The sequence below is a fragment of the Granulicella sp. L60 genome (assembly GCF_009765825.1).
Classification (GTDB): domain Bacteria; phylum Acidobacteriota; class Terriglobia; order Terriglobales; family Acidobacteriaceae; genus Edaphobacter.
Window position 1 is genome coordinate 166,779 of sequence record NZ_LMUR01000010.1, and the last position, 57,671, is coordinate 224,449.

The following is a 57,671-nucleotide window of genomic DNA, read 5'->3' on the forward strand; positions in this document are numbered from 1 at the left end:
ACCTGAACGGTATAGGTAAAGATCCTCGTCTTTAGTCGCAAGGCTTCTATGGGACTTGTTGCACGAAGGGCTCATCACAACGCTTCATACTGACTGCGGTGTGGCGAGCCCTTTTCACTACATTGCAATGTGTGTGGCGTGTTAGATCTGTGCCGTACCGCCATCTACGAATAGTTCAATGCCATTTACGAAGCTCGAATCGCTTGAGGCGAGGAAGAGTGCCACGGTTGCAATCTCCTCGGGACGGCCGATCTCGCCACGCGGAACCTGAGACTTGAAGTACTCCTTTGCATCTGGTCCCAATGGGTCCAGAATCGGCGTATCAATTGTCCCTGGGCTTAGGATATTTACGCGAATCTTTCGCTCCTTGAGATCCACGAGCCATGTACGGGCAAAGGAGCGTACGGCTGCCTTGCTCGCGCTGTAGACACCAAACGCAGGGAAGCCCTTGATGCTTGCGATCGATCCATTCAGAAAGATCGAACCGCCGTCTACGAACAACGGCAGGGCCTTCTGTACCGTGAATAGTGTGCCACGCACGTTGAGGTCGAAGGTCTTGTCGAAGTGCTCTTCCGTCACTTCGCCGATCTTGGCGAACTCGCCCGCTCCGGCACTTGCGAACAGGACGTCGATCTTCCCCTTCTCCTTCTTTACGATCTCGTAGAGGCGATCGAGATCGGCAAGGTTTGCGGCATCGCCCTGGACGCCGGTGACATTCCGGCCAATCGCTTTCACTGCCTCATCCAGCTTGTCTTTGCGGCGGCCGGTGATGAAGACATACGCGCCCTCTTCTACGAAGAGCTTTGCCGTTGCGAGCGCCATGCCTGATGTCGCTGCTGTAATCACTGCTACTTTTCCTTCGAGCTTTCCCATTTCGATTCGTCCTTTCATGACTTGTGATTGTGTTGCATGGTTTAAGGGATGAACTTACGCCGCACGAAAATACCTATCCATGCACGATGATGTCGTGCATGGACAGGTGTTTGGGTGAGGTCTAACGAAGGCCGCCGCCAACGATGACGCGCTCGCCAGTAATCCACTTTGCGTCTTCGGATGCGAAGAAGGTGACGGCCGAGGCGATATCGTCTACCTGTCCTACACGTCCAAGCGGGGTGATAGCAACGAGGCCCTTCTCGAAGTCGGAGCCGATGAAGCCGGCGGATTGTGTCCCTTCGGTGTCAACGATGCCGGGATTGACGGAGTTGACGCGGATCTTCTTTGGTCCTAACTCCTTTGCAAGCACGCCTGTGATTGCGTCGAGAGCGCCTTTGGTGGCGGTGTAGACTGCGCTGTTGGGAGGCGTGAGGCTGCTGACACCGGAGCCGATGTTGATGATGCTGGCTCCTTCGCCCAGGTGCTTCGCGGCTGCCTGGGTGGTGAGGAGAACGCCGAGTACATTGATGTTGAAGACCTTGTGAAATTGATCTTCCGTGACGCCTTCGAGGGGAGAGAACTCGTAGACTCCGGAGTTGTTGACGAGGATGTCGAGACGACCGTAGTTTTTGATGGCTGCATCGATGATGCCCTGGGCTTCTGCGGCCTTTGAGACGTCGCCGCCGACTGCGACAGCCTTGCCACCGGCTGAAGTGATGGCGGCGACCACCGTTTCCGCGCCGGATTTGCTGGAGGCGTAGTTCACGACGACAGAGGCGCCCTCTGCGGCGAGTGATTTAGCGATAGCTGCGCCGATACCCTTTGACGCGCCTGTAACAACTGCAACCTTACCTTTGAGCTTGCTCATATTGATTTCCTTTTCGAGAGTGCCTGTGTCGTATAAGTGTTGGGACTGCATGTTGCGCATATCCTGACTGCCTGCTCCCTCGATAGGATGGAGTGTGTTGCTTCAAAGATTCTTTAGTTCTAAAAATATGAACTATAGAACAAATAGCCAGATGAAGACTATGATGAAAAGGTTATGAGACCTCTATTTCATCCTTCGGTAGAAGACATTACGGTCGAAGCGATACTGCATGCGTTGTCCGATCCCGTGCGTGTGGCCATCTATGCCGAAATCGTCGGCCAGGACTGTTCGCATAACTGTTCGAACTTTCTGAAGGTGAGCGATAAGGCGATTCCGAAGTCAACTCTGTCGCAGCACTTCAAGGCACTGAGAGAGGCAGGGCTGATTCGAGGGGAACGTGTTGGGGTGGAGATGCACAATACGTCTCGTTGCGCTGAGATCGAAGGACGCTTTCCGGGCTTGATTCTGTCTATCGTAAATGCTCACAACGTCCAGTTGGCGGGGAAAGCTCATTCAACCGCTTCCCGAAAGAAAACGCCTGCCAAGCGGAGTGTCAGAGCCAAGAGTGCGCTCAGAATTCAACGTTAGTTGTGCCCGGCGAGTGTGGACGTATTCCGGTGCCATTGGTAGTTGGGCTGTTCGTGAGCCGAACCTTCCTTACTTCTGAATGAGGTTGATTCTCTTCTCGATCTCCGCACAAGCATGAGTTGGACGGATGCTTCGACTTTCGTCGGATTCGCATTTGGTGGCGGCGGAGTATCTTGGTCGCCGAAGGGCTGGCGGAAAATAAACGTTATGAGATTGAATTCAGTCTTCGGGGGACGGATGGATCGTAGAGAGTTCGGAAGGTTGGTTGCAGGCGCCGCGCTTGCACCTGCGTGGGTAAGTGCTTCCGCGCAGGGCGTTGGTGTGAAAGGAATCCGCTTTTCGTTCATGTTGTGGGCGCTTGAAAAGCAGGCGTCGTTCGATCGTTGTGTGGAGATAGTTGCCGAGGCGGGGTATCAGGGCATTGAGTTGACGGGCGAGTTTCAGAGCTGGTCGCCAGAACAGAGAGCTCGCATCATGACGCGAATGCGTTCTCTTGGGATGGTCTTCGACGCGATGAGCGGGGTGAAGGCTGGGTTCGCGGTGCCGGGGCAGAGGGAGGAGTTCCGGACACAGTTCGTCGATCATCTGCGGGCCGCCAAGGAGCTTGAGTGTCCGACAGTGATTCTGCTCTCGGGGGTGCGGGTGGATGGGATAGGTGCGCAGGTGCAGCGGCAGACGGCGATTGACAATCTTAAGTGGGCTGCGGAGAGAGCCACGAAAGAACAGATTGAAGTTGTGATTGAGCCGATCGATCTACTGGAGAATCCGACGATCTATATGGCGACCGTGACAGACGGCTTTGAGATTGCGCGAGCGGTGAACCGCCCGAATGTGAAGGTTCTATATGACTTCTACCATGAGCAACGGAGCTTCGGGAATCTGATCGAAAAGCTTGAGAAGAATATTGATTTAGTGGGATTGGTCCATGTGGCGGATGTGCCGGGACGACATGAACCGGGAACAGGCGAGATCGACTATGGGGCGATCTACCGCAAGTTATCGGCGCTCGGTTACAACCACTGGGTTGCAATGGAGTACTACCCGACTGGAGAGCCGATAGAGTCCCTTAAGAGAGCAAGAGTGGAGGCTCAACGCGAGTTTGGGCACTAGCTGCGATGAAGTCGCACCGTTATTCGGTGATCGTGTACAGCTTGCGTTCTAGAATTGAACGTTGTTGATCCTATTTGTGACAGGTTGTCCGTGCTCCCAGGGAATATAGTTCGTCGTATCTTCCTGCTGTGGCTGGTGCTGGGTTTTATGCCGGCGCTAGCCTTGCAGAACTCCGGCGATGTGGCGCAGCCGCAATATACGCGGAGGGTGTGGAAGGTGCAGGACGGTCTTCCGGAAGACACGGTACAGGGGCTTGCGCAGACGAGCGATGGTTATCTCTGGATCGGGACGACTGGGGGACTCACACGTTTCGATGGCACACGTTTTGTGTTGTATGGTTTGAATGCGCCGCATTCGCCTGGGGTCAACAGCGTCTTTTGCCTGGAGCCATCACGGGACGGCGGTCTGTGGATCGGGACCGAGGGTGGAGGCTTGCTGCATCTTTTGAAGGGGCAGGTGCGGAGCTATGGCGCGGCCGAGGGGCTGACGGATGGTTTTGTGCGCAGCGTTCTTGAAGATCGGCATGGTGTCGTCTGGGTGGGCACGGATAACGGGCTGTTCCAGGTAAAGGGTGGCAAAGTAGAGCGTGTGGAGATGGCTGAGGGCATAGGGCCGCTCGCGGTGCATGTGATCTCGGAAGATCGGGAGAGTCGCATCTGGGTCGGAGGCTCTCGGCTGTTGTCGATTACGGACGGGCGACAGCTCTTCTACGGTCTGCCGGGTAGTTACAGCAGCAATCGAGTTAAGACTGTTCTTCAGACTAAAGACGGCACAGTCTGGGTGGGAACGGTGAGTGGACTCGAACGGTTGGTGGGACAAAAGTTTGAACGGGTGCCGGAGGTAGCGGGCACCGTGCGAACGATGAAGCAGACGAGTGATGGAACGCTGTGGATCGGCACGATCGGCAACGGGCTGTGGACATATAAGGATGGGGTGTTCTCGCGCTTGCAGAGTCTATTGCCGGGCAATACGGTGTTGAAGATCTTTGAAGACGATAGTCGCCAGGTCTGGCTCGGGTTGCAGGATGGGCTTGTGCGGCTGAGTCGAACGCCTGTACGGGAGGTGCCGCTGCCGGGAGGATCGGATGCGGACTTCGAGACGATCTCGGGCAATGGAGATAGCAGCCTGTGGGTGGTCGCTTCGGCGGTTTACACGATTCGGGACGGCGTGGCGCGGCCTTATAGGTTTAATGAACTGCCGAATGTCATGGTGAGAAATGTATTTCGCGATCGCGGAGGCGATCTGTGGGTGGGGACCGATGGCAGCGGGGTCTATCGGATTACAACTCGCGGGGTCATCCATTACTCCGCTCCGCACGAGCTGACGAATAACTTCATTCGTGCGTTTCTTGAGAGCCGGCGCGGCGAGATGTGGATCGCTACCGATGAGGGTGTAAGCCGTCTTACGGCGCAGGGCGTTCAGCGCTTCAATATGAAAGATGGTCTCGTGTACTTCAGCACACGAAGCCTCTTCGAAGACAACACCGGAGACATCTGGATCGGCACCGATCAAGGGCTTAGCCAATGGCACCAGGGAACGTTTGTGCACGACGCCGTGACTGAGGCGCTACGACATGAAAAGGTGTGGTCGATCTACGAAGACCTTACGCATACACTTTGGTTCGGCACGCGGGATCATGGATTGTTCCGTTATCAGGGTGGCCGTATGGCGCAGTTCACTACGGCACAGGGGCTCGCGAGCAACAGTATCTATCAGATTCTCGAGGACCCACAGCGCAGGTTCTGGCTGAGCGGGCCGAATACGATCTCCTCTTTGGACGAGCGTCAGATGCATGAGGAAGTGATCGCGAACGAGCACTTGAGCGTTTCACTGTACACGATGCCATACGGCGCGGAGGACGCCCAGATGTATGGTGGCCGGCAGCCCTCGGGATATCTTGATCCGAACGGTAGCGTCTGGTTCCCGAGTAATAAAGGCGCGATGCATATTCAGTTGGAGGATCCGGTCACACCGGCAGTGCCGCGGCTTGTGCTGGAGGGGATCACGTTGGACGGCCGCAATCTACCTCTTGACGGAACGATTCGGTTGCCTTCGGAGATGAAGCGGCTGGAGTTTCATTATGCGTCCTTATCGCTGCGACCGCAGGAGGGCATACGCTACCAGTATCGGCTGGAGGGCTTTGATAAGGACTGGGTCTATGCGGGCACGAGCCTTACTGCCTCCTATACCAATCTTCCGGCGGGAAAGTACCGCTTTCATGTCGCAGTCTTCGACGTGGCGAATCCGGCTCTGACGACGGAGACCTCTGTCGGTGTCGAGCGGGAGCAGGTTGTCTGGTTGACGTGGTGGTTTCTCACGTTGTGCCTGGCGGCGCTGATGCTGGCTGCGTTTGGAATCTACCGTCTGCGCATGCATCAGGTGCGCCTCCGCTTTCGTGCTGTTCTGGATGAGCGCGGCCGACTGGCGCGGGAGATGCACGACACCTTGATTCAGGGATGCACGAGCGTCTCGGCGCTGCTGGAGGGAGTAGCGAGCCTGCAGATGAAGAACCATGAGCTCCAGGAGGACTTGCTGCGTCATGCGCGGGCACAGGTCAGGACAACGATCGATGAGGCGCGGCATGCGGTGTGGGACCTGAGGCATGAGGAGGGTACGGCGTTGGAGCTGTCGGCCTCGGTGAAGGCCATTGCAGCACAGACGACGATGGAGTTCGGAGTCGCGGTGAACTGCGTGGTAGAGGGAGAGGCGTACTCAGTGCCCGGAGCGATCTTGCGCGAGCTGCTGATGGTAGTCCGCGAGGCGGTCTATAACGCGGTGCTACATGGTAGGGCAAGGCAGATCGACATTCAGGTTTGTTACGAGCTGGATCGACTGGCGGTAAATGTTACGGACGATGGTGTTGGCTTTGACACGACAAAGACGCCGGCAGAAGGCCACTACGGCATTGTCGGTATGCGCGAGCGCGTGGAGCGCGTGGGTGGTGTTTTTGGCCTGCGCAGCGCGCCACACAGTGGAACGAAGGTGGAGCTTGCTGTCGAGCGTGCGGTCCTTCACTCGAAGGCTGTGCAGGCACGCCGCTGGGCGATGGGCTAGCTTGCTTCGAGGGTGATCTGCGACGAAGCGAGCGAAGGTGATGATGCTGAGAGTGTGATTTGTCCGGGACGCCCATTTGACTGAACGAGAACGAGAGCGAGACCACTGAATGCACGTCTGCCATTGGCCTTATAGGGTTCGTGGCTGTCAGGTTGCCCGTTGTCGACGCCGAGAATGCGGCCAGCACCCATGAGGGTGAAGGTGATCGCGTTGTCAGCGGTAGGGACTACGCGGCCCTGTGCATCCTGCACAGCGACGGTGATGTGAGCCAGATCGTCTGGTGTGGTGCGGATGCGCTGCCTGTCGATAGTCAGGGAGAGTTTCGCGGATACTCCAGTCGTGTGAACCTCTACAGTTTCAATCGTCTTGCCGTCCTTTACGCCTTTCGCGGTGAGGCTGCCGGGAGCGTACGGCACATCCCACGTGAGGTGCAGGTCCGCGGTGGTGCGAAGAGCACTGGCACGTGGCGGGTAGTTGCCATAGCGACCAGTCATGCCGGGGCGCGGGAAGGCGTAGCCTTTGATGCCGAGGCTCTCGCCGTTCAGAAATAGCTCGACAGTGTCACAGTTTGTGAAGCAGGTGACTGGGATAATTTTGCCTTCTTTGCCGGGCCAGTTCCAGTGCGGTTGCAGATGAAGGACAGGCTGCTTCGTCCAGATGCTTTGGTAGAAGTAGTAACTGTCCTTTAGGAAACCGCAGGTGTCGATTGCTCCGCTTACCGCGAGCTTGTTCGGCCAGTGCGCCTCTCCGAGATAGTCGATGCCGACCCAGAGGAAGTCGCCGCTGACGTAGTCGTATGTCTGGACGAACTTCTGCTGCTGCTCGACCTCGATGAGATTGTTAGTCGGTCTTTCGAAGATATCGTCGATGGGCTGATCTACAAAGTAGATGCCGCGCGCTCCGCGCAGTGCCGAACTTTCGGTGCCGATAAAGCGACGTTGCGGATAGTCATGCCGGTCGATGCTGTAGTACTTCTCTCGGCGATCATGCCAGCGGTCGACGTAGTTGTATCCCACGACGTCGAGCTTATCGAGGAAGGCAGAAGGTGCGGCCTTTGGATCGGCGGCGATCTGGTCGCATGCGACAGTAATGGGGCGTGTCGGATCCTGGTTGCGGATGATGTCGACGAGACGCTGCAGCGTAGCGGGACCTTCGGGCGCGGTCTGGTCGGGGACTTCGTTGCCGGCGCTCCAGAGGATGATGGAGGGATGATTGCGATCGCGCTCGAGCATGGCGAGGAGGTCGCGCTCCGACCACTCGTCGAAGTAGTGGTGATAGCCATAGACTGGTGTTCCACCCTTTGGCTCACGCCACTCATCGAAGGCCTCGTCCATTACCAGAAATCCCATGCGATCCAGCATGTCCAGTAGCTCTGGAGCGGGCGGATTGTGGCTGAGTCGGATGGCGTTGCACCCCATCTTCTGCAGCAGTTCGAGGCGCCTCTCCCAGAGCCGTTCGGGTACGGCAGTTCCAACCGCACCGCCGTCGCCGTGGATGCAGACGCCGTTGAGTTTTACATGTTCGCCGTTAAGCAGGAAGCCGCGATCTACGTCGAAGGCGATACTCCGGATGCCGAAGGTGGTTGTCTCCTGGTCGACCTGCTGGTCGCGGGAGTGCAGGGTGCAGCGCGCCTGGTAGAGATGCGGTGTGGCCACGGACCACAGCGCGGGCGAGGCGACGGTGAGTATCTGTGTCACGGTAGCCTCCGCATCCTTTCCCAAGTTGCGTGAGATTGTGGTTTGCTGGACGACTTCGCCGGTGGGTGCGAGGATCTCGGTCGTAAGTTTGAGATCGGCATCGCTTCCGCTCTGATTGCGCAGGCGAACTGTAATCTTTACGGAAGAACTCTCTGGAGTGATTGACGGGGTACGGACGCAGATGCCGTTCTCCGCGATGTGGATGGGGTTGGTGATGCGTAACCAAGTGTGCCGATAGATGCCAGAGCCGGAGTACCAGCGACAGTTGGGCTGAAGAGAGTTGTCGACGCGCACGGCGATCTGGTTGGGCTTACCAGGTGGCGCTAGGTGTGGCGTGAGGTCGTAGGAGAAGCCGACAAAGCCGTAGGGACGCATGCCCAGTGAGGTGCCATTGATCCAGACTTCGCTGCGCTGATAGACGCCATCGAACTGAAGTGCGATGCGTTGGCCATTGGCAGAAGAGGGTAGAGCAAAAGTCTTGCGGTACCAGCCGATGCCGGTCGGGAGATAGGCCCCGTTTCCCTTAGCGGGAGCGTTTTCGTCGAAGGTGCCCTCGATGCTCCAGTCGTGAGGAAGGTCGAGGCTGCGCCAGGCTGAGTCGTGGAAGGTGGGCGAGTGCGCGTCGACGGCATCGCCTAGCAGGAAGCGCCAATCGTGGTCGAAGTTCGCACGGCGCTGAGGAGGTGTTGCGGGAGCTGTGTTGGCGTAGGCATCCAGGCGCAGGGCGGAGATGGCTCCAGCTATGGCTGCATCACTGAGGAAGTCGCGGCGAGTTATGCGAGGAGACATTGCTTGGGAGAGCCCTTTCGGTGATTCAGGTCTGGCAGAGAAGCATATCGTGCAACTCGGCAGTATGAATCCGTCAAAAGTTGGATTCGCGCTACAGGTACAAGCGCGTAGGCTTATCGCGCATTCCAAGTGCAATTGAGGCGAGGTGATGTCATGACGATTCAGCGACTGTTCTGGCTTGGATCGCTGCTGATTGCTGGTTTGACAATAGCGCCTATAGGTATGGCGGACCTTGCTGCACAGAGTTCGCAGAGTCAGGCTGGTATGGTGCCGTTCACGATGGAGCTTCGACGAGGCGCGGTGATGCGCTCGCCGGTCGATGTCTCCTATCTGCTGGATGCTCCAGCGGGTAAGCATGGGTTTGTCCAGGTGAAGGATGGTCATCTGGCAACTGCGGATGGCCATCGCATTCGGTTCTGGGGCGTCAATATCACTGACTGGAGTCAAGGGTCACGGCAGATTCCTGCCAGAGAGGACGCGGCGTTTGTGGCTGGAACGCTGGCTCGCTTTGGAGTGAATAGCGTGCGATTTCAATTTCTCGATCTTGAGGAGCCTCGGGGATTGATCTCTAAGCAGGGTGACAGCACCGCGACGTTCGATGCGGGTGCGCTCGATCGAGAAGACTACTTCATCGCGGAACTCGAGAAGCGCGGTATCTATATCGACTTCAATCTATTGGTGGGCAGGCCCTTTCACGCGGGCGATGGCGTGAAAGATGCAGAGATGTTGAGGGAGGGCGCGAAGGGAACGTCGCTTTATGATGCACGGCTGATCGAACTCCAGAAGGACTATGCGCGGCGGTTGCTGACTCATCGGAATCCATACACAAAGCTCTCGTATACGAGCGATCCGGCTGTCGCGATCGTCGAAATCAATAACGAGAATGCGATCAACGTGGGGTTCCATGCGCCTTCGGCGTTCTACCAAGATGAGCTGAGGGAGCTTTACAACCAGTGGCTGTTGAAGCATCGCGACGCTGCGCAGCTGAATCAGCTTCGTGACGTGGCAGGTGTTGGGAGGGGTGAGGTGGTGCCTCTGCTGCAGAGCAAAGGACAGGCCGCGCAGGCCTCTCCAGAGTGGTTTTATGCAGAGGCAGAGTTCTTCAACGATCTACAGCGGGAATATTTCCTGGACATGGAACACTATTTGAAGCAGATGCTTGGCGTACGGTCGTTGGTGATGGCTACGGCGGATCATAGTCACTCGAGCAGCGGTTATCCGATACTGCTTGCTACCGAAGGCATGGACATCATCGACGGTCATACGTACTGGCAGCATCCGGAGTACTACGTCAAGAAGCTGCCGATGGTGAACGATCCCTTGAATTCGACGGTGGTGGAGTTGTCGCGGTCAGCCATCGCGGGTAAGCCCTATACGGTCAGCGAGGTAAACAATCCATTTCCGAACGACTATGCGGGCGAAGGTATTCCTATTCTCGCGGCGTACGCCGGTCTGCAGGATTGGGATGGCATCTTCTGGTATACTTTTGAGCCAAAGAGCGACCCCGCATGGAAGCCGTATGTTGGCGACGCCTTCGACATCTCCTTAGACCCGGTAAAGATGCCGGAGCTTGCCGCAGGGGCGCTCATGTTTCTGCGCGGAGATGTGGCAGAGGCGCGAAGTGTGAATGAACGAACTTATTCGGAGAAGCAGGTTTTTGACAGCATGCTGATCCCGGCAACAGAGCGGCCGTATTTTACGGAGAGCTTTCCGCTGGCGCTTCCGCTCGAACACGCGGTGCGGATAGATTCGCTGGCTGGACCTCAGACGAAGACTTTTGAGAAGGTGGTGCCGACCGATCCAATCGTCTCCGATACGAAGGAACTTGCGTGGCACACCGGGTTCGATCACACAGAGGGATTGGTGATGGTGGACACGCCACGGAGCCAGGCCCTGATCGGCTTCATCAAGGGTCAGGGCAAGACGTTGCGGAACATGAGGGTCGAGGTAAGCAATAATTTCTGCACGATTTTGCTGAGTTCCATGGACGATCAGCCGATTGCGAACAGTGAGAGGCTACTGTTGGTGGCGGGTGGTCCGGTGGAGAATACTGGACAGCGTTGGAACTCAGCAGGCACCGATGTGACCTCTTTCGGCACAGCACCTACTCTGGTCGAACCGGTGAAGGGAACGATGGAGCTGCATGGTCTCGACGGCGCTCGTGCGGTGCGTGTGCAACCACTCGACGGTGCGGGCCAGCCACTGGGTGAACTTGTCGATGCGAGGATCAGCGGTCGTATGTGGAGATTTCCTCTGGGATCGGTGACGACTACGTGGTACGAGATCAGGGTGGAGCGTTGAGATGAAGCGATTTCCATTTTTATCTGCATTGGTGGCACTGGTAGTTGGATTGACGGGCATGACCGTATCGGCGCAGCATCTTGATGGGCATGAGATCGTGAGGTTGTGGCCAAACGGTGCACCAGAGCCTCAGCTCGATCTCAGGCCGGAGGCGATGCGAATTGCGACTGAGGGTGATCATGTGATCACTCATGTCGCTGAGCCTTCGATCACTCTTTACCTACCATCGCAGGAGACGTCGACTGGCGCGGCAGTGATCATAGCGCCGGGTGGAGGACACTCTGAGATTTGGATCGAGCACGAAGGTTTCCGGGTAGCGGAGGCTCTAAGTCAGCACGGCGTTGCGGCGTTTGTCCTGCGATATAGGCTGGCTCGTGAGAAGGGCTCTACCTATACGGTTGAGGGCACGGAGTTGGGCGACATGCAACGTGCGCTTCGCGTGGTGCGTAGTCGGAGTCGCGAGTGGGGAATCGATCCGGCGCGTGTTGGAGTGATGGGATTTTCGGCAGGTGGCGAACTGGCCGCGCTGGCCAGCACGCGCTATGATGCAGGACGAACGGAGGCAAAGGATCCAGTGGATCGACTGAGTTCGAAGCCTGATTTCCAGGCGCTGATCTATCCGGCGCTCCCACACGATCAGCGTTTGACTGCGACGACTCCGAAGGCATTTCTTGCCTGTGGGGCGATGGACCGTACAGACATCTCGCAAGGGCTGGCCGAGTACTATCTCTCGCTGGCACGACTGAAGGTTTCGGCAGAGCTACACATCTATGCTGGCGTCGGGCACGGCTTCGGAGTGGGCAGCAGCAACCCAGAACCGGTGGCAGATTGGCCGGAGCTCTTTCTGGAGTGGATGCGTGTGCAGGGTTTATTAAAGAATCCGTAAGGACGTATGCAGGCGGTTGTTGGCAATTTGCGCCAAGGCGTACGATATTTGGGAAGGAAGCGACCGAGAACAAGCTGCATGAGGCGGGAAGAGCGGAGATGACTAATACATCCAAGATGAAGGTGCTTATCGTAGACGATCACCCGCTGATGCGGGTCGGTGTCGCTGCGATTATTGATGGCCAGCCCAAGATGGTTACAGTGGCACAGGCAGGTTCGGGCGAAGAGGCCATCCAGCTATATCAACAGCATCTGCCGGACGTCACCCTGATGGATCTACGGCTTCCCCAGCTAAGCGGTGTGGAGACCATACGCAGCATTCGACGACTGCATCCGCAGGCGAAGTTCGTTGTGCTGACGACCTATGAAGGGGATGAAGATATACATCAGGCGCTTGAGGCTGGGGCGCAGGGCTACATCATCAAGGGGATGCCCTTCGAGTCATTGATTCAGGCGCTTGAGCGCGTGCATGCGGGTGGTCGCTTTCTGCCGGTGCCGATAAAGCGCGCACTGGCCTCGAGGACTCCGGATTCAGATCTCAGCCATCGCGAGCGTCAGGTGTTGGGGTTGCTGGCGACGGGCAACAGCAATAAACAAATCGGCGAGTTGCTGGGTATCACGGAGGCCACCGTGAAGAGTCATGTCAGCACGATTCTGATGCGACTGAACGCGGTGGACCGGACGCAGGCTGTCATCTCCGCCCTTCAGCGCGGCCTAGTTCACATCTAACTGGTCTGTTAGATACCTTCGTCCTCATACTGCGTTGAAGGCTGCCCAGTTCTCGTGCAGGTGCCGGATAGATTTGGTTCCAGTCAGGACGACGCCGTCGAAGGGTTGGCGAATGAGAAATTCAAAGGCGGCTTGGTGCGTGAGCGGAGGCTCAGCGTAGAGAAGGCCGCCCATGCCGAAAGGGCGATTGGTGACGACGAGTATGCCGCTCTCTGTGGCGCGCCGAGCGGTCTCGACGAACTGTTGCGAGGCTGGATTGAGCGGAAATTGAAGCACGGAGACACCATGCAGGGAGAGCGCGAGTTCCGCGGAATCGAGGTCGCTAACGCTTGCTCCGAGGTTGGAGATTCCAAGAGACCTTGCGTAGAGGAAGGCACGCTCGACGTCCCGGCTGCGTAGAACTTCCGGAGTGGTCTTATGAAGCTGCAGCAGGTCGATGTGCCCTAGACGCTTGACGCTTCCGTCGAGGCTGCGTGCAAGAATGTCATAACTATGCTCGACAAAGGGCTCCTGACGATCGGGATTCCAGTGTTCGCCGAACTTGGTGGCGAGAGTCAGCGAGGCGCGCTTCGCGGGTGTAAGGGTGCTGAGAAATTCAGATAACCGCTGTTCGCTGACACCGTACGAGGGCGCAGTGTCGAGGTAGCGGATGCCAAGGGTGAAGGCGGTTTCGAGAAGCTCTCGGACCTGCTTTTCGGAGGGGACGGTGTCGTCGCTGTGGCCCCACGGTTTGCCGATGCCTATCAGGCCAAGGCCGAGTGAGAGGCGGCGACCTGCGGGCGTGAAGAGGGGATTGCGAAGAGACCAGCGGGGCAGGGAGCGGACTGGAGCTGATTGAGTAGAAGGTTCGATCATGGAGTGGTCCGTAGAGTGAGTTGATACTGCGGGACAAGGTGAATGGAATGAAGCTGGTCGATCTGACCTGTGGGAGGGAGCGTCTTTCTCACCGCGCCTTCGAGAAATACCGGGCTGTCAGTTCGCAGGGGAAGAATTTCAAGCTGCAAGTCTCCAGCCTCGTTGGAATCGAGGAGGCGCTTCATTCCGATTCTCCATGGGGTGCCGTTGAAGAAGTTATCATCGATCAGATGGTTACCGTATTTGAGTCGGGCGATATCGCCAGTGTAGTCGACTTGTAGAAACAGATTGCTAAGGCCAAGCAGCGGCTCCAGGCCAAGTTTGATTCTCCATTGGGCAGCGTCGTCAACGAAGGTGGCCCCGGCGGGAGCCTCGGGAACGCCCTGGTCACGCCAGGATGGAGGCGGCCCGATTTTCACAGCAGGTACATCGCGGGCTTTGCGAATCTGCGTAATTGTCAGTTGAGGTTGAATCAGCTTAAGGCTGGTTGAGAGCTCGGTGCTATCGTTTGCCTGTTGCTTGACGGTGAGCCTGCTGCTGGCTGAGGGAGCAGTCTTGACAGCAGGGAAGAGCGTCATCCGGAAGCGTAGGTCGCCATCAGAGTTTAGAGTAATCTGATCGTCACTGGTAAAAAATTGTTGCGGCGTGATGAGCAGATGTTCCTTGTCGCTAAGGCGGACCTTCCACGCATTCTCAGCATCGTTTTCACTAAGTACGAGCACACGGACTGGTTTGGTGCCAGAGCCTTGTAGCGAAAGGATGGTCTCGGACGCTGTTTTGAGATTGGTGATCGTGACGCTACCGTTGGCACGCAAGACCTGACCACCAGTGCTGTGTATGGCGAGGCCGGACTCGTCGGCGAAGGACAGCTCGCAGCGGATGCCGGGAATACAGAAGAAGACGAAGGTCTCGGGAGCATGCAAACGAGTGAAGAGCTGAGCAGTGCTGTAACGCAGGTGAACGCCGCCGAGTTCCATGTTGAAGGGCCAGATGAAATATGCGCCCGAAGGAACATCGACGGGACGATTCGGGAGCAACAGATCGCCGCCTGGAAGCTTGATCTTCACTTGGAAGTCGTGTCGGGCGGGCATCGCGGTACCGCGTAGATAGTTGTTGACGAACAGAAATCCGCGATCGTCTTGTGATCGCACGGCGAGGCGTGGGATGGATACGTCGGCCCGATCTTTAGGCAGTACGTCTGGGGCATGTGGCGTCATCGGGGCCAGCTGGTCGCCGAATGCATTGAGAAAATAATTGACTAACTTGAACTTGCGGAAGGAGGCGCGCTCTTCGCCGAACTCACCGAGTGGCGCCTGAAAGTCGTACGACTTGATGGGGAGATCGTTTGGGTAGCCGGTTGCTTGTGACTCCTGCAAGGTGGAGAGCTTGCCCTCGGGGTTCCCTCCGCCCTGGAACATGTATAGGCCGTAGAGGTTGACGCCGGATCCCAGCAAGGTAGGAAAGATCGCGGCGACATCGTCGGAGGAGATGATGGGCCTGCGATGATATGTATCTTCGATTCCACCGCCGACCTCGGCAGTGAGGAATGGTGTGTCTTCCGATGCGGGATTCAAGGCTGTTGCGGTGGCAGCGCCCATTGCGCCCATATTGCCTGCCACGCGGCCATGAAAGCGAAAGCTGTAGACTTCGTTCGGAGGCAGGTCTTTGGGAGATGCATCCCAGGGTGCATCTGGATATCCGCCGAAGACGGGGAGGACAGCGTCTTGAGGTATCGTCGCGCGATCCCAGCCTGTGACGCTGTAGAACGGTACGTCCATGCCTGCGGCGAGGGCGAGGCGCTTCAGTTCAAGGATGTGGGCCGCGCCACCGCCAGGAGCACGGTTGGAGTATTCGTTCTCGAGTTGGATCCCGATCACCGGGCCGCCGTCCTTCCAATACAGCCCGTTAAGTTGCTGGCCGATCGCGTCGTAGAACTTTGTCACATACGAAAGATAGACAGGATCGTTAACTCGGGTCGGTCCTTTGCTGAGTAGCCAGTCGGGAAAGCCGCCGTTACGAACTTCGCCATGAACCCATGGACCGATGCGGACATATAGCTTCAGATGGTGCTTCTCACAGAGCTGTGCGAAACGGCGGAGGTCGCGGTCGCCACTCCAGTCAAACTGTCCCTCAATCTCTTCATGATGCAGCCAGATCACATAGGTGGACACGACATCGACGCCGGCCGACTTCATCTTGAGTAGTTCCTCTTCCCACTCGGAGGCTGGAACACGGGAGAAGTGGAACTCGCCCATGACTGGAAGCCAGGGCTTGTCGTCGCGAGTGATGAACCGCTGGTTGAGGCCAAGGGTATGGCCACCGGGAGTGCGGGCCGCACCGGTTTGAAAAGATGAAAGCGCGGGCTGGAGATAAGGTGCACTAGCATCGACGAGGATCTGGGAGTCTGCATTTGATATAAAACAGAGGCTCGAAGCAAGGAGCAGGATTGCGGCGCGGGCCAGTGTAAAAACAGGGTTCGACAAGAGATCTACCTCGCAGTCATTTAACACGGATGAGTGAAGGAAGGCATCCGTCGATAGGAGGAGCGGCAGTTAGCCTGAAGAACTTTTCGAAACAATTTGGCCACTCCTACTTTCGACTGATTCGCGTTGTCGTTTCGAACGAGTAGTGTTTGTCCGATCAGTAAGAAAGGTGTTCACCATCCCTCATAGCTAAGAAGGGGCGGCCAAGTCACCTGTGTTTCATCACTTCGGAGGTCGTAACTTGAAAGCTCAAGTATCATCATTTCGTGGATTTTGGAGTTTCGTTGTTCTCTGCTTTCTGTTGTGTGGGCGCACCTCCTTCGCTCAAGGCACAGACGCAACGCTCAATGGCACAGTGCTTGACAACGCAGGCGCCGCGGTACCGGGCGCGCACATTACAGTTGTAAACAATGGTACGAACGCGACGCAGAGCACCGACAGCAACGGTCAAGGTGTGTACTCTGTGGGGCAGTTGTTGCCTGGCAGCTACACTGTGACGGTCGAAAAAGCGGGCTTTCGTAAGACGGTACAGACTGGCGTTGTGTTGACAGTGAACCAGTTGGCGACATTGAATGTGCCGCTCGAGGTTGGAGATGTGGAACAGACGATCTCTGTGTCCGCGGACGCGGCACTTATTAACGCAACCACGGCCGAGATTAGTACCGTCGTCGATCAGCATGCAATCTCGCAGCTTCCGTTGAACGGCCGCGATCCGTCGAGTCTTGTCTTTCTCGCTCCGGGTGTGACCAATGTGCTGAACACTGGCGGAGGATATCTGCAGACGGGGTTCTCGTTCCCAACCGAGACAGGCGCCTCGGCCAACGGCGGTCGTCAAGGTAGCACGTATTACCTTCTAGATGGTGTGCAGAACATGGACACCTATTTGTTGCTGGCTGCACCTTTCCCGAACTCAGATGCGGTTCAGGAGTTTCGCGTAATCTCGAACAACTTCGACGCACACTACGGCTTTTCTCCGGGAGCAGTGGTCAGTATCCAGACGAAATCGGGTAGCAACCAGTGGCATGGTGGTGCATTCGAATTCATCCGCAACAGCGACTTAAACGCGGGCAATTATTTCACCCATTCGGTAGACACGCTGCGGCGCAATCAGTTCGGCGGGTATGTGGGCGGTCCTGTGATCAAGGACAAGCTGTTCTTTTTTGCCAACTACCAGGGCACACGCGCGAGCAGCCAGGGCGCAACCAATCCTACCTACACCCCGACGGCAGCAATGCTGAATGGAGACTTCAGTGCGGTGCCGTTTGCATTGAAGGGGCCGTTTGTGAATAACATAGTGAATCCATCCGTGTTTAGTCCTGCAGCGGTGGCGATTGCGAAGACGGCGCTTCCGCTGGGAGGCGACCCGGCAAGCGGCCTGACCAACTACGCGAGCGGCAGTATCAAAAACTCATTTGACGAGGGGACGTTTCGGCTCGATTTTGACCTTACGAGCAAACAGCATATCGTGTTCCGGACCTATGTGAACAACTTCAATCAACCTGCGGGTAGCATCAACGGCAACATCCTCTCTGTGCTGCAGGAGACTCCGTACAACGCGATCCAAAGCAATCCGATTAAGTATTACAACCAGATCCTCAGCCATACCTGGACGATCAATCCTTCGCTGGTTAACGTTGTTTCGGGCTTCTGGACTCAGATGTCGGCGCATAGTTCGGCGCAGGTCTTCGACCAGAGCGGCCAGGCTGTCTGTTTGTCGCGATACATCAAGGTGAACGAGCTGCCGGGTCAGTGCTATCTCGAAGGGCTCTCGGTTAATAATGGATTCAGTACGGCGTACACGGAGCCATCGCAGGAGGTGAGAACGAGCTACGGGGTTTCGGATTCGGTGACGAAGACGATCGGCAACCACTCGCTCTCGTTTGGCGGGGATCTTTGGCATCAATATGCGAAGGAGTCTACGCAATACCCGACGCAGCCGATCATTAACTTCAACGGGTCGTATAGCGGCTTCGGGCTCGCGGACTTTCTGCTAGGTAAGGCTGCGCAGTTCACGCAGGGCGCCGGCGAAATTGCCGATGTCTCGGGCATCGTACTTGGACTCTTCGCCCAGGATCAGTACCGCGTGCGTCCAACGGTAACGCTGACGGCAGGCGTGCGGTGGGATCCCAACCTTCCTCCCACTTCGGCCGGTGGTCGTGGTGCGGCATTCATCCCCGGCCAGCAGAGCCAGAAGTTTCCAGGTGCTCCACTTGGACTGAACTTCCCCGGTGACAAGGGTGTGGACTCAGCGCTGATGCCAACCAGCTACGGCTACGTCGAGCCCCGTATAGGAGTGGCGTGGCAGCCGCGTTCTCTCCCGGCCACCTCGTTCCGCGCTGGCTTTGGTCTTTTTACTGCACCGCTGGCGTACTCGGTATACAACCATGCCGCGGACATCGCGCCGTTTAGTCCGACACTGGGCTTCGATGCGACCGCTACGAACTTCATATCGTTTGACGACCCGTATAGCTTTCTCAACACTACGAGTCCGTTTCCGCCGTTCGCCAGTATAGGATTTGTACCTCCGACGAATACAAACTTCGGAACCAGCCCCATTTCTGTACAAGCGATCTTTTCAAATAACTTCCGTCTCGGAATCACGCAGAGTTGGAACGCTTCCGTCGAACAGCAGTTCGGGAGAGACTTCGCACTGCACCTAGCGTATGTAGGGAGCGAAAGCTACCATCAAGAGACCGTGGTCGATCAAAACCCTGGCATCTTCGCGACCGGCGGCACGCGCTCACTCTATCCAAACTTCAGCAATATTCTAACGTTGGCCAGCATCGGTACGGCCTCGTATAACTCGTTACAGGCAGGATTGGAGAAGCGGTTCTCACATGGACTGCAGTTCCAGTCGAACTTTACCTGGGCGAAGACGATCGATCTTGCCGGATCGGGCAACGTTTCGTTCGGCACGCCGCAGATTCCCAATCCATTCAATGTACGGTTCAACCGCGGTACGTCGTTGTTGAACTTTCCCTATGTCTCGGTGAGCCACTTGGTTTATACAACACCAGATTTGCGTGGGCACGAGATCTTTATGCGTGAGCTACTCGGATCCTGGGAGTTGAGCGGCATCGTAACCCTGCAGTCTGGCCAACCGTTCGGAATCGTAGGCGGCAATGGTAATAACAACTCGGGGTCGCTGCAGTTCGGCGATCGCGCGGATGAGGTACCAGGTGTGGCTTTGAACATACGTCAAGGCAGTAAGGCTCAGTGGCTGGCTCACTATCTTAATCCCGCTGCCTTTGTGGCCAATGCGCCAGGAACTTTTGGCAACTCAGGCAAAAATATGCTGCGTGGTCCAGGGATCGACAGCTCGGATCTTGCCTTCGTGAAGAACTGGAAGGTGCAGGAGCGTTACGGAGTTCAGTTCCGGTGGGAGTTGTTCAACGCTTTCAACCACGCCAGCTTTGCGACGCCGAACAACGACCCCACCAGCACGAACTTCGGACAGATCACAAGCATCGGTCCAATTGCTCCGCGTGTTATGCAAGGAGCGCTAAAGCTCAGCTTCTAAAGTGGGCATGTCATCCGCAAGCAAAACGAACTACTCAAGCAGATCATTAGGATGACTGACCTTATGGACAGACGTGATTTTCTTCGAAGGACGGGAACCCTGCTGGCAGCAGCGACGCTGCCAGCGGTTCCAGCCTTCTCCGAGGAGCCTCCAGCTTACGGTCGGGAGGTTCTGCCCATCAACCGTAGCTGGAGATACCATCCGGCGATGGTCGTCGGAGCCGAAACGCCGGAGTTCGATGACTCTTCCTTCGAACGAGTAATTGTTCCGCACACAAACATCACACTTCCATGGCACAGCTTTGATGACAAGGACTACGAGTTCATCTCAATCTATCGACGCCGCTTCAAAACGCCTTCCGGTATTCAGGGTAAACGCGTTTTTGTAGACTTCGAAGGGGTCATGACGGCCTCGACTGTGTGGATCAACGGCGTCCCGCTTGGCGAGTACAGAGGTGGCTTCACCCCTTTCTCTTTTGAGTTGACCCCGCACCTGCACAAAGATGGAGAGAACGTTCTTGCCGTGCAGGTAGATTCAACAGAGCGATCTGACATTCCTCCATTCGGAAATGAGATCGATTACATGACCTTTGGCGGCATCTACCGCGAAGTATCCCTGCGCGTGGTGCCGAATTTCTATCTCGACAATATCTTTGCGCATCCTAAGAACGTACTAAGTAGTAAGCCATCACTCGATGTAGACTGCTTCCTCGCCGGCACACCTCCTCACGGAGATCTGGTGCTCGATATGGAGTTGCTCGATGGCGATCGTACAGTTGCAAAGGCACGCAGATCGCTTAGAGTATCGACGACGGGCGACCCAAACGCTGCAGAGGATTCGGCCACGAGCGCTCCTGTCTACCTGAGCACGGAGACCGTGGACGACCCTGGGAAGCAGACGGTATCGCTTAAAGAGATTGATGGAGTGAAGCTCTGGGATCTGGCGACTCCGAACTTGTATACCGTGCGAGTGCGTCTACTGCACGCCGGAAAGGTTATGGATGAGGACAGTCGACGAATCGGCTTCCGCGAAGCTTCCTTCACGGATCATGGTTTTTCGTTGAATGGGAGAATCGTCAAGTTGCGCGGTCTCGACCGTCACCAAACCTTCCCATTCGTTGGACAGGCGATGCCGGCTCGCGTACAGCGCCAAGATGCGAAGATCCTTCGCTACACTCTGCATTGCAATATCGTTCGAACCTCTCATTACCCTCAGTCTCGGCACTTTTTGGACTGTTGTGACGAGATCGGTCTACTCGTGCTCGAAGAGATTCCGGGCTGGCAACATATCGGCCCTGAGCCGTGGAAGCTCGTCGCTATCGATAATGTCGGACGGATGGTGCGGCGGGACTGGAATCATCCATCGATCATCCTTTGGGGCGTTCGAATCAATGAATCTCCAGACGATCACGGCTTTTACACTCGCACGAATGCACTTGCTCGCGCACTCGATGCGACGCGCCAGACGGGAGGTATCCGCAACTTCGCGGCGTCGGAGCTTCTGGAAGATGTCTTCACCATCAACGACTTTGGCTTTCCACTGAGAAAGCCCAATCATCCTCTGTACCTCAACACCGAGTTCGTAGGGCATACCTTTCCTACTAAGAGCACCGATGACGATGAACGTCAGCGCGAACACACGCTGCGACATGCGCGCATCCACAATCAGCTCGCGTCCGACCCGCAGTATGCAGGTGGCATAGGATGGTGTGCCTTTGACTACAACACCCATGCGAACTTTGGTGCAGGCGATCGCATCTGCTATCACGGTGTCACAGACATCTTCCGCGAGCTTAAGCCCGCCGGAGGTTTCTATAAATCGCAGTGCGATCCGTCAGAGGAGATCGTCCTGGAACCCGCCTTTCACTGGGCCAACAGCGACGAGTCGACCAACTTCACCAAGGCTGTCGTCTGCTCCAACTGTGATCATCTAAAGTTCTATGAGCGTATTGATAGCGTGGCAGCGAACCCATGGGAGCTGATCGCTGAACTCGATCCGAACCGGGCCGAGTTCGAACACTTGAAGTACCCACCGTTCATTCTTGATCGGAGCCAGATAAAACATACCAATCGTCATGGTTGGGGGGATCTCAGGATCGATGGCTACCTTCAGGGTAAGCAGGTGGTGTCCAAATCGCTATCCGGGCTCGGTGTCGACCAGAAATTTGCCCTGATCGCCGACGACACTGGGCTCCATGCTGACGGTGCAGACACTACGCGTGTGGTGATGCGGGTAACAGATGAGTTTGGAGCTACGCGTACCTATGCGAACGATCCTGTCGTCTTCAAGCTGGAAGGGCCCGCTATCCTGATCGGCGACAATCCCTTCGCGCTGATCGGGGGAACTGGAGCGGTTTGGCTGCGCGCAAAGGAACAGGCAGGGACAGTTCGACTGACTGCGACCCATCCGCGCCTTGGCTCCCAGGTTGTGGAACTGAATCTCACTGTGGTTGCAGCAGAGTCGCTCTAGGAAGTTTTAATCATGAATTTTGTAATGGTGTCTGGCATCACAAGGATGTGCCGGTGGAGAGGGATTTTGGGGCTTGCGGGCTTCGGCTTTCTATCGTTGGGATGTGCGCTGGCGCAGCAGCCACCGGCGATCACCGGTCTCTCGCATGTGACCCTCTACGCGGACGACATTGCGAAGTCTCGTCAGTTCTACGTAGAGACGCTGGGCTGGTACCCTGTACCCACGACGGGGACACAGCCGGGGCTTCGGTTCTATGCCAACCATGCGCAATACGTTGAGTTTTTGCCTCCACCTGTGCCCGGACAGGCGCATCGGTTGGACCTTGTGGGTTTCGCTACCGTCGATGCAGACGGTCTGCGCCGGTACCTCGCCAGCAAAGGAGTAAGCGTGCCAGCTTCGGTGACCGTAGAGAAGGATGGCAGTCGAAGCTTTCTCGTGCATGACCCCGAGGGTAACCCGGTCGAGTTCACTCAGCAGGGTCGCAGGCTGCCTTCGCCATCGACGACTGAACTTGCGCGGTCTCTGAGCACGCACATCATGCACGCGGGCTATGAGGTCCATAATCGCGCTCTGCTTGATCACTTTTACAAGGACGTACTCGGCTTTCATTTGTACTGGCAGGGAGGCGCTAAGCAGGGCGACATAGACTGGGTCATGATGCAGGTCCCCGATGGGACCGACTGGATCGAGTACATGCTCTATCTCCCTTCTAACCCCTCACGCGCGCAGCTCGGCAGCGCGGATCATATTGCCCCTGGCGTGGTGAGCGTCGCAGATCTGCAGAGACGGCTCGAACAGCAAGGATGGACTGCGCCCTCAGGCCAGAACCCCCAAGTTCTGGGTGTGGATGGCAAACTGCAGCTCGATCTCACTGATCCGGATGGAACCCGCATCGAATTTATGGAGTTCAAGCCGGTTAAGACTGCCTGCTGCTCGCCTTACACCGGCAAGCAGCCAACTCCATCAGGGGCATGGTAAAACAAGCTCAGTTCTCGGCTTGGATCCGGATTTGGAGAAATGATGAATCGCTATGTAGCCGCTCTACTCCTGGCCACGCTGCTGCTGCCTGCATTGAGTGCCGCTCAGCCTCAGAAGAAAAAAGATGCAGATACGACAGCTAACTTCAACGTCACTACCGATGCGGCCCTCGCGGCGATGCGGACGAAGGCGCAGGCGATGGGTATCTCCGGTGTCGCCTTGGTAGCGTACTTCGAGGGCGAGACTATCCAGGCGTGGAGCTCAAGGATGATCGTCGTAGGCAACTACAAGGTCGACCCAACAGGGGGCGACAAGGGATCGAACCTGCTCGGCATCGCCTATGCTAAGGCCGCCGAGATGGCCGATACGCACAAGGACAGCGGAAGCGGGATCCGGCCGCCCATGACAGGTGAATTCGGATGGAGTGGAGGCGTCATCGCACAGACCAAGGGCGGCTATGTCATCGCGGCTTTCAGTGGAGGAAAATCTGAGGACGATGTGGCGATCTCGCGCGAAGGCCTGGCGAAGCTCAAATCAGGACTGTAGCGGATGACAGGTAAGATGCTCATCGGTGTTCTGCAAGGGGCATCGCGTCTTACATTCATGAGGGCCACGCCGCTGACCAAAGCGACACCCAAATCATTCGGACGTGATCTTTGACTTCAGCCTCTAGCCCTGCCGTTCGATTCAACTCATTCCCCCGTCGCCGCTGGCGGATTGCGTGGCTGCTCGGAGCGGGTGTCCTCGTTAACTACTTTGACCGGGTGAACCTCTCTGTCTCACAGGGCGCGCTCTATACCAGCTTCGGTATCTCGACTATTACCTTCGGATATCTTGCGGCCTCTTATAACTGGACCTACGCCTTGTGCCAGTTGCCTGTCGGCGTGCTTCTGGATAAGGTTGGCGTTCGACGTGTTGGCCGCGTCAGTACTGCCATCTGGAGCATCGCATCCTTTGCAGCCGCAGCAAGTACGGGCACAGGAGCCTTATTTGGTGCCAGGTTGCTCCTCGGCGTTGGGGAAGCGCCGACCTTCCCGGCCAATGCAAAGGCTATCGGCTACTGGTTTCCGTCAAAGGAGCGCAGCTTCGCCACCTCCATCTTTGATGCTTCCGCCAAGCTGGCCTCGGCTATCGGCGTGCCAGTCATCGGCGTTCTCCTGCTCAAGGTCGGTTGGAGATGGAGCTTCGCTGCCACTGGTCTGATTAGCCTGCTATATTTTCTGCTCTTCTCTCTCATCTATCGTGATCCTCAGGACGATCCACTCCTTACTGAAGCTGAGCGCGCATACATCGCTGAGGCAGGTCTCGACCCCGCACATGTGGCGGAACCTCACGCCGCTTCTCTCGGATATCTTATCCAGCAGCGTAAGGTCCTTGGTTTGGCCCTAGGCTTCGGTTCCTATAACTACACGTTTTATCTCCTGTTGACCTGGCTTCCCAGCTATCTCTCATTCGCACTGCACATCGATCTCATGCACTCGTTCCTCTACACTGGCGTTCCGTGGCTCTTCGCCACTATCACGGAGCTTGCGGTAGCCTGGGGAGCGGATCTCCTGATTCAACGCGGCTGGAACGCCAGTAGAGTACGCAAGACAGTGCTCGTCTGTGGGACGGCGTTCGGCCTCGGCATTCTTGGCGCAGCGCACGCCCACACTGCGACCCGAGCGCTGATCTGGATCAGCATCTCACTCGGAGGACTCTCGGCGGCTGCTCCCGTCGGATGGTCGATTCCTTCGATGATCGCCCCACGCGGAAGCACCGGAACGGTTGGGGGGATCATCAATTTTTCGAATCAACTCTCCGGTATCGCCGCGCCAATTATCACCGGCTACATCATCGCAGCGACGCGATCGTATGCCTGGGCCTTTGGAGTCTCAGCTATTTATTTGTTGATCGGCATTAGCAGCTATATCTTCCTGCTTGGCGAGATTAAACAGATAGAGGCGCCCGCTGATTGAATCGGTGCAGTGAACCCGGCAAAAGGGAATGGTTAAACGCGTGGCTGCGAAATCGTCGCACGTGTCGAACCTGTTGAGATACCGCCGTCTACCAACAAGGTCTGGCCAGTGATGTAACGGCTTCCTTCGGAAGCAAGAAAGACGATAGCTCCATCCAGATCGTTTGCCGCGCCCGGGCGTTTCAGTGGGATGCGATCGATCAGATAATCGACCCATTCCTTGTTTTCGTACATCACTTTATTTTGGGCGGTCTCAAACCATCCCGGAGCCAGACAGTTGACTGTGATGCCGTGCTTTCCCCAGTCATCTGCAAGGCTCATCGTGAGCTGACGGATGCCACCGCGGCTCGCTCCGTAGGGCGCAAGGCCGGCATATCCGAAGACGCTTGTCACCGAACCTATATTGATGATCCGACCGTATCCACGTTTCGCCATTTGTTTGGCCATCTGTTGTGCGACGAAGAAACTGCCGCGTAGGTTCGTGTCCAGGATCAGATTCCAGTCTTCCCAAGTGACATCGAAGGCGGGTTTCCGAACGTTACATCCCGCGTTATTCACCAGAATATCGATGTGGCCGAAGCTGGCTTCCGCGGCTTCTGCCATCGCGTGAATGCTCTGCTGATCGCGTACGTCCAGTTCAACCGGTATAGCGCGTCGCCCGAGGGCCTTGATCTCGGCGATGAACGGAAGGAGATCATCTGTGCGACGGCTTGTCACGATCAGATCTGCACCTGCTCTGGCCAGAGCGCGCCCGAAGTACTGCCCCAGGCCTCGACTCGTGCCGGTCACCAGTGCGACCTGCCCGGTCAAATCGAAGAGAGGATTCGCCGTCATCGTGTTGCTCCGGCTGCGGCAGTGGACCGCGGATCAAGGACGATCTTCATCAGGTTGGGCTCGCGTGCGTGCAAACGTTCGAACCATGACGGCCCTTCGCTGAGCGGCGCTATTGCGGTAATCAGCGAGTCGACCTTGATCTTTCCATTGGCAATAAGCTCAATCGCCTGCGGATACTCTCCCGCCGAGGCGCAAGACCCCTGCAGGCGTATCTGGCGCGAAACTACCTTCTGCAAAGGCAGCATGATCTGCGGAGAGATATTGCCAACCAGCGTAACCGTCCCTCCCTTGCGCGTACAGTCGATTCCCGCAGCGATCGTCTCTTCCCGGCCTACAGCCTCGAGCACGACGTCCACGCCTACATTGCCAGTCATGCGAAGAACCTCTTCGGTCAAAGAAGCTCCCGAGGCCAGCATTGTTACATCCGCCCCCAACTCCTTCGCTAAAGCCAGCCGCGTGGCGTCTACATCTGAAACGAATATCCGCGAGCAGCCTGCGACTCGAGCGGCTTGCAAGAGCAGCAGGCCGATCATGCCGGCTCCAATCACCAACACCGTCTCTCCGCCCTTCATCTCTGTAACCGCGACGCCGTGAAGCGCTACCGACACTGCCTCGAGCATCGCTGCCTCTGCGAAGGAAAAGCTCGCGGGCAACTGATAGGCGATTCGCGCTGGAACGGTCAGAAATTCGGCGAACGCTCCCGCTCGGCGGTACTCCCCGCATGAGACGCCAATAACCTGGCGCTGATTGCAAAGATTCACTTCACCTTTGAGGCAGTACTCGCATTTGCCGCAATACACTGTTGAGTCGAAGGTCACGCGATCGCCGGGAGCGAAGTCTTTGACCTCGGGGCCAACGGCGGTTACAACTCCGGCGGCCTCGTGGCCCATGACGATTGGAGGAATACGCCGCCCCGTAGAGCCGTCATATCCATGCACGTCACTGCCGCAGATTCCGCACGCCGACACTTGGATAAGAAGTTCATCTGGGCCTGGAGCTGGACTCGGGAGATCCGTCAGCTCCAGATGGTTGTACTTCGACAGGAGGAGAGCCTTCATGCAATACCTCATTTCACACATTTAGATCCGAGCCGAAGACGGAGGTAAATTCTACCGTCCATGTCTATGCTAATCGCTATGCATGTTATCGCGCAGCGTTTGTCAAACAGAGTATATAAATTGCCTTGTGTCTCGTCCGCCGAGCGTTCAGTTCAAGCGTCTGCTTCCTAAACTTACGACCGCGCTGAGCATGCTTCCAGGTACGCACACGCGAAGAAGATGAGTTCTTTCTTCAAACTGTCTAATTGCTTCTCGGGCGCTCCAGACTCGAGTAGTCTTCGGCTTATCCCGGCCATGGCACCCTGCAGCATAGAAGCTATGAGTTGCGGGTCTCTCGTGAGCGGTTCGCTGGCGGCTGCCAGCATGCCAACAATCGCTTTGTTGGAGCGCGCTCCCGTCTGCTGGAGGATCTTCGTCCCATCCACATCGGAGCTTACGGAATAGAGAGCGACACTCTCTTTCACATCGCTCATCTTCGCTTCTAGGAAGGCGGTGATGAGAGCTGTCGCCATGCGCTGGAGCGCGTTTCCCCTTTGCTCCAGGCAGACTCTCTCCACTTCCTCTGTAACAGAGTCGAGATGGCGCTTCAAGGCAGCCTGCAGGAGTGCGCTCTTATTTGGAAAGTACTGATATAAGGTTCCGACAGACACCCCGGCTCGCAACGCTACTCTTGTCGTAGTCAGGCGCTCCTTGCCTACATTGAGCAGAACCTGAATGGTTGCTTCGAGAATGGCATCAACACTGGCAGCCGATCGCGCTTGAACGGGCGATTTACGGGGCTCTAGGACCACATTGGAATGCTGAGGCAAATGCGAACTCCTAACCTGAGGCTTTCTTCATCTAACCATAGATAAACACGATTATTGCAGGTCACGAACAGACAGAGGAGAAACAGAATGACGAAACAGATGGACCTTGGCGGTAGCTTCACACTTCCGAAGACTTCTTTGACCTTGAACCGTATGGGCTATGGCGCGATGCAACTTGCCGGTCCACAGGTATGGGGACCGCCGCGTGATGTTCACAGCGCGGCTAAAATCCTGCGTGACGCGGTTGCGGCTGGCGTGAACCACATAGACACCAGTGACTTTTATGGGCCGCATGTGACGAATCAGATCATCAAGCAGGCACTCCACCCATATTCGGATGATTTGATCATCGTAACGAAGGTGGGTGCTCGCCGCGGTGAGGACAAGTCGTGGATACATGCTCTTTCACGGCAGGAACTAATTGATGCCGTTCATGACAATCTCCGAAACCTGGGGCTTGACAGGCTCGACGTCGTCAATTTGCGGGTCGGAGGAGTGATGGGGCCATCTGAGGGTTCCATCGAAGAGCCAATGAGTGTCCTCGCGGAACTCAAGCGTCAGGGACTCATTTGTCATATCGGACTGAGCAACGTCAGTCCTAAACAATTAGCTGAGGGACAAAAGATCTCTGAGATCGTCTGCGTGCAGAATCTTTACAACGTGGCGCACCGCAGTGATGATGGCGTTATTGATGACCTTGCGAAGCAAGGCATAGCGTATGTGCCGTTTTTCCCGCTGGGAGGGTTCAATCCATTACAGTCGTCTTTGCTCGACGCAGTAGCTGCTTCAGTACAAGCCACACCCATGCAGGTGGCACTTGCGTGGCTTCTTCAGCGCTCTACTAACATCTTACTGATTCCGGGGACGTCTTCCACTTCACATCTTCGTGAGAATCTCAGTGCCGCAACGCTACAGCTTCCTCCCGAAACGATCGCCGATCTTAACTCAATCGGCAATAGCCCTAAGCAGTAGCGAAATGCCAAGACTAGGCCGGCCCAGTAATGAGAGGCCGGCCTGCGAAGAGATAGGCGTACATGTTATTTACAAAACACGAAAGAACGATTGATCCCAGTACCCGCCCGGGGCCAAACCTCGATCCTTTGTGGACGATCCTTGACCTCACACCCGCGAGTCGCGGAGATACTGGTATTCAAAGCTCGAATACATCAGACTGATAACGATTAAGTAGCCTCGAAGCATTTGTTAGCGGCGTACTTTACCGGAGGATTTCAAGATTGCGAGCCTCCGCGTAATTGACAATCGCGAGCAAGAATTGTTCTCAATCTCTATATCATTTCGGCATCGGAATCGACACTGCCTTGCCGGCGCCTCGTTCGGCGATCCAGATTACATCTCCCGCAGGCTCGACTGCGGTGGGTGTCTTGAGCCCTTCCTTGATTACAGTGACGCTCGCCTTATCGCCACTGACAGTAATCAATGAAATCTTGCCACTACCATTCTCAGCAAGGAGCAGCTTTCCATTGACTGCGCGCATGCCATCCGGCCCTTTCACGGGCTGATCCATCCAGATATCGACAGGTTGTCCGGCCTTGCCGGCAGCGTCCACAGGGATGCGGTAGAGCTTGTTAAAGATCACGTTGTTCACGTAGAGCGTGCCGTCCAAGAAGGTAATTCCGTCAACGCCGTTGAGCATGCGGTCTTCCAGAAACAGTTCGGCAGAGGCAGCACCGGCCGGCAGCTTATAGATCCTCCCGTTGGCGGTATCGCTGATGTAAAGTGCCTTGTCCGGTCCGATCGAGAAATCGTTGCAGGTACTGTTGTCACCAGGCAGGTTCCAACGCAGTTTTTGTGCGCCAGTGGAGAGATCAAAACCCCTCAGGGCGGTATGGCGCTTAACAGGCGTTGTGCCCGGCACCGGGGTTAGTTGACACGTCCATAACGTGTTGGTAGCGGTATCGGCAAGCATGCCGAAGAAAAAGGTGCCCGCACCTTCAGCGCTGGCATCAACGAACTTCTCGGCAGTAGCCGAACCCGGGTGCACCTTATAGACGAACGGTGTGCTCGCGCTGCCGACGATCAGGATTCCACCCGGTGCGACAGTCAAACTCTCTGGCTGAGACTTTGCGTCAACGATAAGAATTTCAGCGGCATATACAGCCTGTGCAAGGCCCGCGAAGAATGTGATACAAACGGCAAGCCGTCTTGCAGTTAATTTGGGCATAGTCAAATCTCCTTGCTTTTGATCTCCGTGCTATGTGGATCACGAATTGATGCATTCTTGTCAAGTCGGTGGTCATGCAGATGCATACCGAAATGAGTCTCGTACATCTTCGGTTCAGATTAGCAGCCTTTAGCCTCTTGCGGTTTCGACTTATGGCATCCGGCTGACCGGGTATTAGCTGCCTGGTTGCTCCGATGTCTTGTCGGCCAGGTAAAGCGACTCCGAGGGAATGGTCGAGGCCGCGGCAAATCGCACTACGCATCATAGCAACGCTTCATGTCGTCTAGGTTACGAGTCCACAGAGATGCGCTCTGTACCGTGATAGACGTTGAAGCGGTCACCTCTCAGAAATCCGATCAGTGTGATATCGAACTCCTTTGCCACCTGAACCGCGAGACTCGAAGGTGCTCCAACTGAGACGACCATCGAAATGCCGCCCATAAGCGCTTTCTGAAGTAGCTCGAAGCTGGCCCTGCCGGACAATAAAAGTATGCGGTCGCGCAGCGGAGTGCGGTCGGCAAGAAACTCCGCTCCGATGAGTTTGTCCACCGCATTATGACGCCCAACATCCTCTCGGATGGAGTGAAGGTGCCCTTCGGCATCGAAAAGTCCCGAAGCGTGTAAGCCTCCTGTCCTTTCAAATACGTCCTGGCTCGCTCTAAGCCTGTCAGGAAGTAAATAAAGGAGATTAGCTGCGACCTTTAAGGTATTTGCTGCACGCGGTGGGCAGACGGCACGCAGCGCCAGAAGGGACGCCTTTCCGCAAATACCGCAACTGGAGGTGGTGTAGAAGTTGCGCTCAAGGTTCGCCATGCTGACCGCTACATCCGGGGCAAGATCGACCCGAACGACATTCCGCTCGGGTTGATAAGGAAGAACTGTCGCATTCGGAGCCACCGGTGTAACCCGGACTTCATTGGAAGGGCCTGTAACATAGCTGATTTCGCTTATGTCTGCAGAATCACTGACGATACCTTCGGTCAGGAGAAAGCCCGCAACCAGCTCGAAGTCGTGGCCCGGAGTACGCATGGTCACTGAGATCGACTTCATCTGACGAGACCCGAGCGGACCGTAAGCAAGTTGCAGTTCAAGCGGCTCTTCAACCGCGAGCGTATCTGTCGTCGTTTGGACTTGGTTCCCGATGAACCGATTCACGGTGGTTTCAGAGGTGGACCTTTTACTTCGGTCGGTCGATTGGCGCGTCCACGTTGGCAGGCCATCCTTGGTTGGCATAATTCACCCTGAGTATTGCACTGATGTGATGCTTATTGGTCGGCTTGCAGCTTGGTCTTGTTAGATACTAAGACTATGTCGAAGACACCACTTTCTACGGTTCGATCTATGTTGTTGGAGCGGTTTAGCCGCCTTGCCCTGTCCGCCGTCTCCTTCCATGCTTTGCAGCAAGGCGTCGTCGAAGGAATGGCACAGGACCTTCCTCATTACAGTTGGACCGGGTTCTATATGCTCGACCCAGACGACCCTGAAACACTCGTCGTCGGCCCCTTCGTCGGCGATCCTACGCCACATACTCGTATTCCGGTATCAGAAGGCATCTGCGGAGCTGCCGTTGCAACGGGTGAGACGGTCATTGTCGACGATGTCAACTCCGATCCCCGTTACCTATCGTGCTCAATCAAAACCAAATCCGAGATCGTCGTTCCCATCTATGCCCGAGGCAAGGTCATCGGCGAGATAGACATCGACAGTCACGATCCCGCCGCATTTACAGACGAAGATCGGGTCTTTCTTGAGGAGACGGTTCGCATCGTTGGCAGATACATCGAGCAGCATCCCGGCTGAATGGTCGTCCGGCAAACCAAAGCAACCCTCCATCCGTAACCTATGTGGGAGTTTCGCAGTCTGATATTTAGCAAGGCCCGGTTGTTTCGTTTCTCCGGCGATAGTTGGACAAGGAGTTGGTGAGAATCATGCTTTTGCTTTTCCTGGCATACTTTGGTGGAATTCTCACCATCCTCAGCCCGTGCATCCTTCCAGTGCTGCCATTTGTCTTTGCACGATCCGACCAACCCTTTCGCAAGAGCGGCTTGCCTCTATTGGCGGGTATGGCTTTAACGTTCGCGCTAGTCGCCAGTCTTGCCACTGTAGGCGGTGGATGGGCCGTGCGTGCAAACCAGTTTGGTCGAATCGCCGCGCTCATTCTCTTTGGAATCTTCGGCCTCAGCCTTCTCTTCTCCTCTCTCGCCGAACATATCTCCCGCCCGTTCGTCCAGCTCGGCAACAGGCTTTCTCGAGATACCAGCTCCGGCCCAAGCACGGCCAACTCCTTCCTGCTCGGCATCGGAACCGGGCTGCTCTGGGCACCTTGCGCGGGACCGATTCTCGGGCTAATTCTCACTGGCGCAGCTCTTGGAGGAGCAAGCGTTCATACTGTTTTCCTTCTCCTCGCCTATGCTGCGGGTGCTGCGACCTCGCTTACCGTCGCGCTGCTCGCAGGTGGTAAAGTCTTCGCGGCGATGAAGAGTTCGCTTGGCGCAGAAGAGTGGATTCGTCGCATCCTTGGTGTCGCTGTCCTCGCAGGAGTTATCGCGGTGGCGTTCGGTCTTGACCGGGGAATCCTCACTCGTCTCTCCCTCTCCAGCACCGCGAATCTGGAACAGCGACTCGTCGACCGCTTCCATCCTCAGACTGCAGAGATCGCCTCCAAAGATCAGGCAATGGCTCCAAGCAATGCGATGATGGCAGGGAACAATGCAATGATGGCTGGCAACCAGCCTGCGATGTCGGCAAACAATGCCATGATGGCGGCGGGAGGCGCTTCTGCTGCCGAAACTTTGCCAACTGCTGATCTCTCCGGCGCAACAGCGTGGATCAACTCTCAACCTCTCACGCTGGCATCTCTGCGCGGCAAAGTTGTGCTGGTCGACTTCTGGACGTACTCCTGTATCAACTGCTTGCGAACGCTGCCTTACATCAAGGCGTGGAACGAAAAGTACAAAGACAGCGGACTTGTCATCATCGGTGTGCATACGCCAGAATTTCCTTTCGAGAAAGATGAATCGAACGTCCGCAAGGCCGTCCGTGATCTCGGCGTCACCTATCCTGTCGCGATGGATAATGACTACCGCATCTGGCGCAGTTTCAACAACGAATACTGGCCCGCGCACTACTTCATCGACGCCACCGGGAAGGTTCGCTACCATCACTTCGGCGAAGGTTCCTATGAGCAATCGGAGGGCTGGATTCGCACTCTCCTCGAAGAGGCAAATCACAAGCCGTTACCCGGCAGTACTACTCAGATCGCCGCATCCGGCGCTGAAGCCGCAGCAGACTCCGGTGATGTTCAATCTCCAGAGACCTACATCGGGTATCACCGGGCTGAAAACTTCGCCTCTCCGGGCGGCTTTAGCCAGAATGAGCCGCAGGTCTACGAAGCGCCTGCCAATCTCAAATTGAACGAGTGGGCGTTTGCCGGCAAGTGGCAGGACGAGCGCCAGATTGCTACATCGCTTGCTCCCTCCAGTGCCATCGTCTACCGCTTTCACGCTCGCGATCTCCACTTGGTTCTCGGGCCATCAAAAGCCGGAAAGCCAATCCGCTTCCGCGTTACCATCGACGGCAAAGCTCCCGGCGCGGATCATGGAATGGATACGGATGCGGATGGCTACGGCACGGTAACCGAAGATCGCCTCTACCAGTTGATCCGGCAGCATGGCGCAATCCAGGATCAAACCTTCAAGATAGAGTTTCTTGCCCCTGGCGTCCAGGCTTACTCATTCACCTTCGGATAACACATCCGCCCAAGTATCGTGATCGTATTTATAAGGGAGTTCGTATGACCAACAATTTGCCTAAACTATCGCAGCTTTTGAATAGAGAAACTCGTTGCATGCAGCGACCCGATCGCCGCATGTTTCTGATCGCAGCAGCCAGCGCAGTCGGTTTTGCCAGCTTCGCGTCATGGCGCCCATCTCTCGCGTTTGCGGCGGGTGCAGGTGCTGGAACTCAAGGAACTGTCACCGTTGTTCAGTTTTCTGATGCAGGGAAACCTATCGGAAAGGTCACTATTCCGCGTGTTGTTAGATCCGACGCCGAATGGAAACAGAAGCTTGCCCCAATCTCCTTCGATGTGGCCCGGCGTGCGGGCACGGAGCGTCCCTATAGCGGCAGCACCTGGAATAACCACGATCACGGTTTTTATCGCTGCATCTGCTGCGACAACGCCGTCTTCAGCTCAGAGACCAAGTTTGAATCCGGCACAGGCTGGCCAAGTTTCTGGCAACCCATTGCCAAAGAAAATATCGTCGAGATTCGTGATACGACCCTTGGGATGGAGCGCACTGCTGTCTCTTGCCGCGAGTGCGATGCTCATCTTGGTCACGTGTTCGACGACGGCCCCCGTCCAACCGGTCTGCGCTATTGCATGAACTCAGCTGCAATGCGGTTCATAAAGACCGCTTAATCCTGCCTCCGATTGATTTGGAGGTAGTCCTGCGCCCATAATGATTCATGGCGACATCAAGATCCTTCGTTCCGGCCTCTGAACTTCTGGCCTCCGATCTGCCGAGAGCCGCCGCTCTGCCACGAGAGTGCACCTTCACCGAGACCGACTGGCGAGCACTAGCTCCCTTTTGGTATCCCGTAGCCCACTCGCACGAAGTGACGGATAAGCCTCTTGCCACGCGGCTGCTGGACGAGCGCGTCGTTATTTACCGCCTTTCAGATGGCTCTGTGTCTGCTGCTCGCGATATCTGCTATCACCGCGGAGTTCCGCTAAGTCTTGGCCACGTTGAGGGCGACGAGATCATCTGCAAATATCATGGACTGCGTTACGACCGTGAGGGCCGCTGTACCTGCATCCCCGCCCATCCTGGGGGACCTATCTCGCCTCGACTGCGGCTGGACATGTATCAGGCTCAAGAGCGTTATGGCCTAGTGTGGGTTCGCCTGGTTGATGATGGTGCGCGGACTCTCCCGAAGATGGACGAGTGGTACGATCCGGATTATCTGCAGGTTCGCCTCGACAGCGTCGACATCAAAGCCGCAGCAGGGCGACAGATCGAAGGATTTCTTGACGTCAGCCACTTCGCCTTCATACATAAAGAGAGCTTCGGCGAGCCCAACAATCCGGTTGTGCCGGACTACAAAGTGACGATCACGGAGCATGGATTTGTGGCTGACTACATCAGCACTGTCAGCAACTATGCCCATGGATATAAGCACCTGTCCCCGTCCGACTTTCAGTGGCACAGACGATTCGAGACCTTCCTGCCGTTTACTGCGAAACTCACCGTGACCTTTCCTGGCGGCGGCCAGCTTCACATCCTGAATGCAGCGTCCCCGGTCTCTGCGCGAAAGACGCGTCTCTTCGTCCCACTCTGCCGCAACTTCGATAAGGACTCGCCGATAGAACAGACCCTCGACTTCAACTACCAGGTCTTTGCGGAAGATATGGAGATCGTCGAACGGCAGTTCCCGGAAGACCTGCCGTTGAATTTGCAAGATGAGGCGCACTTCGCAGCCGATCGCAGCTCCATTACCTACCGCAGGGGGCTGGCCGCACTGGGACTCGGCCGAAGTTATACCTCATGAGAATCGGTAGTCCGACGCCTTCATTAATATTCAAAATAGAAGCGGTAATGGCTTCGGCATCCTGGATTGAACATCGCGCCACACGCAGGGCACTGGTCGGAGCACTCCAGGTACTGTCTGATGGTCAGTTCCGTTCCACAAGCCCCGCACAGGATCGCACGCTGGTCCCACTCCGCCTGTGGCCAGACTTCAATTGCATGACCCGCTAGTGCGTCGTGGCAGTCCTTACACGCGTAGTAGGTGCCACAGCACTTCATCTTGATCGCAATGACATCGACTGGCTTGTTGTAATGAGTGCAACGGGTCTGAGCATCAAGATCAATTCCGTTCACATGGGGTCGAAGATCTAGCATATCTTTAGAGTAAAACCTGATCCTGTTTCGTCTGCGGGAGTGGGGCAATCTCTTTTTATGGAGTCGAGGATGACGGTATCGGAAGAGCAGCGCGCGAGGAAACTTCTGGAAGCTCAAACAAAAGCAGAAGCGCTATTTCACGAAGTGGAAACTAGCGGACTGATTCGCCCGGGCATAACCGAGAATAGTCTCAACGCTAAAATCTATGCCCTCGCTAATGATCTGTATGGAATCAAGACATACTGGCACAAGCGAATCGTCCGCTCTGGTAAAAACACCCTACTTCCGTATGATGATAATCCGCCTGACCTCACTATAGGTGAAGATGACATTCTCTTCCTAGACCTTGGCCCTGTCTTCGAACAGTGGGAAGCGGATTTTGGCCGGACGTTCGTTCTCGGCTCTGACCCCTTGAAACTCAAGATGCGTCAGGACATCAAATCGGCGTTCGAGGATGGGAAGCAATACTTCAAAGACCATCCGGACATCACCAGCCGAGAACTATTCCATTATGTCGAATCGCTCGCGGCGAGATACGGCTGGGAGTTTGGGGGGCCTATCGCTGGACATCTCATCGGACAATTTCCTCACGAAAGAATCGCTGACGATAAGGTAACGCTCTACGTGCATCCAAAGAGCAACCTGCCAATGCGCTCGCCCGACGAAGATGGTCGGCGACGCCATTGGATTTTGGAGATACATTTTGTGGATCGAGAACAAGAAATTGGAGGATTTTACGAGGAGCTGCTCACCATTTAATAAGTAATTACCCGACGGTGATTCGCTCTAAGGGTTTCGCCTGCTCCCACTAAGACTGCTTCGTTGTAGCAACGCCTCGCCATGCCAAATTCACACGATGTACTCTTCGGTTGCCTGATCGTGGAAGAGACGGCCGAGGTGCTTCAGTATCCCCTCAGACCGTCAGGCGCGGCTGGGAGATGGCACGAGCGTGGTTGATGGGCGAACACGCGCGCTGAAGTACTTCGGGATCAATCACGTCAGTAACTCTCTAAGGAGCCGCCTTGGGCGACCCAAGGCTATAGTTAGCTTGCTTCGAGCCCTTTACGTCGAACAAATTCCTTACCGATCGCCAACTGACCGCTCTGAAAATCCTTCACCTTTGCTGCAGCCATCATCTGTGCATGGTGCCCTTTTCCTGCATTCGGCCACGACTAAGCAGGCTTCGGACGATTGAGCTAATAATACGGACCCTCAGCATAAATCGTAGGCGCGGCACGCTCCATCTAGATACCGACAGGCCCAAATGCGACCTCTCATCAGCAACGAGAAACTCTCAAGTACTCAACTGAAGAAGAAGTAAAAGGAGAATCCATCATGCGTATCTTTCTCACCGGCGCCACCGGCTTTATCGGTTCAGCCATTGTTCCGGAACTCATCAACGCGGGCCACCAGGTACTGGGACTGACACGGTCGGAGGTAGGTGCTCAGACTCTACTTGCCGCCGGAGCCGAGGTGCATCGAGGGAATCTTGAAGACCTCGAAAGCATGCGCAGCGGAGCGGCTGTATCGGACGGCGTCATCCACTGTGCCTTCAATCACGACTTTTCCAACTTCCTTGCGATCTGCGAGCAAGACCGAAAGGTCATCGAGGCCATGGGCGATGTGCTTGTCGGCTCCGACCGCCCTCTGATCATCACCTCGGGGACTGGTATGGGGAACGCCTTTCCAGGTCAACCTGCAACCGAAGACCATTTCGATCCCAATCATCCCAATCCTCGTAAAGCCTCCGAAGTCGCAGGCGCTTTGGTACCCGTCGGCAGCTCAAACATGGTAAAGGTGCCGATCTGCGGGATGTACTTGGACTCTTTGATGATGGCGATCTTCGCGCCAAGTTCCAGGTCAATCACACCGAACGCACTCGGCCCTGTCCCTCCGGGCGAATAAATTGGGTTATTCGCAGGAGCAATTACGCCCAGAGGCAAGATGGTGTGCAACTGCAATCTAGGAATGGCGCCCCAATTGAACTCGATAGCCGGGCCCGTGGCGTCTGTCTCCACCGGCGTGCCGTCCGTCTCCACCGGCGTGCCGTCAGTACTGCCGAAGATGTAGAACTCGTAGTGGTGCAGGTCCACCGGCACCGGATCGTCGGTTTGATACGGAGGGCCCTGTGCACACAGGTGTGAACTGCTCAGCACGACAAGCAAGAACAGTATCAGCTTTGAGTAATGACGACGATTCATCGACGCTTCTGTCTCCCCCAGCGACCGGTGTTGTGCTGCGATATCGAAGTATGCAAGGCTTGCATGTGCTTACCTGTTGACTAGTGTCAGAGAGTGAGGAGCTTCAATCTTCTCTCCGGTCTCACGAGGCCAGGAAATCGACAGCAATGCCCCTCCTTCTGGACGGTTCGACGCCGTCACACTTCCTCCGTGAGCGCGCACCACGGCTTCAACAAATGCAAGCCCAAGGCCATGCCCCTTGGAGTCTCTTCCTTTCACCCTCTGTTCGAACATGTGGACGCCAATCTCCGAAGCAAATCCCGGACCATCATCCTCCACAATCAGCGTCGCAGCGTCCTCACTTGCGCCAAGTTTTATGGAAACGGTACATGACGCGGGCAAGTGGTTAAGTTCGTTATCGAGAAGGTTTGCGATCACCCGATGAAGGAGGGCTGCGTCTGCCAGTACCGTCACAGAGCCGGCGCTGCGCAGATGGACCCGAAGTCCTTTCTCCGACATACAAGGCTCATAAAGGTCAATCATGACTCGAAGCAGTTCGTCGAGATCGACTTCCATGCGCGACAGTCTCAGCGCATCAGCTTTCGCTTCAGCAACGTCGAGCGAAGTATTCAGGAATTCTGTCAGTCGATCCAGTTCATCGATGGCCGAGACGATTGGCTCACTCTGCTCGACTTTTAGATCGCCCGACAGAACGATCTCCAGTTTCCCCCGAATCGCCGTCAACGGGCTACGAAGATCGTGGGCAAGGGACTCCGTAATAGTGTGCAGCTGATGCATTGAGCTTTCTATCCGGTCCAGCATGTGGTTGAGCGTCAACGCCAGATGCCCTACTTCGTCGTTGCGCTTGTTGGTTGGAACTCTACTGCTCAAATCAGATTGTCCAATTCTGGATGCGGCCTCAGTGATCTCCCGGACATAATTGAGCATACGTCGGGTCGCGTAGAAGACGATCGCAAAGCCAAACAAGACGATGAGCAGCCAAATGCAGAGGAAGCGGAATCGGAGGTTCCTGAGTACACGCAATTCGTCTCGTTCCGAAAGGCCGAGATAGATGTGGCTTCCATCCTCCATGCGCACTGACGCCACCCGAAAGGGGTGCTTGAATCCCTTGACATTCAAGTCGTAAGGCACATCGGAAACGATCTTAAGTGCGCGAATGGCGGCTAAGTGCGGTGTCCCGTCACCGACACCTACCCAAAGTTTCAGATTACCGTCGTCTCCGGCCTGAAGAAAGAAGACCGAGTCGTTCTCATTGCCATTTGAGCGCAATTTGTTTGGCACCTCTCTACTTGCAAGTTCCGCGACTTCTCTCACTACCCGACCGTAGAGGCGGTCCTTTGGCGTTCGCCCGGCTACATCACCGAGTACTGCCACCTCTCCAGTGAGCCACGCGTCGCTCCGACGCTGAATATCGCTCGCTACGAAGCGATGGAGCATCGCAAAAACCAGCATTGTTCCAATGGCAAAGGCTAGGGTTGCCCAGAGGGAGATACGCCATGCTGCACTGTGCATGATGGGATTAGCGGTCTTTGAGGACATAACCAATACCTCGCAAAGTCTTGATCAGCGGCTCGCGGCCTTCAATATCCACCTTGCCGCGCAAACGGTAGATATGCACATCGACAACGTTAGTGTCGGGTTGAATTCGCATTCCCCATACTTCAGAAAGAAGCATGGATCGAGTGACAACTCTGCCAGCATGGCGACAAAGGTACTCCAGGAGCACAAACTCCTGTGGGCTTAGATTCAGAACTTCGCCGCCACGGGAGGCTCTACGCCTGACAAAGTCCAGTTCCAGGTCCAGTACACGCAAACGTGAGGCTTCTTCGCTCGCAGCCAGGTTTCGTCTCAAGAGGTTGCGCAGCCGAGCCAGCAGTTCGGCGAGAGCAAAGGGTTTGGTCAGGTAGTCGTCGCCACCTTGTTCCAATCCCTTGACTCTGTCGTCGACTGATCTTCTGGCTGAAAGTATCAATACAGGGCTGCTTACGCCAGATTGTCGAAGCTGAAGAATCAGGTCAATGCCATCTTGATCCGGAAGGCCAAGATCAACGATCAGAACGTCATACTTCTTTCCAGACGCAAGTTGCGCGGCAGTGCGCCCATCCTTGGAGGCATCCACTTCGTAACCCGCGTCAGTAAGCGATTGCTTCAGGAAGCCCTGGATCTCGAGGTCATCCTCCACAAGCAGGAGTTGCATGGAGTGATGGTAAGCCATTTCGAGGTTCACGAGCTCTATCCGGGCTAACTACTTACATCACTGACGAGAAGATGAACAACTTGTCATCTGCTGAATCGCGACGACATTTCTTTTCTCTCGAATACTAGGAACAGCGATTGTGTGACGGAACCTGATTAAATGGCCTCACCCTGATCATTCGCTGAGCTTTCATGAACAAATCGTCATCCTATTACTCTCCTGCAAGGTGCTATCAAAAGAACCAAGGTCTCGTCTTAACAAGTAGGCGTGTATTGAGAATACTGAGCCTGTTCTCTCAAGTAGTCGACTGTTGCTGGATTGTCGTCTCTTCGTGGTCCAGCTTCCCCAACACACAAACGCGACATTTAATCCCGATGATCCGGGCTGAGGATATATTCCGCTTGACTACGGCTTACCTGAACCGCATCGCCACTGCCGTACCAGAGCACGATGTGCACGACACCTTCGTCGTCTTCGCTGAGAAGATGCTTGCCGACCCGCGGCTACGCACGGTCTTCCGTCGCATGGTGAGCCGCGCCGATATCGCGCATCGCTATTCGTTCCTCGATCCGCAGAAAGGTTCCAGCCAATTCTCGTCGCATAACGCAAATGAGTTTTATCGGCTAGATAACTTTCCCAACACGGCGCGGCGTATGGAACTGTTTGAGCAGAGCGCTCCGGTGCTGATGAAGAGGGCCGTGGGCCGGCTTGAGCTGAATGAGGAAGAATGCGCTGGTATTACGCATGTGCTGGTGACCTGCTGCACGGGGCTCTATGCGCCGGGGCTGGACTTTGAGATCGTCGACCACCTCGGGCTTTCGGCGAGCGTGGAGCGCACGATGGTTGGATTCATGGGATGCTATGCCGCGATCAATGCGCTGAAGCTGGCGCGACACATTGTGCGCTCAGATCCGAAGGCGGGTGTTCTGATGGTCAACCTTGAGCTGTGTACGCTGCACTTCCAGGAGACGCAGAAGCTGGAGCAGGTTCTCTCCTTCCTGGTCTTTGCCGATGGCGCGGCGGCGAGCCTGATTACTGCTCGCGAGCAGGGTCTCGCGCTGGACAGCTTCAAAGCGGTGATGGTGCCGGAGACACGTGGGCTGATTACCTGGAAGATTCGCGAGCTAGGTTTCGACATGCTGCTCTCCGGGCAGGTACCGGGAGTGCTGGGTCGCGCGCTGCACGAAGGCGAACTGATGGCCGAGCGTGATGGCATCGACCTGTGGGCGGTGCATCCAGGCGGTCGGTCGATACTGGATGCAGTCGAGGAGGGACTGGAGCTGCCAGCCGATGCGCTGGCGGCGTCGCGCGAAGTGTTGTCGCGCTTCGGCAACATGTCGTCGGCGACGGTGATGTTTGTGTTGCAGCGAATCATGCAGCAAGCGCGCCCGGGGCAGCGTGGGTGTGCGATGGCGTTTGGGCCGGGGTTGATGGCGGAGACGATGCGCTTCCATGGGGTCTAGTGCACAGATCGACTTCAGTCGGCGGGCCTCTCCACATGAGTTGCCGGAGCTGATGGATGGTGACTGTAGTTATGAGGATTTCCGTGACTGCCTGCGCAGTCTGGAAACGGTCAATCGCTGGCTGCTGGGTTATCGGCCGACGCTGGCTTGGCTGGAGCGGTTGCCGCTTGGATTGCGCGATCCAGTACACATCGTCGATGTGGGCAGTGGTGGCGGTGATCTACTGCGGCAGATTGCAGGCTGGGCAAGGAGACGGGGCATTGCTGTGCAGTTAACCGGGATCGACTTGAATCCTTATGCGGCGCGTGCAGCAGCGGAGTCCACGCCAAAGGCGCTCGGAATCCAATGGGTGACCGGCGATGCTCTGGAGTATCGACCGAAGAATCCGGTCGATATCGTCGTGAGCTCGCTGCTGGCACATCATCTGGAGGACGAGGAGATCGTGGCTCTGCTGAGGTGGATGGAAGCGACCGTGCGGGTAGGTTGGTTTATCAATGATTTGGAGCGAGCGGAGTGGAGTAGTCGGATGTTTGGTTGGGTTCGTTGGCACTGGCTTGTGCGGCATGATGGGCCGGTGTCGTTCCGGCGGGCGTTCCAGAAGGAGGATTGGGTGAGCCTACTGGCTGCGGCTGAGCTTCTGCGAGAGACGGTGACCGTAGAGAAGTGGCGGCCTGGACGGTTGTGCGTGGGGCGGTGGATATGAGGTCGATGATTCTGAAGCGTCTCGTTAGAGTAAGAGAGATAAAGCCTCTCGCCTCCGTCGACCTCATGGCGCACCTCATCACGTCTAACCATCTGAGCAACGAATAATGCCAATTTCCACTCTGCCAGCGACCAGTTCCAGATTCAAGACTATTCTCTGGGTCTCGCTTGGTCTCACCGTACTCTTCGTCTTCATTACCTCAGAATTGCTTCTCATCACCGACTATCCGATGTACCACGCCTACCGTCTGCAGGTCATTGCCGACCGCCATCTACTCATCCCGCATACACTCGCCGGAATCTTCGCTCTTCTGATCGGTCCCATCAATTTCTCCTCGCGAATCCGACAGCGTCACCTCCAACTCCATCGCATCCTCGGCCGGATCTACGTCATCTCCGTGTTTGTTGGTTCCTTCACAGGCATCGCTCTCGCCTGGGGTCGTCCGGGTCTCCCCGGAACCTCCATGCAGGCCGCGGCGTGGATAGTCTGCACCACCGCTGCCTTCCTCAGCGCGCGCAACCGCCAAATCGTCCAGCATCGCCAATGGATGGCTCGCTCCTACGCCGTCACCTTTACCTTCGTCTCCAGCCGCGTTCTGAACCTCGTGCCCGCATATTGGAGCCATCTCGGCGACGTCCTGTCCGCAGTCGGGGTCATTGCTTTCACTCTCGCATCCCTGCTGATCGTCGATCTCGGCCTCAACTGGCACGAACTCACCACTCGTCGCGACTGATCGCCGGCAACGGATTATGAGATTTGAGAAATGGGTTTTGAATATGTCCTATTTCTCGAAGCTGATTCCTTCCAGATCCGAGCTGACCAGAGGGCCGTAACCACCTAGCTGTCCGACTATCCTCATTACGGCAGGCTCCTGACCTTCCAAAACCCATACCATCACATCTTTGGGCTGCAGGCCGATCAGCCGCGCGATCACTCCCACGATGCCGCCCAACTCCGGATGGATACGAAACACCGTCGCCTTGAGTGTCTGTCCTGTCGTGTGAAACGGCTGCTCACCTTCCGAAGAGATGAGGAGCTGAATCAACCGTCCTCCGGCAACAGGCGCCAGCATCCCCACGCGAAACGGAGCCGCACCTTGCGGCAGATTCAACAGCAAGGTTCCAACGAATCCATTCGCCAGATCATCGGGCAGGTCAATGTGGTGGCTCTCGACGTGTATCTTCCCATCCTTCTCCTCCGTGCGGCTGGTCGCTATGCCGGTGACGGCTTCCACCGTAAAGTCGACTGGCTTCACAAAGAATGGCCCATTCTGTATGTGATGGTTGCGTATTAACCGAAACGTGCCCTGCTGCCTGTACGTTGTCGTCTCATCGTCAATCGACCCATCCACAAAGTGATAGGTCAGGCGCATCGTCACTTCATCGCCCTGCGCGACCTGCGAAAACTCGCCATTGGCAATGATCTTTCCAGCCTCGGAGCGCGCCACCATAAACCGATGCATCGGGCGTTGGATATGTCTTACTGGAATTGGTTCAGCCAGCGCTGCGGTGCCCAACATTACCACCAAGAAAGCGTCTACAAAGAAATTGCTTCGCTCCATCAAATCCCTCGTTCTAATGCCTTAGACGACTTTCCCCTCCGCTCTATGGGCTCCAAAATGACGATTTGTACAGAATGACGTGCCGAACTGGTTTCTGGACGTCTACTGGAAAGAGGGAGTTCACTACAAATTGATTGAACATCCAGTGAATTGGGAGGAAATGCTTTGCAAGACGAAATACTAGTCCTCGGTGGTGGAGTGGCAGGCTGTGCGGCTTCGATCGCGCTCGCTCGAAAGGGACGAAGCGTCACGCTGATCGAACGTGAGCCCACACCGCGCCATAAGGTCTGCGGAGAATTCCTAAGCGGTGAGGCCCTGGAAGACTTGCACGCACTTGGTATTGAGGTGGCCTCCCTTGGCGCGGTGCCCATCAACTATGTTCGCCTTGCCGCAGCCAGACGCGCCGCGGAAGCTCCGCTGCCATTTCCCGCAGCCTCGCTTACGCGCAAGGCGCTCGATACAGCGCTCATCGCCGCAGCCATCGCCGCGGGAGTCCGCGTTAAGCGTGGTCACGGTGTGCAGTCGCTCAGCCGCGCGACCGCCAACCTCTGGCAGGCCACTCTCGACGACGGCACCGTATACGAAGCTCCAACCGCCTTTCTTGCCACGGGCAAACACGATCTGCGCGGCCACGGTCGCCCGAAGGACCCTCTCCAATGGGTCGCCTTCAAGATGTATTACCGACTGTCTGCCGCCCAGACCGCTGACCTGGCGGACGCCTCCGAGTTGACGCTCTATGCTGGAGGCTACGGTGGCATCCAACCGGTGGAAGACGGCATTACGAATTTCTGCTGCGTGGTGCAACGGCGGTATTTTGCACATGCTGGTCTTCGCTGGGAGGGCCTCCTTGCCAAGGTGCAGCAGGACTGTCCCCACCTCGCGATGCGGCTTGACGGTGCCGAGCCGCTGCTCGACAAACCCATCACCGTCACTCATATCCCGTACGGTTACATCCGCCGCACGACGGAGGATGGGCTCTACTGTATCGGCGATCAGGCAGCCGTCATCCCCTCGTTCACCGGCGATGGCATATCCATCGCCCTGCATACTGCCCGCCGTGCTGCCGCTGCCTATCTTGCCGCGGAGCCGGCACCCGTCTTTCAGCCAAAACTGCGCTCCGCAATGCTGCCCCAGATGCGTCTTGCCGAAGTCGCCGCCGACGGCTTAAACAACGCACTCGCGCGCGCTGTACTGCCGTTCTGCCTCAGGGTCTGGCCTGGCGCGATGCGCGTAACGGCTAGACTCACGCGTGTTACTCAGCCCGCCGCTGTTGCTCCACAAGCGTTCGCCAACTGAAATCGAGCCACTCCAAAACAAGGCTCGGCAGCTAAACCCAGGGGAGATGATGTAATGAAATCCTTCGCAGTTGTAGCCCTCGCGCTCATACTCGGTCCAGCCGCACTCGCACAGCATCAGACCTTCGTCGTCAATCCCGATGCAAGCGAGGTCAAGATGACGCTCAAAACAACCCACCAACTTGTCAACGGCACCTTTCACATCCAATCGGGATCGATTGAGTTTGATCGGAGTAATCCTAAGATGTCGGGTTCGGTGACCGTTCTGGCCGGAAGCGGCAAGACCGGTAACGACAGCCGCGACAAGAAGATGAATAAGGACATTCTCAAGGTGGAGCAGTATACGACTGTCTCCTTTGCGCCCAAAACCTACACCGGGACAATCGCTCCCTCTGGCGACTCAACCATTCAGGTGAGCGGAGTGTTCACTCTACTCGGTAGCCCTCACGACCTGACGATTCAGATGCAGCTTCATAGGGATGGATCGAAGGCAACGGCGAGGGCGCAATTCGTCATTCCCTATGTTCAGTGGGGTCTCAAGAACCCAAGCTTCCTGATCTGGAAAGCTGACAATGACGTTGTGATGGATCTCAATCTTTTTGGCCAGGTTTCTAACTAACTTCACTCGCTTTTCATTGAACTGTATCGGAGCTACAAAGAACTATGAGCAATTCCGTGCCTCCCCCTGCACTGACACGCAGACGCTTCACTCAACTTTCTGGGATGGCGGTCGGATCACTCGCGCTGGCCGGCGCGGCCCGTGCGGCGGCGGCGGCGGACGTGACGCTTGAGATTGCGCCTTATACCCTGGAAGCATCGCCGAAACATCACATCCGGACAGCAGCTTACAACGGCCAGATTCCCGGTCCGTTGTTCCGGATGCGGGAGGGTGAGCCTCAGTCTGTCGAGATTCGGAACCTGACGAAAGATGCGGAGGTGGTTCACTGGCACGGCCTTTACTTGCCACCGGATATCGACGGAGCAATGGAGGAAGGCACACCAATGATTGCGCCGAGGGCCTCTACGCGTTACACGATGACGCCCAAGCCAGCAGGTTTCCGCTGGTATCACACGCATACGTTCGCGGGGAAGGATCTCACCAAGGCGCAGTACGGTGGACTGCACGGCTTCCTGCTGATCGAACCGCGTGACAACCCTGCTGCATACGATCGGGAGGTCTTCCTTGGACTCCATGACTGGAACGGCCAATTCCTAAGCAGCGACGACGGCTATATGAACCCGGTATACGACGTGGCAACGATCAACGGCAAGATGCTCGGCTCTGGAGATCCCGTCAAGGTCAAACAAGGCGAGCGCGTCATGATGCACATCCTCAACAGCAGCCCGACCGAGGTTCACTGGATTTCGTTCTCGGGGCATAGCTTCAAGGTGGTGGCGCTGGATGGAAATCCGGTAGCCCAGGCTCAGACCGTTTCCATGCTTCGGCTCGCCCCCGCGGAGCGCGTCTCTGCCATCGTAGAGATGAACAATCCCGGCGTATGGGTCCTGGGTGAAGTCCGCAAACACGTTCAAGCCAGCGGAATGGGTGTAGTCATCGAATACGCCAACTCTTCCGGCAAGCCGGTATGGACGCAGCCGGAGGATCTTGTATGGAACTATCGTCAGTTCGCAGGGGCAGGCGATGCCGCACAACATCAAGACGCAAAGACGATCGAGCTGATCTTTAACTCCAAATTCCAGGGGCACGGCAACGAAGAGCTCTGGCTGATCAACGGTCTGAGCTATCCCCAAAACTCCACACCCGCCAACTCCCCCAATCTGCAGACCGGACAGCGATACCGCCTGGTCATGAAGAACAAGAGCATGGATGACCATCCCATGCATCTACACCGGCATACGTTTGAGGTGCGCCGGATCGAGGACAGCCCTGAGATCGCCGGCATACGCAAGGATGTGGTGCTGGTGCAGGCCGGTGGAATCGTAGAGGTAGAGTTTGTGGCCGACAATCCCGGCAAGACACTCTTTCACTGTCACCAGCAAGATCACATGGACCGAGGATTCATGATGGTGTTCGGCTATGCGTAACTCAACGATCAGGCTGGCTATCAACACAGTCCTCGCAATCGCAGCCCTCTTGTGCGTGCGACCCGCTGTGGCACAAGGAAACTATGAGATCCAGGTTTACGGTGCGGACACCGTTGCACCGAAGACTCTGATGACGGAGTTGCACTCCAACTTCACCCCGGAAGGTCAGAAGAACTACATCGATGGCGTCATTCCGACCAATCATCAGGAGCATGAGACGCTCGAACTTACCGAAGGTATTACGAGCTGGTCGGAGATCGGCTTCTATGTTTTTACCAGCGAACAGGATGGCCACGGTGTGCAGTGGGTTGGCGATCACATACGTCCGCGCGTCCGCGCACCCGATAGCTGGCATCTTCCGGTAGGTCTCAGTCTATCTACCGAGATCGGCTATCAGCGCGCCGTCTATTCGCTGGACACATGGACGTGGGAGATCCGGCCGATCATTGATAAGACCGTGGGTCGGTGGTATTTCGCATTCAATCCGGCATTGGAACGCACCTTGCATGGACCCGATGTAAAACAAGGGCTGGGTTTTTCGCCGGGTGTGAAGGTGGGCTACGACTTCTCACGCGTCGTGAGCGGCGGCGTCGAATACTACGCCGATTATGGACGTCTCGGAGCGTTTGACTCATTGCACAACCAACAACAGCAAATATTTGTTGTCACCGACCTAAATACTTCGCCCAAATGGGAGATCAATATCGGAGTGGGAGTTGGACCTACCGCAGGGACAGACCACCTCATTGTAAAGGGCATCCTCGGTAGGCGCTTCGATTGGGGGCATCACTCCTCGATTGAGTAGCTCAGCGGCGCGTAAAAGGAGAAGGGCATGGCAGTTTCAGACGATAAGAGACTCCGGTCCGCATTGGAATCGAAATGGCAAGCGGAGATGAAGGTTTCCATACCTACGCGGCTCCCACAGAGGGCGAAGCTGTGGCTCGCCAAAATTGAATCTGGGCTGAAGTTAGGCAGCAATTTCTCTGATACAAACCATGTATGCTCCGTATGCTGAGATTGTTCATGGGCCTGATGGCCTGCAGTTTGTGTTCTCGCCGGGATTTACTGCTGGAGATTTGGCTTTGCGACACAGCTCACTGTCCTCCAGGCACGGCATCCCCGACCGAGGCTCGCTATAGAACCGAGTCTTTTGGGTGACGCTGCGGCGGTTCTAGTCGAGGTGGAAGCGCACGCTTGTCGTCGTCCAACCGGAGACAGTCGTTCGTTGGCATCGAGCCGGTTTCAAATTGTATTGGACGTGGCGCTCGCGGCATAAGGCTCGCCCAGGCCGGAAGTGCGTGAGCAGGGAGTTGCGCGAACTGATCCTCCGCATGGTTGTCGAAAACCCGACGTGGGGAGCGCCGCGTATTCATGGCGAGTTGAAGATGCTCGGCTTCGACATCTCAGAGCGAACAGTCTCGAGATGGATGCGAAAGGCTCCGAGGAACCCAGAACCGGCGAAACAGTGGAAAGCCTTCCTGAGCAATCACCGCGAAGCCATCGCCGCAATGGACTTCTTCACTGTCCCCACGCTCACCTTTGGTGTGCTATATGGCTTCTTTGTCATCACGCACAACCGGCGCCGCATCCTGCACTTCAATGTAACCAGGCACCCAACGAGTGAGTGGGTAGCGCAACAGTTGCGAGAGGCATTTCCATACGAGTCGGCCCCCAGACGTGCTCATGCCAGTAGCCCGCTGGTGTTACGAACCCAGCACCTTTCACCCAGTCCACTCGGATAGCATCTTTGATGGAACCATCCGCATTCAGTTCCGGTCCGATCAGGGTATATACGCCTGGCTTCGCTTCTACCGCAAAATCGAGTGCAACAGACTGATGACGGTGCGGAAGCTGCCGCGTCCCGGGAGGCACAATGCCGAACATAGACCAAAGAGTGTGCGTGATGGTTAACGTCTGGTCGAAGTTCTTGTTTGCCAACAGTACGCTCACACGACTGCGCTTGGCTGCGTTTGGGTCGTTTTTAGCCCTTTCCAACTCGGTCATAATTGTGGCACGAGTGTACAGCGTCGGCCGGAAGCGGCTTTTCGACTTCTCCACACCAAGATAGGCGAGCAGCGGCGAATCGTTAACCATGTAGAAGGCCGTATCAGCGTCAGCATGGTGCACCGCAGCCAAACCAGGCAACACGAAGATGTCACCTTCACTCCACTCGATGGTGCCCTTTTCAGTTTCGGTATGACCGTTGCCTTTGATTACGTAGAAGAACTCGCTGGTGGCATTGGGTGAAGTGGTGATCGACTCGTCAGCCTTGATGCGAACAAAACCCGCCAGAACGCTCGGGCCTGTGACAGGATATGGGGTCTTCAATTCTTTGCTTAGGTCGAGTGGAACGACGCGGGTCGCGCCGGAAGCATACAGTTCACTCGAGAATGTTCGGACCGGAATTCGTGGAGTCGCGCCGGAAGAGATCGGGTCGGCGGCTTTGCTGTACTCAAAGATCTCGGCATCCTGCGTGAGAGCAGTAGCCGGAATCACTTTTGCAGAAATTGTGGTATCCATGAGATTTCTCCTTTTACATGAGGCACAGCCGTTGGGTGTTTCTGCCAACCTCAGATATAGTCTGGCTTCAGCCGAGTGATTTTGTATCTTTGGTTCTTCCGGAACTTGTGGATTCTTTAGACTGGGATCATCCCTTGAGTAAGGAGAGGATCGAACGCGTGACACAGCCATCGCAGAAAAGAATGATCCTTGTAGGAGCGAATGAGCCGCTGCCTAAGGATCACTTTTGGTTTGATGGAAAAGGATTCAGCGTTTATGCGGCCAAACAGCCGCGCAGTACCTGGCAGGAGCACGTGCATGACTGCGTACAGGTGACCGTGGGGCTTGAGCCAGCGCATATGCATGCGGAGTGGCGTGCAACGGGAAAGCTCCGCCAAAGCAAGGAATTCATCGGGAACGCCGTTAGCGTGATCCCTGCGCGGGTCCCGCACAAGACACTCTGGCAACGGCGAGCAGCGTTGATTCACATCTATATCGGTGAAGAGTTTCTTCTGCGTCTCGCCTCCGATGTATTGCAGCAGGATTCCCTACAACTTCAGACCACCTATCTGGTACGAGATTTGCTGATTGAGGAACTCGCTCGTTCACTTTATATGGAATCAGAGGGAGGAAAGCTGAATGCTTCGGTGGCGAAGGCAGCGGTCACGACCCTCTGCGTGCGCCTCCTCCGCGCTTACAGCGTACGAAAAGGCGAGGCCGCTTATGCGACTGGAGGCTTAGGACCCACCCGTGAACGTCGCGTGCGAGAGTACATAGAAGCGGATATGGAGCGCGATCTTTCCATTCAGTCTCTTGCGGATGTAGTTGGATTGAGCCCACAACACTTTGCGGTCCTCTTCCGCGAATCAACCGGATTCACACCGCATCAATACGTCAATCACCGCCGCATCGCCTGCGCTCAGGAGCTTCTGAAGAAAGCTGATGTGCCGCTCATCGAGATATCGATGCAATGTGGCTTCTCCAGCCAAAGCCAGTTCATTACGACGTTTCGCAAGCTGGTAGGGATGACGCCGGGACGCTTCCGCTCATCACTCACCGCTTCTCAATCATAGGTCGCACTGCGCGGTCACGCTCTGTGCGTGTATTACAAGTACACCTGAAGAATCCAGAATTACCCGCTATTCGAGAAAGCTAAACGATTTCTGCGCGCCCAAACTGTTAATGGAAGACAGAGGAGGCGGTTAAGGAATCGAATGGAAAGCAAGAGCCAGCGAAGGCGATCGTATCGCGCAGGTTTTTTCTTGCAGCTGGATCAGCGCTGAGCGCCATTTCACTAATAGGAAACATGGAGGGACAGATGACACAGGCGCAGACAGATCCTTGGAGACACATTCTCAATGGCAGGGTAGCTGTAGTAACTGGAGCGGCACGCGGAATTGGGCGCGCAGCAGCCGTGGCCTTGGCCCATAGCGGAGCTCACGTTGTTGGAATCGACATTTGCGCCGTCGTCGATCCGCGTTCGGGAGTGGAGCCTGCCAATCGCGCCGAACTCGACCAGACCGGCGAACTGGTCAAGAGCGAAGGCGTCCAGTGGAAGAGCTTTGTGCTAGACCAGCGCGACCTTCCCGCACTGCGCGTAGCCGTAGAGAAGATCAACGCTGAGTTTGGCCACATTGACATCCTGTTTGCCAACGCTGGTATCCAGGCGTTCCGTCCCCTACTTCAGATGGAAGACCATGACTGGCACATCCAGATCGACGTCAATCTGACGGGCACAGCCAATGCGCTCCGTGCCTTTGCGCCGTATATGGTTCAACAGGAACACGGCCGGATCATCATGACGACATCAACCCAGGGAAGACACGGCACATTGAACGGTTCGGCTTATTCGGCTTCGAAGTGGGGCATCATCGGTTTGATGAAGTCTGCGGCGATGGAACTAGGGCCGCATGGCGTCACAGCGAATTGCCTTGTGCCTGGACTCATCGATACCCCTCTCACGCGTCATGAGGAACGATACGCACAAGCTCTGCAGGTGGCGGGACGCACGCCAACCGGCGACAAAGCCGTCGACGAAGAAGCGGCTCGTAAGGTGCTGCAGAGCAAATCAATTCTCGGTGTGCCGTGGATCGACCCAGCTGAGATGGCGCCGGTAGTCGTGTTCCTTGCCTCCGACGCAGCGCGAATGGTTTCAGGCGCAACCTACGACGTGACGGGAGGTGACAGTGCCAACAATGTCTAGCGGCAAGCACTAGCCGGAAATATAGTGTCTCTATAGCCATAGCCACCAGCGACTGTCACAAAAGAGATCTACTGCGCTTCCGAAGTAGGGTTAGGCCACCCCTGGCGATAGACGTGGCATTTCGCAATTGGGCTGTCCTAAGCAGCCTCGGCGCACCATCATTCAAGGTTTTTAGGGACTGGCAATCTCAAGTGGAGCAGGTCTGCGCCGATGGCGTGTGGTGCAGGGAAGCATGAATCGCGACCGCAGCAAAGTCCGTTGTTGAGGTATCTCATCAGGGGGCATTCCAGTTTAGGTCTCGAAGCTGCGCTCATCCAGGCTGAGAAGCTGGCGATTGCGAGCCGTCTGGCGGCGACTATTGCTCATGAAATCAACAACCCACTGGAGGCTATCACCAATCTTCTCTATCTCGCCTCGACCGGCGATGATGCAGCTGCCGCAAAATCATATGCGATCCAGGCGCTCGCGGAGGTAGGCCGCGTGTCCCACATCACGCAGCAGACGCTCAAGTTTTACCGCCAATCTACGCTCCATCTTCTGTGCAGGTCTCTGAGATCCTGGATTCTCTTCTGGTGCTCTACAACGGAAAGCTCCTTGCCAATAACATCTCAGTCCATCGCCAATATAGAGAAGGGCCGCCGATCCTGTGCCTGGCAGGAGACCCTCGTCAGATCTTTGCGAACATTATCTAGAACGCGATCGACGCGATGAAGTCGGGAGGTTCGCTAACCATGAGGGTAAGCGCATCGTTAGACTGGCGTAATCAAGAACGGCAGGGCGTACGTACCACAATTGCCGATTCCGGCACGGGAATGGATTCTGAAACGCTCCGCAAGATTTATGAGCCGTTCTTTACGACCAAGAACGAGACCGGCACTGGGCTTAGGATGTTGGTCTCTGCTCAACTTGTCGAACGACTGCAAGGTGATCTGCGGATATCAAGCACGACACGCCTTGGCAGGAGTGGCACAGCTTTCTCCCTGTTCTTACCCCTTGAACTATCGAAGTAGAGAATCGTCAACCGGTAAATGCCAGAGCTCTTGCAGAATGAACAATCGACGCCGATGAGCGAGCTTCTTCTGCTGATGCAGCTTTGCAAAGTAGTATTGCTCATAGGCAAAGCTCCTGACCTAAACGACGTCACTGCATTTGTCGCCGCAGCCAAGGTTGGAACTCTCAGTGGGGCGGCAAGAGATATGGGTCTCCCGACCTCGACGGTGAGCAGGGCTCTCACACGTCTTGAAGAACACGTTGGCGTACTCCTGATTCGACGGAATCAGCGAGGGCTGGTGCTTACGGATGCGAACAAGGAATACCTGACTTCATGCAGGCGTGCTTTGCGGCCTTGCCCGGAGGGTGTGCCGTCGCGACCACTCCCTCGGCGACTGGACAGAATCTGCGGAAGGGGACCCAGACTTGCTATGGGGACAGGAGTCCGCACCTCTGGCGCGAAGCGGATTCTGGGAAGGAGAGCGTGTGTCCGAAGGGCGGGGGTGTTTTGAGCGCGGCACGCTGAACGCAGATAGAAAGGCAAACCGGAAGGGAGCTGCCCTGTTCAACGGCTTTCCCTCATGGCGCAAGTAGCAAAGCCAGCTCAGAAAACTAGAAGTGTCACTCACAAAGCTGGAGGAAGAATGCAAAGGTGAATCGAAGCAGCGATGCTATCGCTCGGCCCATCTCCTCGCCTTGGCCATGGTTCTCTGGATGTAGGCAGCTCGCCTGGAAGGGCTGGGATCGCGAGAGAGGTAATCGTCTTCAAGGGTACGTTCGATCCGGTCTTCGGTCATGCCATTGTCATAAGCGGCGACGCAGAAGGCTATGTCTGCGGAGGCGGGCCGGTCCTGGTATTTGCTGGAGGTCCTGAAGCGTTCGAGAGATAGATTCGATAACCTCGGTCCCCATTGGGGAGAAAGAGAGGCATGAAGGCGTTGTGCTTCTCGCTCTTGTTCTCGCTCTTCATAGAGCCTCGTGATTTCCTGCGTGAAGGCCTCGGCTATGGGATACTGCTCGCCGCTGTGACTCTTGAGCCGAACGAATGGAAAGAGACCATCGGGTTTACGGTATTTGGGTTCGCAGTTGGTGAAACCCGGGAGCCGCCCGAACCGCCTCCAGTCTGCCGCGCTTGGATCGGCATCGTAGCGACCGGCAAGCGTCTGTGTGGCGCCTTGAAAATTGCAGTTCCATCAGAGGGTGCTAACGGAAACGCAGCCATACAGCAGGAGTTACGCCCGTGACTCGACGGAAGGACTTAGTAAAATGGCTTTGATCGGCGAACCCGGTCAAGGTGGAAACCACCGAGATCGGTCTTCGCTGTTGACTCATGAGTTCCTGCGCACGCTTGATGCGTGACTCAAGTATCCATCGGTGAGGAGGGGAACCGGTCGATATCTTGAATGACCTCGCAAATTGCGACGATGATAAGCCAACTAATGAGGCTAGGTCGCTCAATCGGATATCTTGAAACTGGTATTCCTGCATGTATTCAATGGTCCGGCGAAGCTGCCAACGCGTGAGTCCCGTTAGGATCGACTTCGATGTTCCTGATGATCTAAACACAGCCGCCAGGAGTGCAGTAGTGAGACTCTCACCATAGATTTGGTTGCCCTCAGGTAGGTCGTCACATTCTTCAGCAAGCAGCTGCGCGCATTTTGTTATTCGTTGGTTGTAGACAAGGATTACAGGTTCTCTCTTTTTCTTGAGATCCAGGTCCTCACCCAGCAAGGACTCGAGATGCATAAGATCAAATCGTATCCGAACGTCTCGGACCATTTCAATGCCGTCGGAATAACCCCATAGATCTTCGTTGGGAGGAACATACACGACATGCCCGGCGTCGTAACGATCTCTTGGAGTCGGGCGGTTTAGTTTTGATCGTGGCTCACAATATCCTCCCGCCTGCTCCAGCACAATCGCTACGGTAGCTTCGGCGTGTGCCAGGTTTTGCCATGCCGGCGCTGGATGCAGACGTTGCGTTATATGACGAACCGTAACACCATTCCAGACCGTCCCTTGTGATTCGACTCCGATCACGCCGTGGGGCGAACGTATCACCAACGGCGATAGCTCGCCTGCTTTTTCGTTCGAAAGTGCCGTATGTTGCAGATTCATAATTCGCAACACCCTTTTAGGAGGTGAAAACTGGCCTTTTAACGATCTCGCCAATCGTGATACTAATCACGCACTTGGCTGGTGCCAGCACGAAGTTCTTCTGAAACGAGTCGGGCTTATGTGGGACAAGGAAATTGCAATTTCTCAATGAGATTCCGACAGAGCCGGTGGGTGATGGTACGGTGGGCGAATTCCGATACTAGTTAAGATGCGGTGGCAAATTTATTGGTGTGCGATTGGCTAAATATATTTCCGGTCAACAATCACTCGACTCCAATCATCCGTCGATCCGACTCATGCCTCAAGAGTACGATCAGGGTTTATCGGCGCTGAACTGTGATTACCCTGAAGCTCAGAGCCCCTTTTTCTTAATCGCTCCAGGCTGACGATCAGCCCCAGAACACTCGCAACGGCAACATAGTGCGGAGCAGCCAGAGAGGTGAAGGTAGATAATGACGCGACTATCAGCGGTGCAACTCCGCCAAAGACCGCATAAGCAACGTTGTAACCAAGAGCAAAGCCGGTGAATCGAACGGGGGTTGGGAAGAGCTGAAGAATGACGATAGGCGTCAGCACAGTGCATCCAGCACCTAAGCCCGCGACAAAATACCAAACAGCGAGATGTTGCGTTCCATTACGCGCAGCAAAATATAGCGCGTAATTCGACAAAACGAAAAAGGGCACCGAAATAGCCGCGACCAGCCGCAGTCCGAAACGGTCGCTAGCCCAGCCAATGAAGACCGTGGCGAGGCACAGGGCAGCTGTGCCAAAGAGGCCGGCAATCTGTGCTGCTTTTGTCGGAACATGAAAAAGCTGATGGAGCAAAGAGGGAGTCATCAAGATTGTGACAACGATTCCCGCTGTAAGGCTCAATGTGGAGACAATCGACTTGGCCACTGCCCCGCGATGCGAAGTCAAGACCATCCTTAGCGGTTGAGTCTTTGCAGTTTCAATCTGTGCCCGCATCGCTAGAAAGACCGGAGTCTCTGGTAACCACCTCCTAAGCAATGCGGCTATAAATCCAAACACCCCACCAACAGCGAAAGGAGCCCTCCAAATGCCTTGCGACAGCTGCTCTGGCGTAAAAAATACACTCAAGCTAGTCGCGATCACAGAACCAAGCAATATCCCCAAGCTCAAACCGCCCGTTAGTACGCCTACAGCAAGGCCATACATGCCTTTCCTCGCGTGTTCTGAAACAAACACCCATGCCGCAGGAGCCTCACCCCCGATCGCCGCTCCCTGGAGCAAACGCAACAGTAGCAAAAGGAGCGGAGACACAAGACCCGCCTCGGCATAGGTTGGCAATAATGCAATGAGGAATGTGGGCGCCGCCATCATCAGGATGCTCAGCGTGAAGATCTTCTTACGCCCCTTGGTGTCACCGAAATGAGCCATCACGATACCGCCGAGTGGCCGCGCAAAGTAACCGGCTGCCAATAGAGCGTACGTTTGCAACTGGCGAGACCATGTAGGAATTCCTGGGGGAAAGAAGAGATTAGCTATGACTCCTGTGAAGAAAACGAAGATGACAAAGTCATAAAATTCGAGCGCGCCTCCTAATGACGCAAGCGTAAGCGTTCTCCAGAGTCTTAGAGTGCTCAATTCATTGTTCAAAGGGCACGTCTTTTCTTGGTGCTTCTGGTCACGCGGAAAGGAATTTTATGAGGAGCTCCGTTGTCTCAGCTGGGTTCTCTTCCGGGAAGAAATGTCCACCTTTGATAGATTGTCCCTGGACGTTGTCCGCCCACTTTCTCCAGATGCCAAGTGGGCCGCCTTGTTGCTCATAAAACGAATCGAGTGGGCCACCGATGGCCCAGAGATGAAGCATCGGGCTCTTGATCCTCCGTGAATCCTGCAAGTCTTTTTTATCGTGCTCAATATCAAGTGTGGCAGCCGCTCTGTACTCCTCGCAGATCGCATGCACGCGAGCCGGATCTCGGTAGGTTTCCGTGTATTCTGCTCGAACTTCTGGGCCGAAAGAGCCTTGGCCAAACGGATTGCCGAAGACCGCTCCCGGTGCACCTAAAAGGTAGGATTCGGGAAGAGGGGCCTTTTGCGACAACAGAACCCAAGGCCAATAAGTCATGGCAAACTTCGCGTCCGCGTGGCCCCACCCATCGGAAATCGGTATGACATCGAATACCGCGAGTCGATCAACTTTTTCAGGGTGGTCGAGCGCGAGACGGTAGGAAACTCGGCCACCACGATCATGTCCGATGACGGAAAACCGTGAGAACCCAAGGTGTGCCATAACGTCGACCAATTCATTTGCCATAGCACGCTTCGTATAGGGGTAGTGGTCCTCCGTGGAAGCGGGGACTCCGCTGCGGCCGTATCCACGAGGATCGACGCAGATGACGGTATAGTTCCTGGCAAGCAAGGGAGCCACATATCGCCACATAAGACTTGTTCTTGGAAAGCCATGCACCAGCAAAAGTGGAGGCCCCTGC

At 55.9% G+C, this 57,671-nt stretch carries 48 protein-coding genes and 3 pseudogenes (2 of these 51 cut by a window edge); 31 read left to right on the forward strand and 20 right to left on the reverse strand.

What is annotated here, in order from left to right; all coding sequences use genetic code 11:
* Positions 1 to 35, forward strand: partial view of a helix-turn-helix transcriptional regulator gene (locus GSQ82_RS03990; RefSeq protein WP_158790722.1) — the 3' portion only. It extends 259 nt beyond the left edge of the window; only the last 35 of its 294 coding nucleotides appear in the window; the start codon falls outside the window, past its left edge; it ends in the stop codon at positions 33 to 35.
* A 106-nt stretch (positions 36 to 141) separates the two neighbouring features.
* Here GSQ82_RS03990 and GSQ82_RS03995 read toward each other — a convergent pair whose 3' ends face one another.
* Positions 142 to 873, reverse strand: a complete 732-nt coding sequence (locus GSQ82_RS03995; RefSeq protein ID WP_158790723.1) for an SDR family NAD(P)-dependent oxidoreductase — start codon at positions 871 to 873, stop codon at positions 142 to 144.
* Between the two features lie 121 nt (positions 874 to 994).
* On the reverse strand, positions 995 to 1,741 hold the full coding sequence (locus tag GSQ82_RS04000) for an SDR family NAD(P)-dependent oxidoreductase (protein ID WP_158790724.1): 747 nt from the start codon (positions 1,739 to 1,741) through the stop codon (positions 995 to 997).
* A gap of 174 nt (positions 1,742 to 1,915) precedes the next feature.
* Here GSQ82_RS04000 and GSQ82_RS04005 point away from each other — a divergent pair, with 174 nt between their 5' ends.
* The 3 genes from GSQ82_RS04005 (at position 1,916) to GSQ82_RS04015 (ending at position 6,493) form a co-directional block, all read left to right on the forward strand.
* On the forward strand, positions 1,916 to 2,329 hold the full coding sequence (locus tag GSQ82_RS04005) for a helix-turn-helix transcriptional regulator (protein WP_158790725.1): 414 nt from the start codon (positions 1,916 to 1,918) through the stop codon (positions 2,327 to 2,329).
* A 207-nt stretch (positions 2,330 to 2,536) separates the two neighbouring features.
* A complete protein-coding gene (locus GSQ82_RS04010; RefSeq protein WP_254061412.1) occupies positions 2,537 to 3,439 on the forward strand; it encodes a hydroxypyruvate isomerase family protein in 903 nt (300 codons plus the stop codon).
* 90 nt (positions 3,440 to 3,529) lie between these two features.
* Entirely contained in the window at positions 3,530 to 6,493 is a 2,964-nt protein-coding gene (locus GSQ82_RS04015; RefSeq protein ID WP_158790726.1) for a sensor histidine kinase, read from the forward strand.
* Here the strand turns inward: GSQ82_RS04015 and GSQ82_RS04020 are convergent.
* On the reverse strand, positions 6,490 to 8,979 hold the full coding sequence (locus tag GSQ82_RS04020; RefSeq protein WP_158790727.1) for a glycoside hydrolase family 2 TIM barrel-domain containing protein: 2,490 nt from the start codon (positions 8,977 to 8,979) through the stop codon (positions 6,490 to 6,492). The genes GSQ82_RS04015 and GSQ82_RS04020 overlap by 4 nt on opposite strands.
* Before the next feature lie 153 nt (positions 8,980 to 9,132).
* On the opposite strand from GSQ82_RS04020, the gene GSQ82_RS04025 reads away from it, so the two are divergent.
* From GSQ82_RS04025 to GSQ82_RS04035, 3 genes are all read left to right on the forward strand, one after another.
* A complete protein-coding gene (locus tag GSQ82_RS04025; protein WP_158790728.1) occupies positions 9,133 to 11,280 on the forward strand; it encodes a hypothetical protein in 2,148 nt (715 codons plus the stop codon).
* Position 11,281: 1 nt separating this feature from the next.
* Entirely contained in the window at positions 11,282 to 12,166 is an 885-nt protein-coding gene (locus GSQ82_RS04030; protein WP_158790729.1) for an alpha/beta hydrolase, read from the forward strand.
* Between the two features lie 98 nt (positions 12,167 to 12,264).
* Positions 12,265 to 12,894, forward strand: coding sequence for a response regulator transcription factor (locus tag GSQ82_RS04035; protein WP_158790730.1), 630 nt, complete (start codon positions 12,265 to 12,267; stop codon positions 12,892 to 12,894).
* Positions 12,895 to 12,918: 24 nt separating this feature from the next.
* Here GSQ82_RS04035 and GSQ82_RS04040 read toward each other — a convergent pair whose 3' ends face one another.
* Positions 12,919 to 13,749, reverse strand: coding sequence for an aldo/keto reductase (locus GSQ82_RS04040; RefSeq protein ID WP_158790731.1), 831 nt, complete (start codon positions 13,747 to 13,749; stop codon positions 12,919 to 12,921).
* Entirely contained in the window at positions 13,746 to 16,232 is a 2,487-nt protein-coding gene (locus GSQ82_RS04045) for a beta-galactosidase (protein WP_158790732.1), read from the reverse strand. The genes GSQ82_RS04040 and GSQ82_RS04045 overlap by 4 nt, the downstream gene beginning before the upstream one ends.
* A gap of 241 nt (positions 16,233 to 16,473) precedes the next feature.
* On the opposite strand from GSQ82_RS04045, the gene GSQ82_RS04050 reads away from it, so the two are divergent.
* From GSQ82_RS04050 to GSQ82_RS04070, 5 genes are all read left to right on the forward strand, one after another.
* Positions 16,474 to 19,752: a TonB-dependent receptor gene (locus GSQ82_RS04050; RefSeq protein WP_158790733.1), complete on the forward strand. Its 3,279-nt coding sequence runs from the start codon at positions 16,474 to 16,476 to the stop codon at positions 19,750 to 19,752.
* Positions 19,753 to 19,815: 63 nt separating this feature from the next.
* A complete protein-coding gene (locus GSQ82_RS04055) occupies positions 19,816 to 22,221 on the forward strand; it encodes a glycoside hydrolase family 2 TIM barrel-domain containing protein (RefSeq protein WP_158791283.1) in 2,406 nt (801 codons plus the stop codon).
* Positions 22,222 to 22,233: 12 nt separating this feature from the next.
* Positions 22,234 to 23,199 (forward strand): VOC family protein, encoded by a 966-nt coding sequence (locus GSQ82_RS04060; RefSeq protein ID WP_158790734.1) that lies wholly within the window; start codon positions 22,234 to 22,236, stop codon positions 23,197 to 23,199.
* Between the two features lie 39 nt (positions 23,200 to 23,238).
* Positions 23,239 to 23,745, forward strand: coding sequence for a hypothetical protein (locus GSQ82_RS04065; protein ID WP_158790735.1), 507 nt, complete (start codon positions 23,239 to 23,241; stop codon positions 23,743 to 23,745).
* A gap of 110 nt (positions 23,746 to 23,855) precedes the next feature.
* On the forward strand, positions 23,856 to 25,157 hold the full coding sequence (locus tag GSQ82_RS04070) for an MFS transporter (protein ID WP_158790736.1): 1,302 nt from the start codon (positions 23,856 to 23,858) through the stop codon (positions 25,155 to 25,157).
* A gap of 32 nt (positions 25,158 to 25,189) precedes the next feature.
* Here the strand turns inward: GSQ82_RS04070 and GSQ82_RS04075 are convergent, their stop codons facing one another.
* From GSQ82_RS04075 to GSQ82_RS25545, 4 genes and pseudogenes are all read right to left on the reverse strand, one after another.
* Positions 25,190 to 25,990, reverse strand: coding sequence for an SDR family NAD(P)-dependent oxidoreductase (locus tag GSQ82_RS04075; RefSeq protein ID WP_158790737.1), 801 nt, complete (start codon positions 25,988 to 25,990; stop codon positions 25,190 to 25,192).
* Entirely contained in the window at positions 25,987 to 27,048 is a 1,062-nt protein-coding gene (locus GSQ82_RS04080) for a galactitol-1-phosphate 5-dehydrogenase (protein WP_158790738.1), read from the reverse strand. The genes GSQ82_RS04075 and GSQ82_RS04080 overlap by 4 nt, the downstream gene beginning before the upstream one ends.
* A 173-nt stretch (positions 27,049 to 27,221) precedes the next feature.
* Positions 27,222 to 27,560 (reverse strand): hypothetical protein, encoded by a 339-nt coding sequence (locus tag GSQ82_RS25540; RefSeq protein WP_371417162.1) that lies wholly within the window; start codon positions 27,558 to 27,560, stop codon positions 27,222 to 27,224.
* A gap of 90 nt (positions 27,561 to 27,650) precedes the next feature.
* Positions 27,651 to 27,839 (reverse strand): annotated as a pseudogene (locus GSQ82_RS25545) (TetR/AcrR family transcriptional regulator); the annotation flags it as partial.
* Positions 27,840 to 27,944: 105 nt separating this feature from the next.
* Here GSQ82_RS25545 and GSQ82_RS04090 point away from each other — a divergent pair.
* Positions 27,945 to 28,829 carry an aldo/keto reductase family oxidoreductase gene (locus GSQ82_RS04090; protein ID WP_158790740.1) on the forward strand — a complete coding sequence of 295 codons (885 nt, stop codon included), beginning with the start codon at positions 27,945 to 27,947 and terminating at the stop codon, positions 28,827 to 28,829.
* Between the two features lie 319 nt (positions 28,830 to 29,148).
* On the opposite strand, the gene GSQ82_RS04095 is transcribed toward GSQ82_RS04090, so the two are convergent.
* Positions 29,149 to 30,039, reverse strand: a complete 891-nt coding sequence (locus GSQ82_RS04095; protein WP_158790741.1) for an SMP-30/gluconolactonase/LRE family protein — start codon at positions 30,037 to 30,039, stop codon at positions 29,149 to 29,151.
* A 288-nt stretch (positions 30,040 to 30,327) separates the two neighbouring features.
* The gene (gene fdhD, locus GSQ82_RS04100; protein ID WP_254061413.1) at positions 30,328 to 31,194 is read right to left on the reverse strand and encodes a formate dehydrogenase accessory sulfurtransferase FdhD; all 867 of its coding nucleotides are present in this window, start codon (positions 31,192 to 31,194) and stop codon (positions 30,328 to 30,330) included.
* A 153-nt stretch (positions 31,195 to 31,347) separates the two neighbouring features.
* Here fdhD and GSQ82_RS04105 point away from each other — a divergent pair, with 153 nt between their 5' ends.
* The 4 genes from GSQ82_RS04105 to GSQ82_RS04120 all read left to right on the forward strand — a co-directional run bounded on the left by GSQ82_RS04105 (position 31,348) and on the right by GSQ82_RS04120 (position 35,589).
* The gene (locus GSQ82_RS04105; RefSeq protein ID WP_158790743.1) at positions 31,348 to 31,839 is read left to right on the forward strand and encodes a GAF domain-containing protein; all 492 of its coding nucleotides are present in this window, start codon (positions 31,348 to 31,350) and stop codon (positions 31,837 to 31,839) included.
* A 128-nt stretch (positions 31,840 to 31,967) separates the two neighbouring features.
* A complete protein-coding gene (locus GSQ82_RS04110; RefSeq protein ID WP_158790744.1) occupies positions 31,968 to 33,788 on the forward strand; it encodes a cytochrome c biogenesis protein DipZ in 1,821 nt (606 codons plus the stop codon).
* 44 nt (positions 33,789 to 33,832) lie between these two features.
* Positions 33,833 to 34,459 (forward strand): peptide-methionine (R)-S-oxide reductase MsrB, encoded by a 627-nt coding sequence (gene msrB / locus GSQ82_RS04115; RefSeq protein ID WP_254061414.1) that lies wholly within the window; start codon positions 33,833 to 33,835, stop codon positions 34,457 to 34,459.
* Positions 34,460 to 34,506: 47 nt separating this feature from the next.
* Entirely contained in the window at positions 34,507 to 35,589 is a 1,083-nt protein-coding gene (locus GSQ82_RS04120; RefSeq protein ID WP_158790745.1) for an aromatic ring-hydroxylating dioxygenase subunit alpha, read from the forward strand.
* A 23-nt stretch (positions 35,590 to 35,612) separates the two neighbouring features.
* Here GSQ82_RS04120 and GSQ82_RS04125 read toward each other — a convergent pair whose 3' ends face one another.
* Positions 35,613 to 35,942, reverse strand: coding sequence for a CHY zinc finger protein (locus GSQ82_RS04125; protein ID WP_158790746.1), 330 nt, complete (start codon positions 35,940 to 35,942; stop codon positions 35,613 to 35,615).
* Positions 35,943 to 36,011: 69 nt separating this feature from the next.
* Between GSQ82_RS04125 and GSQ82_RS04130 the strand changes: the two genes are divergently transcribed.
* Together GSQ82_RS04130 and GSQ82_RS04135 are read left to right on the forward strand one after the other, a co-directional pair.
* Positions 36,012 to 36,701, forward strand: coding sequence for a M24 family metallopeptidase (locus tag GSQ82_RS04130; RefSeq protein WP_158790747.1), 690 nt, complete (start codon positions 36,012 to 36,014; stop codon positions 36,699 to 36,701).
* Positions 36,702 to 37,277: 576 nt separating this feature from the next.
* On the forward strand, positions 37,278 to 37,847 hold the full coding sequence (locus GSQ82_RS04135; RefSeq protein WP_254061415.1) for an NAD-dependent epimerase/dehydratase family protein: 570 nt from the start codon (positions 37,278 to 37,280) through the stop codon (positions 37,845 to 37,847).
* Positions 37,848 to 38,212: 365 nt separating this feature from the next.
* Here the strand turns inward: GSQ82_RS04135 and GSQ82_RS04140 are convergent, their stop codons facing one another.
* Together GSQ82_RS04140 and GSQ82_RS04145 are read right to left on the reverse strand one after the other, a co-directional pair.
* On the reverse strand, positions 38,213 to 39,682 hold the full coding sequence (locus tag GSQ82_RS04140; RefSeq protein WP_158790748.1) for an ATP-binding protein: 1,470 nt from the start codon (positions 39,680 to 39,682) through the stop codon (positions 38,213 to 38,215).
* The gene (locus GSQ82_RS04145; protein WP_158791287.1) at positions 39,663 to 40,340 is read right to left on the reverse strand and encodes a response regulator transcription factor; all 678 of its coding nucleotides are present in this window, start codon (positions 40,338 to 40,340) and stop codon (positions 39,663 to 39,665) included. Before GSQ82_RS04145 ends, GSQ82_RS04140 begins: the two co-directional genes overlap by 20 nt.
* 401 nt (positions 40,341 to 40,741) lie before the next feature.
* Between GSQ82_RS04145 and GSQ82_RS04150 the strand changes: the two genes are divergently transcribed.
* The 3 genes from GSQ82_RS04150 to GSQ82_RS04160 all read left to right on the forward strand — a co-directional run bounded on the left by GSQ82_RS04150 (position 40,742) and on the right by GSQ82_RS04160 (position 43,239).
* Positions 40,742 to 41,803, forward strand: coding sequence for a type III polyketide synthase (locus GSQ82_RS04150; protein WP_158790749.1), 1,062 nt, complete (start codon positions 40,742 to 40,744; stop codon positions 41,801 to 41,803).
* Complete coding sequence (locus tag GSQ82_RS04155) at positions 41,793 to 42,506, forward strand: methyltransferase domain-containing protein (protein ID WP_158790750.1); 714 nt, start codon at positions 41,793 to 41,795, stop codon at positions 42,504 to 42,506. The genes GSQ82_RS04150 and GSQ82_RS04155 overlap by 11 nt, the downstream gene beginning before the upstream one ends.
* 106 nt (positions 42,507 to 42,612) lie before the next feature.
* Positions 42,613 to 43,239 (forward strand): DUF2306 domain-containing protein, encoded by a 627-nt coding sequence (locus GSQ82_RS04160; RefSeq protein ID WP_158790751.1) that lies wholly within the window; start codon positions 42,613 to 42,615, stop codon positions 43,237 to 43,239.
* A gap of 48 nt (positions 43,240 to 43,287) precedes the next feature.
* Here GSQ82_RS04160 and GSQ82_RS04165 read toward each other — a convergent pair whose 3' ends face one another.
* Complete coding sequence (locus GSQ82_RS04165) at positions 43,288 to 43,968, reverse strand: hypothetical protein (RefSeq protein ID WP_254061417.1); 681 nt, start codon at positions 43,966 to 43,968, stop codon at positions 43,288 to 43,290.
* 264 nt (positions 43,969 to 44,232) lie between these two features.
* Here GSQ82_RS04165 and GSQ82_RS04170 point away from each other — a divergent pair, with 264 nt between their 5' ends.
* The 5 genes and pseudogenes from GSQ82_RS04170 to GSQ82_RS25550 all read left to right on the forward strand — a co-directional run.
* Positions 44,233 to 45,363 (forward strand): NAD(P)/FAD-dependent oxidoreductase, encoded by a 1,131-nt coding sequence (locus tag GSQ82_RS04170; protein WP_158790752.1) that lies wholly within the window; start codon positions 44,233 to 44,235, stop codon positions 45,361 to 45,363.
* A gap of 54 nt (positions 45,364 to 45,417) precedes the next feature.
* The gene (locus GSQ82_RS04175; RefSeq protein WP_158790753.1) at positions 45,418 to 45,981 is read left to right on the forward strand and encodes a YceI family protein; all 564 of its coding nucleotides are present in this window, start codon (positions 45,418 to 45,420) and stop codon (positions 45,979 to 45,981) included.
* 44 nt (positions 45,982 to 46,025) lie between these two features.
* Positions 46,026 to 47,408: a multicopper oxidase family protein gene (locus GSQ82_RS04180; RefSeq protein ID WP_158790754.1), complete on the forward strand. Its 1,383-nt coding sequence runs from the start codon at positions 46,026 to 46,028 to the stop codon at positions 47,406 to 47,408.
* The gene (locus GSQ82_RS04185; RefSeq protein ID WP_158790755.1) at positions 47,401 to 48,213 is read left to right on the forward strand and encodes a hypothetical protein; all 813 of its coding nucleotides are present in this window, start codon (positions 47,401 to 47,403) and stop codon (positions 48,211 to 48,213) included. The genes GSQ82_RS04180 and GSQ82_RS04185 overlap by 8 nt, the downstream gene beginning before the upstream one ends.
* A gap of 493 nt (positions 48,214 to 48,706) precedes the next feature.
* A pseudogene (locus tag GSQ82_RS25550) lies at positions 48,707 to 48,832 on the forward strand (hypothetical protein); the annotation flags it as partial.
* 172 nt (positions 48,833 to 49,004) lie between these two features.
* Here the strand turns inward: GSQ82_RS25550 and GSQ82_RS24920 are convergent.
* The gene (locus GSQ82_RS24920) at positions 49,005 to 49,928 is read right to left on the reverse strand and encodes a cupin (RefSeq protein ID WP_254061418.1); all 924 of its coding nucleotides are present in this window, start codon (positions 49,926 to 49,928) and stop codon (positions 49,005 to 49,007) included.
* Positions 49,929 to 50,110: 182 nt separating this feature from the next.
* Between GSQ82_RS24920 and GSQ82_RS04200 the strand changes: the two genes are divergently transcribed.
* The 4 genes from GSQ82_RS04200 to GSQ82_RS25560 all read left to right on the forward strand — a co-directional run bounded on the left by GSQ82_RS04200 (position 50,111) and on the right by GSQ82_RS25560 (position 53,612).
* Positions 50,111 to 50,980, forward strand: a complete 870-nt coding sequence (locus GSQ82_RS04200) for a helix-turn-helix transcriptional regulator (protein WP_158790757.1) — start codon at positions 50,111 to 50,113, stop codon at positions 50,978 to 50,980.
* A gap of 245 nt (positions 50,981 to 51,225) precedes the next feature.
* On the forward strand, positions 51,226 to 52,110 hold the full coding sequence (locus tag GSQ82_RS04205; RefSeq protein ID WP_158790758.1) for an SDR family NAD(P)-dependent oxidoreductase: 885 nt from the start codon (positions 51,226 to 51,228) through the stop codon (positions 52,108 to 52,110).
* A gap of 698 nt (positions 52,111 to 52,808) precedes the next feature.
* Positions 52,809 to 53,120 (forward strand): ATP-binding protein, encoded by a 312-nt coding sequence (locus tag GSQ82_RS25555; protein WP_371417163.1) that lies wholly within the window; start codon positions 52,809 to 52,811, stop codon positions 53,118 to 53,120.
* Between the two features lie 75 nt (positions 53,121 to 53,195).
* Positions 53,196 to 53,612, forward strand: a complete 417-nt coding sequence (locus tag GSQ82_RS25560; protein ID WP_371417164.1) for a LysR family transcriptional regulator — start codon at positions 53,196 to 53,198, stop codon at positions 53,610 to 53,612.
* A 159-nt stretch (positions 53,613 to 53,771) separates the two neighbouring features.
* On the opposite strand, the pseudogene GSQ82_RS04225 reads toward GSQ82_RS25560, so the two are convergent.
* From GSQ82_RS04225 to GSQ82_RS04240, 4 genes and pseudogenes are all read right to left on the reverse strand, one after another.
* Positions 53,772 to 54,212: pseudogene (locus GSQ82_RS04225) on the reverse strand (DNA-primase RepB domain-containing protein); the annotation flags it as partial.
* A gap of 91 nt (positions 54,213 to 54,303) precedes the next feature.
* A complete protein-coding gene (locus GSQ82_RS04230; RefSeq protein WP_158790762.1) occupies positions 54,304 to 55,218 on the reverse strand; it encodes a helix-turn-helix domain-containing protein in 915 nt (304 codons plus the stop codon).
* A gap of 294 nt (positions 55,219 to 55,512) precedes the next feature.
* On the reverse strand, positions 55,513 to 56,835 hold the full coding sequence (locus tag GSQ82_RS04235; protein WP_158790763.1) for an MFS transporter: 1,323 nt from the start codon (positions 56,833 to 56,835) through the stop codon (positions 55,513 to 55,515).
* Between the two features lie 28 nt (positions 56,836 to 56,863).
* On the reverse strand, positions 56,864 to 57,671 hold the 3' portion of the coding sequence (locus tag GSQ82_RS04240) for an alpha/beta fold hydrolase (protein WP_158790764.1). It continues 179 nt past the right edge of the window; 808 of the gene's 987 nt are visible here — the last part of the coding sequence; the start codon falls outside the window, past its right edge; the stop codon is at positions 56,864 to 56,866.

Excerpts from the sequence above, each read along its gene's own strand:
- GSQ82_RS03995 (WP_158790723.1), bottom strand. The coding sequence starts at position 873 with ATGGGAAAGCTCGAAGGAAAAGTAGCAGTGATTACAGCAGCGACATCA.
- GSQ82_RS04000 (WP_158790724.1), bottom strand. The coding sequence starts at position 1,741 with ATGAGCAAGCTCAAAGGTAAGGTTGCAGTTGTTACAGGCGCGTCAAAG.
- GSQ82_RS04005 (WP_158790725.1), top strand. The coding sequence starts at position 1,916 with ATGAGACCTCTATTTCATCCTTCGGTAGAAGACATTACGGTCGAAGCG.
- GSQ82_RS04010 (WP_254061412.1), top strand. The coding sequence starts at position 2,537 with ATGAGATTGAATTCAGTCTTCGGGGGACGGATGGATCGTAGAGAGTTC.
- GSQ82_RS04020 (WP_158790727.1), bottom strand. The coding sequence starts at position 8,979 with ATGTCTCCTCGCATAACTCGCCGCGACTTCCTCAGTGATGCAGCCATA.
- GSQ82_RS04025 (WP_158790728.1), top strand. The coding sequence starts at position 9,133 with ATGACGATTCAGCGACTGTTCTGGCTTGGATCGCTGCTGATTGCTGGT.
- GSQ82_RS04030 (WP_158790729.1), top strand. The coding sequence starts at position 11,282 with ATGAAGCGATTTCCATTTTTATCTGCATTGGTGGCACTGGTAGTTGGA.
- GSQ82_RS04035 (WP_158790730.1), top strand. The coding sequence starts at position 12,265 with ATGACTAATACATCCAAGATGAAGGTGCTTATCGTAGACGATCACCCG.
- GSQ82_RS04040 (WP_158790731.1), bottom strand. The coding sequence starts at position 13,749 with ATGATCGAACCTTCTACTCAATCAGCTCCAGTCCGCTCCCTGCCCCGC.
- GSQ82_RS04055 (WP_158791283.1), top strand. The coding sequence starts at position 19,816 with ATGGACAGACGTGATTTTCTTCGAAGGACGGGAACCCTGCTGGCAGCA.
- GSQ82_RS04060 (WP_158790734.1), top strand. The coding sequence starts at position 22,234 with ATGAATTTTGTAATGGTGTCTGGCATCACAAGGATGTGCCGGTGGAGA.
- GSQ82_RS04065 (WP_158790735.1), top strand. The coding sequence starts at position 23,239 with ATGATGAATCGCTATGTAGCCGCTCTACTCCTGGCCACGCTGCTGCTG.
- GSQ82_RS04075 (WP_158790737.1), bottom strand. The coding sequence starts at position 25,990 with ATGACGGCGAATCCTCTCTTCGATTTGACCGGGCAGGTCGCACTGGTG.
- GSQ82_RS04080 (WP_158790738.1), bottom strand. The coding sequence starts at position 27,048 with ATGAAGGCTCTCCTCCTGTCGAAGTACAACCATCTGGAGCTGACGGAT.
- GSQ82_RS25540 (WP_371417162.1), bottom strand. The coding sequence starts at position 27,560 with ATGGCGACAGCTCTCATCACCGCCTTCCTAGAAGCGAAGATGAGCGAT.
- GSQ82_RS04090 (WP_158790740.1), top strand. The coding sequence starts at position 27,945 with ATGACGAAACAGATGGACCTTGGCGGTAGCTTCACACTTCCGAAGACT.
- GSQ82_RS04095 (WP_158790741.1), bottom strand. The coding sequence starts at position 30,039 with ATGCCCAAATTAACTGCAAGACGGCTTGCCGTTTGTATCACATTCTTC.
- GSQ82_RS04105 (WP_158790743.1), top strand. The coding sequence starts at position 31,348 with ATGTCGAAGACACCACTTTCTACGGTTCGATCTATGTTGTTGGAGCGG.
- GSQ82_RS04110 (WP_158790744.1), top strand. The coding sequence starts at position 31,968 with ATGCTTTTGCTTTTCCTGGCATACTTTGGTGGAATTCTCACCATCCTC.
- msrB (WP_254061414.1), top strand. The coding sequence starts at position 33,833 with ATGACCAACAATTTGCCTAAACTATCGCAGCTTTTGAATAGAGAAACT.
- GSQ82_RS04120 (WP_158790745.1), top strand. The coding sequence starts at position 34,507 with ATGGCGACATCAAGATCCTTCGTTCCGGCCTCTGAACTTCTGGCCTCC.
- GSQ82_RS04125 (WP_158790746.1), bottom strand. The coding sequence starts at position 35,942 with ATGCTAGATCTTCGACCCCATGTGAACGGAATTGATCTTGATGCTCAG.
- GSQ82_RS04130 (WP_158790747.1), top strand. The coding sequence starts at position 36,012 with ATGACGGTATCGGAAGAGCAGCGCGCGAGGAAACTTCTGGAAGCTCAA.
- GSQ82_RS04135 (WP_254061415.1), top strand. The coding sequence starts at position 37,278 with ATGCGTATCTTTCTCACCGGCGCCACCGGCTTTATCGGTTCAGCCATT.
- GSQ82_RS04140 (WP_158790748.1), bottom strand. The coding sequence starts at position 39,682 with ATGTCCTCAAAGACCGCTAATCCCATCATGCACAGTGCAGCATGGCGT.
- GSQ82_RS04145 (WP_158791287.1), bottom strand. The coding sequence starts at position 40,340 with ATGCAACTCCTGCTTGTGGAGGATGACCTCGAGATCCAGGGCTTCCTG.
- GSQ82_RS04155 (WP_158790750.1), top strand. The coding sequence starts at position 41,793 with ATGGGGTCTAGTGCACAGATCGACTTCAGTCGGCGGGCCTCTCCACAT.
- GSQ82_RS04160 (WP_158790751.1), top strand. The coding sequence starts at position 42,613 with ATGCCAATTTCCACTCTGCCAGCGACCAGTTCCAGATTCAAGACTATT.
- GSQ82_RS04165 (WP_254061417.1), bottom strand. The coding sequence starts at position 43,968 with ATGCATCGGTTTATGGTGGCGCGCTCCGAGGCTGGAAAGATCATTGCC.
- GSQ82_RS04175 (WP_158790753.1), top strand. The coding sequence starts at position 45,418 with ATGAAATCCTTCGCAGTTGTAGCCCTCGCGCTCATACTCGGTCCAGCC.
- GSQ82_RS04180 (WP_158790754.1), top strand. The coding sequence starts at position 46,026 with ATGAGCAATTCCGTGCCTCCCCCTGCACTGACACGCAGACGCTTCACT.
- GSQ82_RS04185 (WP_158790755.1), top strand. The coding sequence starts at position 47,401 with ATGCGTAACTCAACGATCAGGCTGGCTATCAACACAGTCCTCGCAATC.
- GSQ82_RS24920 (WP_254061418.1), bottom strand. The coding sequence starts at position 49,928 with ATGGATACCACAATTTCTGCAAAAGTGATTCCGGCTACTGCTCTCACG.
- GSQ82_RS04200 (WP_158790757.1), top strand. The coding sequence starts at position 50,111 with ATGATCCTTGTAGGAGCGAATGAGCCGCTGCCTAAGGATCACTTTTGG.
- GSQ82_RS04205 (WP_158790758.1), top strand. The coding sequence starts at position 51,226 with ATGACACAGGCGCAGACAGATCCTTGGAGACACATTCTCAATGGCAGG.
- GSQ82_RS25560 (WP_371417164.1), top strand. The coding sequence starts at position 53,196 with ATGCAGCTTTGCAAAGTAGTATTGCTCATAGGCAAAGCTCCTGACCTA.
- GSQ82_RS04230 (WP_158790762.1), bottom strand. The coding sequence starts at position 55,218 with ATGAATCTGCAACATACGGCACTTTCGAACGAAAAAGCAGGCGAGCTA.